Origin of the sequence: Nocardia sp. 852002-20019_SCH5090214 (assembly GCF_001665865.1) — a bacterium.
Classification (GTDB): Bacteria; Actinomycetota; Actinomycetes; order Mycobacteriales; family Mycobacteriaceae; genus Nocardia; species Nocardia nova.
Map to the genome: position 1 here is coordinate 1 of NZ_LZMK01000380.1, position 55,056 is coordinate 55,056.

A 55,056-nucleotide genomic window follows, 5' to 3' on the forward strand; every position below is an offset into this window, starting at 1 on the left:
CGATCCGCCCGGTGAAACCGATTCGCGCAGCCCAGCCGACCCTGCCCGTCCGCCGCCGGCCCCCGGGCGATCACCCCGGCGGCGACCGGTGCCAGGCCGAGGTCGGCCAGTGCCGCCGCGGCGCGCAGTCCGGTCAGCCGGTGGGGTGATCGCCCGGGGGCCGGCGGCGGACGGGCAGGGTCGGCTGGGCTGCGCGAATCGGTTTCACCGGGCGGATCGGGTTCGCGGTGCACATCGGCCTCCTTTGGTCCTCAGCGACCGCCTACCCGGGAGGACCGGGGCGAAACGACACCCCGGGTCCCGATCGAATATTCGCCGAGAGGCCGGGTAGTGCCACGGTGATCGGGTAGTGCGACGGTGACGAGCGCACGACGAACGGGCCGGAGGTGACGATGGCACGCGAGGTCGACCCCCGCTGGAGTGACCCGCCGAGTTTCCGGCGGGCGGTGCGGTATGCGGTCGGTGTGCTGGTGCTGGCGGCGATCGTCGCCGGGGTGGCCCTGGGCTGGGCGGCCTCGCGGGATCAGTGCGCGAACGCCGACCACGTGGCCTGCGATACCGCGTCCCGGCTGGCCGTGGGACTGGTGCCCGGAATCGTGTTGTTGCTGGGCGGCATCGGCGCATTCGTCATCACCGTGCGGCAGTGGCGCGGCGGGCGGCCGTGGCCGGTATGGCAGGGCGCGGGCTGGTTTCTGTTCGCGGTGATGGTCGTGTATCTGGCGATGGCGATGGCCGCCGGCTGAACCCGGCCCCTCGTTTGGAGTAGCCGGCAGCGGGTAGGTCGTGCACGCAAGCAGTCGCCTAGGTGATGACTGTCAGCGAGGAAGGAGACCATCGTGGCCAAGACCTCCACGACCACCGATCCGATCGCGACGGTGCTGGAGCCGGAACAGCAACGGATCGCCGGTGACGCGCTGTGCGCCACCGTCGTCGATCTGATCGATCTGAGCCTGATCGGCAAGCAGGCGCACTGGAATGTGATCGGCCCCCGGTTCCGCACCGTGCACCTGGCGTTGGACGAACTGGTCGAGACCGCGCGCGGCTTCACCGACGCGGCGGCCGAACGGGCCACCGCGATCGGCGTCAGCCCGGACGGGCGCGCGCACACGGTCGCGGAGAGTTCCAGCGCCGAGCCGTTCCCGGCGGGGTGGCAGCAGGACGGCGACGTGGTCAGCGCGATCGTCGCCACCCTGGCCGCGGTCGTGCGCAGGCTGCGCGAGCGGATCGACGCCTCGGAGAAGGCGGATCCGGTCACCCAGGATCTGCTCATCGATATCGCCGCCCGGTTGGAGCAACTGCATTGGATGTGGCAGGCCCAGGCCGCGTAACGCGCGCGCTGCGACGATATCTGGTTCCGGCGGCGGCCGTGCTGGCCGTCGCCGGGTGCTCGGCGCCGGGGTCGCGATTGGAAGCACCCGACGCCGTGCGGGTGACACCTATCGGGGCGATCGTGCACGCACCGGTGTGGTCCTACCGATCGGGAGCGCTCGTGGCGCTGGCGCCCGACCGCGTGGTGAAGGTGAACGGCTTGGCCGACGGCCGCGGCGACACGGTCGGTTCGGCACGCCTGCCGGGCTTGGGGCCGAACCTGCAGATCAGCCCGGTGGACGAGGGCACGGCGCTGGTCAGCGCCACCGATCGGCAGGCCGTGGCCTCGATTCGGCTGTCCGATCTGGTCGATACCGGCACGCTGTCCGCCGGACCGCGGCCGTCGTATCTCGCCCTCGATTCCGGGGAGCGGATGCTGCTGGCGCTCTCCGAGGACGGCGCCACGGTCACGCCCGTGGATCTGCACCGCCGCACCGCATGGGCGCCCACGGTCGTGAACGCGGGTCCGCAAGCCCGTCTCGACGGGGCGAACCGCAGCCGTGAAGTGGAGTTCCACATCTACGGACCGCGGGGGAGCGCGCACTACAAGGGCAGTTCCTCACCCGCGGACGAAACCGGCGCCGACGACGAACCCGTACTCGCGGCGGCGGGGGACGGCACGAAGGTCACCCGGTTGTACGTGGCGCGGCCCGGGGGCAGGCTGGTCGCCCTCGACTCCCGTCGCGACGGATCCGGAAGCGAGACGGTCGGATCCGTCGACCTGGGCGCGCCGATCCGCTATCTGGCCACCGACGACACCCGCATCTACGCCGCGACGGACCGGCAGCTGGTGGTGCTGGAAACCCGCAGCTTCGAGGGCTACGCGAACGGCACCATTCCCGTGCTGCGCCGATTCGACCTGCCGACGCGCGGAGCGCAGGGATCGGCGTGGTCGGGGATCGCCGTGGGGCCGCATCGGGTCTATCTGACCGTCCGCGACCGGCCCGAGGTAGTCTCCGTCGCCAAGCCGCAACTGTGAGAGGTGTCGCCGTGTCCGAAAACCGTGCCGGCACAGTGGATGTCGGTGAGGATCTGGATATCTTGAGTGAGCAGCTGCGGGGGTTGCGAGAGTTGGCCGCCGACCCGGATCTGACCGCGGCGGACGGCGTCGTGTACGACTTCGGCATCCGGTGGGGTGCGATGATGTCGGGACGGCTGCCGCGCGTGGTGTACTACCGCGAACGTGACGCCCTGTCCGCGGCCGACCGGGGCCGGTTCGACCGGCTGGCCGGCGAATTCGCCGCGGCCGCCGCGACGATCGAGCGCTTCCGGCTGGCCCCGGCGCGAACGGGCGGCCGGTCCGAGCCCGCCCGCTAGGCCACCGGTTCGAGCCACAACTGAGCGCGGCGCATCCGGATTCCGGTGTGCGGCACCGGACATGCGGGATTCGCGCAGGTCAGCGCGACCATATAGGAGTCGAGTTCCTCGTCGAGAAACAGGAACCCCAGATACAGCGCATCGCCGACACGGAAATCCGTTGCGCCACAGGCGGGGCAGCGTGCACGCCGTCGGTCGAGGTAGGCCAGGACGCGATCGCGTTGCCGTTCGGTCAGTTCGATGTTCTCCGGTCGCCGCGGCGGGGTCGTCGTCTGCTGGTTCGTCATATCTCGACGTCCTTGTCGTAGTAGATGTTGTCCTCCCGCCAGCCGCCCATCCCGCGGCCGATATGGGAGTAGTCGGAGACGAATTCGATCCGGTCGATCCATTTCGCCATCTTGAAACCGACCTGGTTCTCCACCCGAAGCCGAAGCGGCGCACCGTGTTCGATGGGTAGCGGCTCGCCGTTCATGCGATAGGCGAGCAGCGTCTGCGGGCTGTCGGCCAGCTCCAGATCCAGCACCTCGTAGAACTGGCCGACGCCGTCGGCGCTCGGATCGTCGCGACCGGTGTCCTGCATGGTGAGGAAGCACAGATACTTCGCGTCCGGCAACGGGCCGGCCCGGGCGACGAGTTCGCGCAGCGGCAGTCCGGTCCACTCGCCGATACTCGACCAGCCCTGTACGCAGTTGTGCAGCACTCGCTGGGTCTGCGGTTCGCCGATCGCGCGCAGATCGTCCAGGCTCAGGCGCATCGGGTGCTCGACCAGACCGCCGACGTCCAGGCGCCAATCGGCGAAATTGTGCGCGGCCATCACCTTGTACGGCAGTGCCGTGGGCGGTTTGCCGTTCACCCGATGTTCCGGCGAGAGGGCGCGGGTCGAGTAATCCTGTCGGGGTGTCAGCGGCCGGAGCAGGCCCAACCGCAGCCGGCGCACGAAGGCGCCCAGCACGCGCTGCACCGATCGCGGGTCGCGCAGGCTCCACACCGTGGCCGCGATATGCAGCAGCACGATCGCGCCGATGATCACGAACGACAGCGCGATCGCCCAATTGATATTGCGCACCTGTCCGAAGATCATCAAGGCGCTGAGCTGGCCCCAGCTCCAGAAGAACACCATCGACACGTGGATGACGATGAACACCGCGAAGGCCAGCAGACCCAGGAAATGCAGGCTGCGCGCCGACTGCCGGCCGCCGAACATACGCACGAACCACGGAAAGCGTGCCTCCACGGCCGGTGATTGCGCTGCGCCGGTGAGTATCTGGAACGGGGCGAGCACGAAGATCACTCCGGCGTAGGCGAGTTTCTGCACCGCGTCGAACGGCTGCCCCGGCAGCAGCGGCGGCAAATTGAAACTCATGTACGTCACGATGTCGTGCCAGGCCGCGGGAAACAGCGACCACGAGGTCGGGATGTAGCGCCGCCACTGGCCGGTCGCGAACAGCAGGATGTAATAGGCGAGGCCGACGAGTATCCAGCCCGCGACCGTCGCGAAATGCCAATGTCTGCCGAGACCCAATTTCTTGTGGCCGGGCAGCGCGATCAGGGAGGGGTAGCTCTCCTCCTCGTCGAGAGTGTCGTAGAGCTTGTCGGTCGGCATCCGTTTGCGGGTGAATCGCGCCCATTCGGTGCCGGGTTTGCTGTCGTCGCGCCAGAAGAGTTTCGGGTAGCTCGACAGGATCTCCACACCGCTGCGCATCGCGAAGGTCAGAAACAGCACATTGAGCCAATGTTCGATGCGCAGCCAGGCCGGAAAATCCAAGGTGGTCATCGTGTTTCACCCCGTTCCGTTCAGTCGTGCCAGTGCTGTGCCCGCGGATGCGCCACGGTGATACCCAGCACGATCGCGGTGATCACCGCCAGGAAGGTCAGTGCGCAGACTCCGGCCACGCTGCCCGGAGCGCTGTCCCACCAGCCTCGGACCTCGGGCAGGCCGGGGAGCCCGGCGAGCCTGCTGACCACGTAAACGACCAGGAACGCGAGGCAGACGAGCCCGCCCAGGGCCCAGCCCGCGCGTGCGGTGCGGGACCCGCACACCAGCGCCGCGGCGACGACGCAGCAGGCGATCAGGAATCCGAAACCCACCCGCAGGTAGTTCGGCAGCCCCGCCTCGCGCAGCAGCACGTAAAGATGCACCCCGCCCAGACCGAGCAGCAGTGCCGCCCCGGCCGCGGTGGTGGTGCGGGGCAGGTCGACGGCGGCGTAGCGGTCCACGATCAGCGGAAGGCCACCGCGTCGAGGACGCGGCCGTCCTCGGCGGCGATGACCACCTCGTAACCGCGTTCGGTCAATCCTCTGGCGAGCTCGAACCCGATACCGCTGGATGCGCCGGTCACCAGGGCGAGGGGAGGTGTGTCGGTCATATCTCACGCCTACCCGGACAGGGCGAACACATACCTGTGCGTCGCGATCGCGGCCGTCTGTCGCCGCGCCACAGGCCCAGGTTTCGCCCGATTTCCCGCACCGGCGTGGTTGCCCGCGCCGGGGCGGGGTATGGGCTGCAGTGAGAGCCGACGACGATCAGGGGCGCTTCGCCCCGGACAGGACGCCGAACATGTCTGCAATGGATCCGGACCCGGCCAAGACTCCGGACCTGGAACCCGGTGGTGGCGTAGCCCCCGGTTCCACCCCGCCGGATACGGCACAGACCTCGGGCCTCTCGGCGCCCGAGCCGAGCACCCGTCACCATTTCCCCGCCAGCGGGGCGATGTTGATCGTCATCGTCGCGGCGATCGTACTGGTGTTCGTCGCCGTCGCGATCGCGCTGATCGTCTCCCTGGCCTGACGCTCAATCGAATTGAGGGAGGGCGCGACAGCCCGACGCATGCGTCGCCACCCGGTTCGGGTGGGACGACCTCACGAAAAATCTTTTGGCACAACATCATCGGAGAGACCGGCCGGCACCGTCCGTAAGGTCGGTGCCGGCCGTCGCGGCAGTCTCCATGCCTGCTGTGACTACCGCCCCGTCCGGAGAGACGATCCGTCGCACGCCTCGCACCGGTGCACTCCGTTGTGCGGGACCGAATTGCGGGTATCCGTCGCCGTTGACGAATAGGGCGCTACGTGCGGATCGTTCTCGGTACAGGAGAAGTACCCCGGCTGCTCGGCCGTAACCGGCGCAGTGATCGCCGATTCGAGGTGCACGCGATCAGTCGACCTCGCCGGTCCGGTCGTGCTCGGCGCCCTCCGGCGTCGGGGTGTGCGGGGGTGTGAGTTCCGGGTCGTCGTCGGCGGGTGGTTCGGGATCGCGCCACTGTTCGGCGCGGCTGGAACGGTTGCCGCGCAAGGTCCCCTGTAGTTCGTGCCGCAGTTGATCGTCCTCGCGCGCACCGTGTTTGGTGTTTCCTCGGTCCATCGTCCTCTCCTTTCGCGGATCACCGGTGTCGGAGCAGGGCAGCGACGCCGTCGGTCGGAACGGGATCTCGATCGATGGTCACGATGCCGGCGCCGGCCGCGAGCGCGGCCAGCGGCAGCGCCTCGTCGGCGCGACGGAGGTTGCTGTGGCCCGAGGGCAGGTCCGACGCCTGCACCGCGGTCGGATCCGGCCCGGCGTGCACGGCCCGGTCGCCGATGACGGCGGGGTCGATCAGCAGTGTCTCGACGTTGCGCTCGGTGAGCGCCGCAGCGACCCCGGGCAGGCCCTGCACCGCGAGTTCGTGCGCGCGGCGTTGTTCGTATCCGTCCACCAGGTCGCGAAATCGGGCTCGCTCCCGGTCCTGCAGCACCTCGGCGACCCGCCGGTCGAGGTCGGCCCGGTCGTCGTTCGCCTGCCGGGTGAAGCCGTCGAGCTGTACGACCTGCCGGTGATGTGAGGCCAGCGCGCCGACCAGCGCGGTGCGCGCGCTGATCTCGCCGGCCACCACGATCAGCCCGGCGGCGGCCCCGTCGGCCAGGCGCACCACCTCCTCGGCGGTGGCATCGATGGTCCGGCGCACCGTCTCCTCGACCCGGCTCTGCATCGAGCGATGCGACCACCCGCCACCGCGCACCTTGTGCTCCGGATGATGCGCCCCCTCGGTCCGGCGGTCGGTGCGGTGACCGTCGCCGTCGACCGTGTACAGATCGGCGCCGCGATCGTCGACCACCACGACGACGTGGGCGACGGCGGGCGGGCGCAGCTGTAGCAGCGGCAGCAGATACGGCATGTCCGACAGTCGCACGGTGGTGCGAGCGGGCGGCTCCGGCAGCGCCGCGGTGAGCAGGACACCGTCGACGTCGGCGATGACCGCCTGTCCAGCGCGCCCCGGCGGTGGATCCGACAGACCGCGCTCGACGGCGTCGAGGACGGCGCTTTCCGCACCGTCCTCGTCCAGGGTCTCGCGGACCGCGCGGCTGCGCAGCCGCTGCTGGTGCGCGGCATCCTCGGTATCGCTGACGGTCTCGATGTAGACCGATGCGAAAGGCCCTGGGCGCTCGGTCAACTCTCGTAGTCCTGAAATGGTCACGTGCGGCGGCTACCCGCACCCGCCGAGTGAAACCTCGATCCGCGCCGGAATGCGTTTGCGGGTCCGGTCGCCGGGCATCTCCGAGCCATGAACTGTGCCGGGCGGGTGAGCCGATGGATGCCGCCGATGTGACGTTCGGGGTCGAGGAGGAGTTCCTGCTGGTCGATCCCGTCTCCGGAGCCCCGGTCCCGAAGAACCGCGAGGTCGCGCGATCGGCATGCGACGCCGGTATCGATCTGCAGTTGGAGCTGACCAGCTGTCAGGTGGAAACCAGTAGTTCGGTGCATACGCGCGCGGCCGATCTGCTGCGGGAATTGCGGCAGTTGCGCGCCGCCGTGGTGCGCGCCGCGGCCGGCAACACCGCGCGACTGCTCGCGACCGGAGTGCCGCCGACCGTGCCCGACGCCTATCCGGTCACCGATACGCCGCGCTACCGCCGCATCGAGGAGCATTTCGGCATGCTCGCGCACGAACAGGGACTGTGCGGTTGCCATGTGCACGTCTCGGTGGACGATCCGGAGACCGCGGTGCAGATCAGCAATCATCTGCGGCCTTGGCTGCCGGTATTCCTTTCGCTCACAGCCAATTCTGCGGTCTACCGCGGCACCGACACGGGATACGCGAGTTGGCGCAATGTGCTGTGGCGGCGCTGGCCCAGCGCCGGCCCGCCACCGTATTTCCAATCCTGCGCCGACTACGACGCCGCGGTCGACATGATGCTGACCTGCGGCAGCATCCTCGATACCGGCATGGTCTATTGGGATATTCGCCGCTCCACGCATTTCCCGACGCTGGAGATCCGCATCAGCGACGTTCCCGTGACGGCCGAGGAATCGGCGTTGCTGGCGAGCCTGGTACGTGCCGCGGCCGTGGTCGGCCGTGCGGAGGTGCGGCGCGGCCGGCGGGCGCCCGCGGTACCGGCCGCCACCCTGCGCGCCGCCTACTAGAAGTCCGCGCGCGAAGGACTCGACGGCGACGGCGTCGATCCGCTGGACGGCCGGGTGGAACCGGCCCGCATCCGGCTGGCCCGGCTCGTCGACCATGTCACCCCGGCCTTGCGGGAACTCGAGGAGGAGCGGTTCGTGACCGAGACGATCGCCGCGGTGACCGCCCGCGGCAACGGAGCCCGGCGGCAGTCGGCCGCGCTGCGCCGCCGCGGAGCGATCGCCGACGTGGTGGACGAACTGGCCGAGGCGACCGCGGACGGATGTTCGGTGTAGGGGAGGGTGCGTATGCGTATCGCGATCACGGGCGCGAGCGGCAATGTCGGCACGGCACTGTTGCGCGCGTTGCCCGACGCCGAGGTCGTCGCCATCGCCCGGCGGCCACCGCTCGCCGACCGGGAACCGTATGCGCGCGCACGCTGGCTCGCCTGCGATATCGGAGATCCCGCGGCCCGTCCCACGCTGGCGGCGGCCTTCGACGGGGCGGACGCGGTGGTGCACCTGGCCTGGGCGGTGCATCCGCGCCGCAGCGACCCGCCACTGGAACGCACCAACCGGATCGGCACCGACCACGTGCTGGGCGCGGTGGCCGACAGCGGCGTGGCGCATCTGACGGTCGCGTCGTCGGTGGCGGCCTATTCGCCCGCGCCGCGCTGGACCCGCGTCGACGAGCAGCAGCCCCGCGACGGCGTACCCGGCGGTGCCTACAGTCAGGGCAAGGCCGAACTGGAACGGCGGCTGGACGCCTTCGCCGGCGAACGACCGGCGGTCGGTCTCGCCCGGATCCGGCCGTGCGGCATCGCCCAATCCGACGCGGCCGCGGAACTGGGCGACTGGCTGCTCGGGCCCTGGCTGCCGCGTTCTGCGGTCGGGCGCCCGTGGTTGCCGGTGCCGCTGTGGCCGCGGCTTCGCCTGCAGCTCGTGCACGCCGAGGATGTGGCCGCGGCGATCCGGGCCATCCTGGTGCGGCGGGCCACCGGCGCGTTCGACCTGGCCGCCGAACCCGTGCTCACCCCACCCACGCTGACCGAGATATTCGGCGGATTCCGGCTGCCCGTCCCCCGCCCGGTGCTGAGCGCCGCCGCCTTCGCGGGCTGGCGAATCGGACTGCTGCCGTTGCACCCCTCCTGGCTGAAGCTGGCCGACCGGGCCTGTCTGGTCCGGGCGGAGCGGGCGCGGCGTGAACTCGATTGGCGGCCGGCGCATTCCGCGGTCGATGTGGCGACGGAGCTTGCCGCCGGTTTGCGCGAGCACACCTCCGGCGGCAGCCCGCCGTTGAATCCGGAGCCGATGCGGTTTCGCCCGGGCCGCCCGACGCACCAGGATCAGCGGCCGGACCATCGGCCGCGATGAACGCCGGTGACTGCGGAATGCCGGCGACTACGGCTCGGGGTTGTCGGGCGCGAGGGTGCCGGGCCGAGGGGTATCGATCTTGCGGGTGTCGACGTAATGGGAGGCCACCAGATCACAGAGGCGCGCCAGCGACTGTTTGTTGCGGGGCTTGAGGGCCAGGGTCTGCAGCACGTCGGGGATGAGCCGGCCCGGCCCGCGAATCACCTCCTCGCTCATGCTCACCTCGGTGGTGTCGGCATCGATCGGCGTCATCGCCAGCCGGATCCATGCCACTCCCAGCGGCCACAACTCCGCCTCCAGTTCGATGCTGTTCGGCGGGTCCACGGCCACCACCCGGGTGGCCTGCTGAGCCATCAGCGGCCAGGCGCCGACGCTGTGATGAATCCGGGAGCCGATTCGCGGCCAGTCCTGATCCACGTCGCGCATATGGGTGGACCCCACCACCCAGTGGCCGTAGGACCAGCCGTCGGCCAGCACGGCGAACACCTGCTCGGCCGAGCCGGGAACTCCCATCGTGACCTCGCCCATCAGCACACCGCCAACGCGTCGCGAATCATGTCCAGATGGTGCTGAACCACGGGCGCGGCGTTCTGTGCCAGCGCCGTGACCTGCGGGCTGCTGCCCTGCGCGGTCTCGGTGGCGCCCGCCTGCAGCGTCTGGACGTGGAAACCTTCCTGCATGTGCAGCCAGGCCAGGTCGTAGTCGCGGCCGGTCTTCATCGCCGTATCGCGCATCTGCTGCGACTGGTCGGCGGTCGGCATCAGTGGCAGGGCGACGCCGTTCGGTATCGCGACCGCGGCGCCCATCGCCTCCAGCCGGGTGTGGTCGGCGACCAGAACGGGACCGAGATCGCGGACCTGCTGACACGTACCCATGGCCGCCGCACCGGCCCCCGACAGCATCTCGGTCATATTCCCCTGGTGGACGGCGACGAGAAAATCACTGTCCTGTGCCGACAACGCGGCCGGTTGGGCCGCGCCGACCGCGGTCGCGCCCAAGCCGAGGCCGATCGCGGCGGCGGTGGTGACCAGCAGACGATGCGGTGATCTCATGATGTGCTCCTGTTCGCCGGGTATTTGCAGGCCGGATGCCCAGCGCGGCGCGTCGTACACGTGCCGATGACGCTCACAGCACGACGGTTTCGCCGCGCGGAATCTCCACGATCCGGTCGGCCCAGCCGCGCCGGCCCATCCGGTCCCGGAAATCGCCGAGCGGGGAGGCGAAGACGGTGTAGTCGTCGTAGTGCACCGGCATCGCGCGCGGCAGTCGCAGCAGGTCTACGAGTCTGTTTCCCTGCGCCCCGTCCATCGTGACGGTGAGTCCGAAGGGCAGTCTCGGCCCTGCGGGCAGCCGCCGGGAGATCAGCCCGTAACCCAGATAGGCGTGCTGGTTGCGGTGCAGGAAGTTCGGGTCGGTCAGCACCGTGATCTCGCCGAAGGACAGCAGCGTCGTCGGTGATCGACAGGTCCACAGCTGTCTCCGTCCGGTCAGCGGTCGGTGTCGTAGAGGGCGCTGTGCAAGCGGGACAACAACTTTCGCCGCGGCCATCCGGTGGGCCGGGAATCGGCCAAGGCGGCGCGGGCGGCGTTGGCGCCGCAGGTGCCGTGCACGCCGCCGCCCGGATGTGCCGACGCAGAGCCCAGATACAGCCCCGGCACCACGGTTTCGGGGCGGCCGAGCCCGGGAACCGGGCGGAACACCAACTGCTGATGCAATTGGGAAGTGCCGCCGTTGACCGCGCCGCCGACGAGATTGCCGTCGGCGCCGTGCAAATCGCTGGGCCGCTGCACGATTCGTGCGTGAATCCGGCTGCCGAAGCCGGGGGCGTAGGCCTCGAGCACGGCGTCGACCCGTTCGGCCAGCAGGTCGGCCGAGGCGTCGTCGGTGACCCCGCGCGGCAGGTGGGTGTAGGCCCACGCCGATTCGGTGCCGGGCGCCGACCGGCTGGGATCGGCCGTGGTCATCTGACCGAACAGCATGAACGGCGTGTGCGGTACCACGCCGGTGCCGATATCGGTGGTCCACCGCGCCAGCCCCGCCCGGTCGGCGCCCAGATGCACCGTGCCCGCCGCCCGAAGCTGCTTCGATCGCCACGGAATCGGTTCGGAGAGAGCGTAATTCACTTTCACGGTCGGCGCGTCCCAGGTGAATCGTTCGAGATCCGCGCGCAGCCGTTGCGGCAGATCCGCGTCGGCGAGCAGCCGGGTGTAGAGCGTCGGCGCGTCGATGTCGGCGATGACGGCCTTGCGTGCCCGCACCACCTGGCCGGCGGCGGTGATCACCCCGGCGGCGCGTCCGTCGCGGATGAAAACGCGGTCCACCGGCTGGCCGCAGTGCACCCGGGCCCCCGCCGATTCGGCGCGGTGGACCAGGGCCGCACTCAGCGCCCCGGCTCCGCCCACCGGAACCGGAAATCCGCCGTCCTGGGCGAGCATGGTCAGCAGATAGCCGTAGACACCGCTGCCGGGGGCGTCCACCGGGACATCGGCATGCATCGCGTTGCCCAGGATCAGCAGTTTGGCGGCCTCGTCGTGGAACAATTCGTCGACCATCCGCCCGACCGGCAGCATCAGGAACCGCAGATAGCGGAACAGTTCGGCGGAGCCGAGATCGCGCCACAACCCGGCCGCGCCGCGCACGGGCGGGAACGGGCCGAGGAACGACCCGAGCAGATGTTCGCGCACCTGCCGCCACTGCTCGACCAGCCGCAGCCAGGTGCGGCCGTCGCGGGGATCGCGCCGAGCCAGCGCCTCGGCCGTGGCTTCGGCGTCCGGATGCACGACGGCGGCATCCGTATCCTCGGGGCTCGACGGGTGGCCGTACACGATGGGCGCTCGGCTCCACCGCAATCCGTGATCGTCCAGACCGAGGTCGCGCAGCGCCGGCGAGGCGCCGACCATCGGATAGAACGCGCTGAACAGATCCATCCGGTAGCCGGGTACCAGCTCGGCGCTGCGCACGGCGCCCCCGGCGGTGTCCTGGGCTTCCAGCACCGCCACATCCCAGCCGTGATCGGCGAGCAGCGCGGCGCTCACCAGGCCGTTGTGCCCGCCGCCGATGATCACGGCATCGACCGGCTCGGCGTCGAGCGGCGTCGAACCACCGGGGGCGGGCGAGGTCACGGGCACTCGCTACGGCCGGGGCCGGTCGACGTCCCCGCGCCACGCACCGGATTCCTGTGGGCGCGCCTCGATGAAGTCGCGGAAACGCTCGAGGTCACCCTTGACGCGGCGATCGAGTATTCCGAGCTTGTCGGCGACGTTCTCCACGAACCCGTCCGGATCGATATCCATCTGCGCGGTGACGCGCGTGGTGTCCTCGTCGAGCCGATGGAAGGTGATCACGCCCGCATGCCGGGGACCGGCCTCCGAGGTCCACGACACCCGCTCGTCGGGGTGCTGCTCGGTGATCTTCGCGTCGAATTCGCGCGTCGCGCCGGCGACGTGCACCGTCCAGTGGGTGTGCGTGTCGTCGCGCTGCTCGACCCGCTCGACGCCCTGCATGAACTGCGGGAACGATTCGAACTGGGTCCACTGGTTGTAGGCGGTGGTCACCGGTACGTGCACATCGACCGATTCGGTGACTGTTGTCATGCTGCGACCTCCTCGTGGTCTCGGTGGGCAACGCTGACGCCATACCCGCGCCACGCGCTCGTACACGGATCACTCGGGGGTGGCGCCGAGTGCGTGCGGCGCCGCGTCGCGGGTTACCAGGTCAGAACGGGTTTGACGACGCGTCCCGCGTGGTGGTCGGCCAGGGCGGTGCCGATCTCGGTGGACGGGTAGGACCGGACCAGCCGGTCGAGCGGTAGCCGCCCGGCCGTGTAGAGCTCCAGCAACTGCGGGATGAACCGCTGCGGCACGGCGTCGCCCTCCAGGCAACCGTGAATGGTCTTGCCCCCCAAAACGATCTCGCGCATGTCGAGTTGCGGGACGCCGACGCCGAGGCCGACCACCGCCACCGCGCCACCGGTGGCCAGGGCCGCCACCGCCGCGGCGAGCACCTCCGGGCGGCCGGTGGTGTCGAGGGCATGGGTGGCGCCGCCGCCGGTGAGTTCGGCGATCGTGGCGGCGGTCTCGGCGTCGGCCGGGTCGAGCGCGGCGGCCGCGCCGAGTTCGAGGGCCAGCGCACGGCGATCGGCCGAGGGTTCGACGACCAGCACCGTGGTGCCGGGCAGTGTCCGCGCGGCCAGGAGTCCGGCCATACCGACCGCACCCGCGCCGTAGATCAGGATCTGCGAATCCGGTTCGGGGGCGAGCACATTCAGGATCGCGCCCGCGCCGGTCTGGAAACCGCAGCCCAGCGCGGCGGCGACGACCGGATCGGTGTCGGCGGGGACGACGATCGTGTTGTCCGCGGTGCTCAGCGCGTACCCGGCGAAACTCGACTGCCCGAAGAAACCGTCGCGCACGCGCGTGCCGTCGACGGTGATGCGGGGCGAGCGGTCGGCACGGCCGCCGAACTGGTTCAACGCGGTGGATCGCGCACAGTACGGCAGCCGGCCGAGACGGCAGTTGCGGCAGTTCCCGCAGTGCCGGAAGGTCAGCACCACCCGGTCGCCGGGCCGCACACCCGTCACCTCGGCGCCGACGGTCTCCACCACACCCGCGCCCTCGTGGCCGAGCAGCACCGGGCGGTCGGACGCGCCGGCGGCGCGGGAGACCAGATCGGTGTGGCAGATGCCCGACGCCTCGATCCGGACCAGGATCTCGTCGGCGCGCGGCTCGTCGATCGCGACGGATTCGAGGCTGAACGGAGCCCGCGGATCACGCGACAGCGCGGCAGTGGTCAGCGGCACGGCTCAGACCCGCTCGAGCAGGAAGTAGAAGAATTCGCCGCCGGCCAGCACCAATTCGGGGCGGCCGTTCATGATGCCCATCAGCGTGTTGTCGTCGAGGCGCTTGAAGTGGTCGAACACCGCGCGGCCGTCGTAGACCATGGTCGCGGTGACCTCGCCGCGGAATTCGATATTCCACAGCGTGGCCTTGCCGCCGCCCAATTCGACATCGGAGAACAGCGTGCCGTCCTCGGCGCGGCAGATCAGCGGTTCGGCATCCATCGTCGAATGGAAGGTCTTGCCGTACCAGCCGCTCTTGTCGAGTGCGCGGCACAGCGGATGTCCGGTGCGGAAGGCGGCGCCTTTCCATTCGCCGAGGATGTCCTCGGCGCGTACCACCGCGAGGTCGGCCCACAGCCGGTCCAGCTCGTCCGTCGTTACCCCGCTCGATTGCGCCGCCAGCTCGCGCCAGCGTTCGGTCGTCCCGGTCATCGCTTCCTCCACAGTTTCCCGAACCAGTTGGTTCGGAAACCTACACCCGAACCAAGTGGTTCGGCAAGATAGGATCCGCGGTATGCGCGCAGCAGGCCATGCCACCAGGGAGCGAATCCTCGCCGCGGCCAAGGCGGAGTTCGCCCGCTACGGCGTGGCCGGAGCCCGGATCAACCGGATCGCGGAGGCGGCCAATGCCAGCAAGGATCGCCTGTACGCCTATTTCGCCGGCAAGGACGATCTCTACGCGGCGGTGACCGAGCAGTGGGCGACCGAGACCACCGCCGAGACCGCCCTGGACGCGGGCGATCTGCCGTCCTATGTCGGCAGGCTTTTCGATCACTATCTGCGAAACCCCGACAACGCCCGCCTGCAGGCGTGGGCGGAGATCGAACGCACCGACATCCCGGGCGCCGACGAGGCGATCCGCCGCGCGGTCGCACCCAAGATCGCCGAGATCCGCCGCGGTCAGCGCGCCGGGGTCATCACCGGCACCTTCCATCCGCTGACGCTGCTGACCCTGCTGACCGATCTCGCCCGCACCTCCGCGGTCCACGCCCTGCACGACGACGATGCCGAGGACCGGCGCGCGGCCACCGTTCTCGCGGCCCGGCGGCTGATCGCCCCCTGAGCGTGGCGCCGGTTTGCCCGCCGTGGTCGCGGGTAGCGCGAGTGCTGAGGCTCCACGCAAGCGCGGGGCTTCCACCGCCGCCACGTCGACAGGAGATCGCGATGGGTTTTCCGGAGCAGCAGCAACAGGTCCCCGGGGTGCAACAGCAGATGTCTCCGCGACCGGACTGCGGGGAGGACAGCTATCAGGGATCGGGCAAGCTCACCGGAAAGGCAGCGGTGATCACCGGCGCCGACAGCGGAATCGGCCGGGCCGTGGCCATCGCCTTCGCGCGCGAGGGCGCCGATGTGCTGATCTCCTACCTCGACGAGCACGAGGACGCCCAACAGGTCGTCGCGCTGGTGGAGCAGGCGGGCCGCAAGGCGGTCGCGGTACCTGGCGACCTCTCCGATCCCGAACACTGCAAGGCCGTCATCGACCGCGCCGCAACCGAATTCGGCAAGATCGACGTGCTGGTCAGCAACGCCGCGTATCAGATGACGCACGAAAGCCTCGACGAGATCTCCGGCGAGGAATGGGATTACACGTTCAAGCTCAATGTCGGCGCGCTGTTCCATCTGGTGAAGGCGGCCGTTCCGCATATGCCGGCGGGCGGCTCGATCATCGGCAGCTCCTCGGTGAACTCCGATATGCCCTCACCGACGCTGGCGCCCTACGCCGCCACCAAGGCGGCGATCGCCAACTTCTGCGCCAGTCTCGCGCAGATGTTGGGGGAGAAGGGAATTCGCGTCAACAGCGTGGCGCCCGGTCCTATCTGGACGCCGCTGATCCCGTCCACCATGCCGGTGGAGAAGGTGCGCAACTTCGGCGACGACGTCCCGCTCGGTCGGGCCGGGCAACCCGCCGAGCTCGCCGCCTCCTATGTGCTGCTGGCCTCCGACGACGGCAGCTACATCTCCGGCGCGCGGCTCGCCGTGACCGGCGGCCGGCCGATCCTCTGATCGGCCCGTCAATCGGTCCGGCCGTGGCCGGTCCCGGGCGGCGGAGCGGACTCCGGCCGTCCCGGCTGCGGAGAGCCCTCGAACAGGATGGGACGGTCGGCCGGGCCGAGGAACAGGCCGAACAGCAGCATCGCCGCGCCGAGGCCCAGATGCAGCCAGTTGTCCGCGGTGTTGACCGGAATGACGTTCGCGGTCGACTCCTTGTCCACGACCAGTCCGTACACCCACAGCGCGAGATAGACGACACCGCCTGCGATGAGGTAGGTCCGCGCGGTCATCGTCGTGCGGCCCATCGCCAGACCCGCGACGCCGAACACCAGGTGCACGGTGTTGTGCAGCCCCGAGACCTGGAACACCCCGAACAGTTCGGCGCCGGAATGGTGCCCGCTCCAGGTGAGCATGTCGTAGTTCGTGGTCACGCCCGGAATGAACCCGAGCACCCCGACCACCAGGAACGCCGCCCCGACCAGATAGGCCGCGGCCTGCACCGGGGAAACCCGCGCCCGATGCCGAGGTACAGATGCGGTGGCCATCGCTGCTCCCTTCGAGTGCCGACGATTCGCCCGTATCTCCGAAGGTAACCGCACCGGACCGCCGCAAACAGCGCGAAGCAGTTACAACCCGGTGAGCGCGGGTATGGCGCACACAGACCTGGGCTATCGCCAGGACCGGTCCGCTTCGTCCGCCACTCTTCGTCTCCGAGGTGACCATGCATATCCGATCCGGCACAGATACGGCCGGGACGAGTGAACACGACCGCATCGCACACCCGTGGGGAACACGAACTCCGTACGGCCCCGGCCAGGCGTGGCCGGAGCGCGTGGATATGTTCCTGGCCGAAGGTGTGCGCGAGGACATGGTGGAACGCTGGGTGCCGACCGCCTCGGTGCTGCACTCCAACGGCGACGCCATGGATATCGCCGTGCACGAGGGACGCATCGTGGGAGTGCGCGGCCGCGCCGGGGATCGGGTCAACCGCGGGCGGCTGGGACCGAAGGACCTCTTCGGCTGGCAGGCCAACAATTCACCCGACCGGCTGACGGCCCCGCTGGTGCGCCGGCGCGGCAAACTGGTCGAAACCGATTGGGACACAGCCATGTCGATGGTAGCCGAGCGGACCCGCGAGCTGCTGGGCGAGCGCGGGCCGGGCTCGATCGGCTTCTACACCACCGGGCAATTGTTCCTGGAGGAGTACTACGCGCTGACCGTCCTGGCCCGGGGCGGCATCGGCACCAATCATCTCGACGGCAACACCCGGCTGTGCACCGCCACCGCCGGTGAGGCGTTGAAGGAATCCTTCGGATCCGACGGGCAGCCCGGCAGTTACGCCGACGTCGACCACGCCGACGTGATCGCGCTCTACGGCCACAACGTCGCCGAAACCCAGACCGTGCTGTGGGCGCGCATGCTCGATCGCCTGCGCGGCCCGAATCCGCCCGCCCTCGTCTGCGTCGATCCGCGCACCACGCAGGTGGCGCGCGCGGCCACCGTCCATCTGGCGCCGCGCCCGGGCACCAATGTGATGGTGATGAACGCGCTGTTGCACGAGCTGATCCGCAACGATTGGATCGACCGCGACTACATCGACGCGCATACGGTCGGATTCGACGAACTGCGCAAACAGGTCGCCGACTGCACGCCCGAACGCGCGGCACAGGTCTGTGATGTGCCGGAGGCCGATCTGCGGGCCGCGGCGCGGATCATCGGCACGGGCGAGCGGGTGCTGTCGACCGTGTTGCAGGGCTTCTACCAATCCCATCAGGCCACCGCGGCCGCGGTGCAGGTCAACAACATTCACCTGATTCGCGGCATGCTCGGGCGGCCCGGCTGCGGCGTCCTGCAGATGAACGGCCAGCCCACCGCGCAGAACACCCGGGAATGCGGGGCCGACGGCGATCTGCCAGGATTTCGCAACTGGGCCAACGATTCTCACGTCGAAGAACTGGCCCGGCTGTGGAATGTCGACCCGCAACGCATACCGCACTTCAGCGCGCCGACGCATCTCATGCAGATCCTGCGCTTCGTCGAGGACGGGTCGATCCGCTTCCTCTACGTCAACGGCACCAATCCGGCGGTGTCGCTGCCCGAACTCGCGCGCGTTCGCGCCCTGCTGTCGCAGCGGCGGCTGTTTCTCGTCGTGCAGGACATCTTCCTTTCCGAGACAGCGCAACTGGCGGATGTGGTGCTGCCCGCGGCGACCTGGGGTGAGAAGACCGGCACCTTCACCAATGCCGACCGCACCGTGCACCTGTCGGAGAAGGCCGTCGAGCCGCCCGGGGACGCCCGGCCCGACCTGGACATCTTCCTCGACTACGCCCGCCGCCTGGATCTGCGCGACGCCGACGGCGCACCGCTGCTGCCGTGGCGGACGCCGGAGGAGGTGTTCGAGCAGTGGAAGCGGTGCAGCGCGGGGCGCCTGTGCGACTACTCGGCCATGACCTACGCGAAACTTCGCGCGCGCGGTGGCATTCAATGGCCGTGCACCGAGGAGCATCCGGACGGCACCGAGCGGTTGTACGCCGACGCGACATTCCGTGCGGCGCCGCAGGATTGTGAAACCTACGGTCGCGACCTGATCACCGGTGCTCCGCTGGAGCCGACGGAGTATCGCGCGCTGAACCCGGAGGGCCGCGCCGTGATCAAGGCGGCGCAGTACCTGCCGCGGCACGAGACGCCGAGCGAGGAATATCCGTACGCGCTGATCACCGGTCGTACGCTCTACCACTTCCACACTCGCACCAAGACCGGCCGCGCACCGCAACTGCAGGCCGCCGCGCCGCAGGTGTGGGTGGAGATGGCGGCCGAGGACGCCCGGCGGGAGGGATGGGACGACGGCGACCTGCTGCGCATCCGCACCCCACGCGGGCAGGTGACGGCCCGGCTGCGCACCGGCGCCATCCGCTCCGGCGTGGTCTTCCTTCCGTTCCACTACGGCTATTGGGATACCGCGGCCGGGGATCGCCCCGCCGGCAAGGACGGCACCGCCGCCAACGAGCTCACCCCCACCGAGTGGGATCCGGTCTCGAAACAACCGCTGTTCAAGTCCGGCGCCGCCGCTGTGGAACTCGTCCGGCCCGCCCGGCGATCGGAACGTGTCACCACACCGGCGGTCGAACTGGAGCGGAGTGCGCGATGAACGACCTGGACGCCATGCTCGCCGAGATACACCGCAGCGAGACCCATCTGGGAAAGCTGCTGATCCGCACCGCCGACCGGCACCGCACCGATCACGAGGTCCACCACGTGTGCCGGGACCTGCTGGTCTGGACCGACGACCATCGCCGCAAACTGGCCGCCGTCGGGGAAGACCGCGGTCTGCATCTGGACCCTTCGCCGGTGACGGCCGCCGGATCGGTGGAATCGGTCCGGAGGGCGCTCGGCACCCTGGTGGGGCGCCGCCATGCGCCCGCCCTGCTGTTGCTGCGCGATCTGCGCGAGATTAACAGCTACGCCGCGGTGGTCTCGGTGAACTGGGAAATTCTGGCGCAGGCGGCACAGGCGGGGCGAGACAGCGAACTGCTGGAACTGGCCTCCGACTGCCATCCGGAGACGTTGCGGCAAATGCGCTGGGCCAACGCCAAGATCAAGGAGACCGCGCCGCAGGCCGTCGCGACGCCGTGAATACCGCTGCCCACGGCGGGTATGCGCCCGCTATGACTGCCTCGATAGAGCAGTTGCTCCACACGCTCACCAAGGTGGTGAACGCGCTGCTGGCCCACGAGATCGACTTCGCGGTCGGCGGCGGTTGTGCGGTCTACGCCCGCGGTGGTCCCGCGAGCGACCACGATGTCGACATCTACGTCAAACCCGTCGACGCCGGCCGCGCCCGCGACATCCTGACCGCATCCGGGCTGCACGCCGTCGACCCGCCCGAGGACTGGCTGACCAAGGTGTACGACGGAAATACGCTGGTGGACTTGATCTTCCGGCCCAACTACCGCAACGTCGACGACGATCTGCTGGGCCGCGCGACCTGGATGCGGATCGGCCCGGCGGCGGCTCCGGTGCTCAGTGGCACCGATCTGATGGTGGACAAATTGATGGTCCTCGACCCGCACCGGCTCGATTTCACGCGGTTGCTGGCGATCGCCCGGGATCTGCGGGAACAGGTCGACTGGCGGCGCGCGCGGGAAGAAACCGCGGTGTCGCCGTACGCGCGGGCGTTTCTGGCGCTGATCGAGGATCTCGGAATCGGAGGTGAGGTCATGGCTCAGGACTCGGGCGACGAGGTGTTGCCGCAATATCTGGTCGCGAATCTGCGGCGGGCTTTCGCGGAGGACCCGCGCACCGCCGAACTCGGCGTGCAGGTGACCATCCGCGGCGCCGTGGTGGTGCTGTGCGGGGAGGTCGGCAGCGAACAGCAGCGCAGCGATCTGGAGGACATTGTGCGCGAGCACGCGCCGAAACTGCGCATTCACAACGATATTCGGGTTACCTCCACGCAGGCGCCCACCGTCGATCACGAACGGCTGAGCTGATGACGGGCGCCGAACGGACGACGGACGGGGTGGTACGCATCGCGGCGGTGGCCGATATCCACCTCGGCGCGGAATCGCAGGGGACCCTGCGCCCCGCATTGGAACGACTGCCCGAGGAGGCCGACGTCCTGCTGGTCGGCGGCGACCTCACCCGGCACGGCACTCTCGACGAGGCGCGGGTGGTCGCGACCGAACTGGGGGACCCCGGTGTGCCCGTGATCGCGGTGCTCGGCAACCACGATCACCATTCCGATCGGCAGGACGACATCACGGCCCTGCTGTGCGATCACGGGATCCGGGTCCTGGAAGGGACCTCCACCACGGTGACCGTGGGGCCTCACTCGCTGGGCGTCGCGGGCACGAAGGGATTCGGCGGCGGCTTCGCCGGAAAGTGCGCGAGCGTCTTCGGCGAGCGGATCATGCGCGAATTCGCCTCCTACACCGTCGATCTCGCCGACGCGCTGCACGTCGCACTGTGCCGGCTGGACACCGATGTGAAGGTCGCGCTCACCCACTATTCACCCTGCGGGGACACCCTGCACGGCGAGCCGCCCGAAATCTATCCGTTCCTGGGCTCGTATCTGCTCGGTGAGGCGATCGACACCTGCGGCGGCGCCGATCTGGCGATCCACGGGCACGCCCACGCCGGATACGAGCGCGGCACCACACCGGGTGGGGTGCGGGTGCGCAATGTGGCCCAGCCGGTGATCCGCGCGGCGTACACGGTCTACGATCTGGAGGTACCGGAGCGGGCGGCGACGTCCGGTGTTCCGGCCGAGTCGGCCGAGGCCGCGCGGACTCCGGCCTGACGAGCAATTGCGGTGTTATCCGGTTGGGAAGTGCCGCCGAACTTCTGGCAATTCCCTCCGGGCTGCGGAATCATTTGTGGAGAATACTCATCGGCGGGTGCGGGCAACTGCCGCCCGAGCGGCAGGAATTCCCTTCCCGCCGATGCGGGGAAGGATTGTTCCGGGCGATCGCGAGGCGAATTCGCGCGGCCGCCCGGCTCGGGAAGGTGGAGGCGGTCCCGCTCGGGCACCGGCCACGACGCACCCCGGAGCCCGGTGGGAAGGCTGCTGCCGCGGAGGGTTTCGCAGTACCGCTGAGCTCGCCGGACCACACCTGATGAAGATCGACGAGCGGGCCGCCGCACGCACAAACTCACGTACATTCGACCGTGCAAATGTGCTTGCATCCGTAAATGTGTCCGTAAATCACGTAACAATGCGCGCGGTTGCGCATTGTTGTTGTTCTGGCTAATGTGTCCGCATCCCGGTGGCGTACATGTGACGTTTTCCTTCGCAGGCGATGTGTCGCTGCCTGTGTCCACATGTGATCGGGTGCGAGCGTGTACTGCGGGGAGGAATGCGGTAGATATCGGACAAGGGGGAACAAAGATTGGTATTCGATGACAATAAATTCTGCATCGGTGAATATTCGAGGATATCGGGGCAGGGATATCGCGACCGGTGCCGGTAGACCCGCGCTGCTGTTCAGCGCGGTCACGACCGCCATGCGGATGCGTCCGTACGCGACGGTGTCGAGCATGCACGACAGCCGGACCTTCGGCGACCTGCTCGCCGAGGTCTCGGACAAGGCCGCGCGATTCGATACGGTGTTGCGCCGTCCGCGGGCGAGAGTCCTTGTGGCCCTCGGGAATTCGCCCGGATACATTTCGACGATGCTGTCGCTGCTCGCCCGCGGCGACATTCCGGTGCTCGCCAATCCGGCACTGCCGCTCACCGCGATGCGGGAGCTGATCGAGGAGTGCGGAATCGACGCCGTGGTCGCCTCCGGGCAGGCCGGCGGAATCCGGCTCGACGAGCGATCCTGGGCGCAGCGCACCGATTTCGACGGCGACCGCCCGGCCCTGCACCGCGATACCGAACTGTGCCGCGTCGCCTCCGCGCCGTCGCGGCGGCTGGTCTGTCTCGAATACTCCGCGACCGCGGTCCTCAACGCCGCCACCGCCTGGGTCGGTGCGAGCAAACTGCGGGAATCCGATCGGACGCTGTGTTTCGCAGGCCTGTTCGGGCGCTTCGGATTTCACACCGCCACCGTCGCCAACCTCGTCGCCGGCGCCGATCTGGTATTGCCGGCCGGAACCCACGCGCCGGGCAACATTCATCGTCACCTGGCCGCGGAATCGCCGACGGTACTGGTGGCCGAACCCGCCGTCTATCAGGCCATGGTGCAGGGCACCCGGGAGGATCTGTCGGCCGATGTCGCCGCGGCACTGCACCGGATCCGCCTGCGGCTGTCCCCGCATTCGGTCGCGTCCTCGGTGGCGGCACGGGTGCGGGCGGTATCAGGGCCGATCACCATCTGCTACGGCCTGGACGAAACCGGTCCGGTCGCATACGGCTTCGACGCCGCGGACGGGGCGTCCGGTGTCCATCTGCTGTCCGGGGTCCGCATGGAGGCCCGCTCTACCGACGGCGAACAGTACGCGCACGTGCACACCAAATCCCTGGCGACGACCTACCTCAACGATCCGGTCGAATTCGAACGCTGCCTCACCGGCGACGGCAGCTATCTCAGCCGCAGCCTGGCCGGCCTGCCCGCGTCGGTCGTCGACGCCGGCTGACCGGCGACGGCCGTAGTTCATCCGCGCCGGGTGATGCCGTCGTCGCGCGGGCGATACACAGTCGATGCGCCGGTGCTCGACGTCTCGTGAGCACCGGGACCGATCGGCCGGTGAGGAGCCACGGTGGCGAATCGACGATCTGAGCGGATGCGGGGTCGTGCCGCGGCGGCGTGGCGCTACGTCCGCACGGCGCCGTGGACGTTCTCGTGGTTGGCGCTGCTGCTGGTGACCACGATCGTGCAGCATGCGGTGTCACTCGACGATTTGAAGATCATTCTGGGTGAGCGCTCGACGAACCTGTCGAACCTGAAGAGCGATCCGCTCCACGCCCTGGTGACGAGCCTGCTGTGGGTCGCCGGCTACTTCTGGCTGCCGTATCTGGTGCTGTACTGCGTATTCCACGCACCCGCCGAGCGGTGGCTGGGCGCCCTGCGCTGGGCGATCGTCGGATTGCTCGCCCACGTGGGCGCGACCTACATCAGCGAGGGACTGCTGGGCTGGGCGATCCGGCACGGATACGCCGACCCCGCCCTCGTCGACGTGCGCGATATCGGCGTCAGCTACTTCCTCGCCGGCATCATCGGCGTGCTGACCTACCACATCGCGTATCCGTGGCGGTGGGCGTATCTCGTGGCGGCTACGGCCTGTTTCGCCGCGCCGCCGCTGATCCATTTGACCTTCACCGGAATCGGCCACTTCTCGGCCTTCCTGATCGGGCTGGCGTGCTACCCGCTCACCCGGAGCCGCACCGCTCCGACGTGGAATCCGGCGCAGGCCCGGCGCGACCGCCACCGTCGCGCGCGCGCAGTCTAGTTCATCGGCGCGCGTCCGGAAGGCGAAGTGGCGCTGAGTGTTTGCGGCGTGCTAAGAGAGTGGACGTGTTGTGGTCTGCGCGTGTTCATCTCCACCCTCGTGTGTCGGTACCGGCGCCCCCTCGCGGGAACCGGCGTTTCGCGTGGTGACCGGAGATATCGCGCGCACCCGGATCGCCGTGCCGGCCCGATCGGCCCGATCGGCCTCGGACACCGCCGACACCGCGACGAGAACGACCGCCTACCGCGGCGACCTGGACGGGTTGCGCGGTGTGGCGATCGCGCTGGTGGTGGTGTTCCACATCTGGTTCGGCCGGGTATCGGGCGGCGTGGACGTCTTCCTGGTGCTGTCGGGATTCTTCTTCACCGGACTGCTGGTGCGCCGCGCCGAACGGGGAGCCGTCGGCATCGGGTTCACTGTGCGCCGGACCGGGCGGCGGCTACTGCCGGCAATGGTCGTCGTTCTGGCCGCCGTCGTCGCCGCGACCGTGTACACGCGGCCCTACACACAGTGGTCGGATCTGGCGGGACAGACCCTGGCCTCGCTGTTCTACTACCAGAACTGGCGGCTCGCGACGAGCTGGTCGGATTATCTGGCCGCCGACCCGTCGGTGAGCCCGCTGCAGCATCTGTGGTCGATGGCCGTGCAGGGGCAGTTCTATCTGCTGGCCCTCGTCGTGGTGGCGGCGGTCGCCACCGTGCTGCGCCGCACCGGCCGCACCGCCCTGCTGCGCCCGGTCCTGGCCGCTCTGATCGCACCGGCGGCCGCCGCGTCGCTGCTGTACGCGACCCACGGGGCGGCCACTCATCAGGGCTGGAACTACTACGACAGCGGCGCGCGGCTGTGGGAACTGCTCGCCGGGGCGGCGCTGGCACTGGCCGGACCGGCCCTGCTGCTGCCGCGGATGCTGCGGGCGGTGACGGCGCTCGCCGGCGTGCTGGGCGTGCTCGCGTGCGGCTGGCTGATCGTCGACGGCGCCAACCGCTATCCCGGTCCCGCGGCGCTGGTGCCGGTCCTGGCCGCGGTGGCGGTGATCGTCTCCGGCAACAATGTCGCCGCGGCACAGATGCCGTGGCCCAATCGAATTCTCGCCTCGCGGGTGGCACAGTGGCTCGGCGAGGTCGCCTATCCGCTGTATCTGTGGCACTGGCCGATCCTCATCTTCTATCTGGCCGAATCGGGTCGTCCGCACGCCGGGCTGCGCGACGGCGCGCTGGTGGTCGCGGTGTCGCTGCTGCTGGCCTGGGCGACGCACCGGCTGATCGAACAGCCGTTGCGGTTGGGTGCGCGCGGGATGCCGGTGCCGATCGCCTCGCGGCTGTATCGGCGCGGCGCGGGCACGGTGGTGTGCGTGGTGGCCGTCGTCGTGGTGGGGGCCACGGGTGCGTGGCAGTTCGGCGTGGTGCGGATGCACCCGGCGCAACCGATGCGGCCGCTGGATCCGGTGCTGTATCCGGGTGCCGAGGCGCTGGCGGCAGGGGCGCCGACACCGCAGGCCCCCATGCGGCCCACCGTCCTGCAGGCTCCGGGCGAACTACCGCCACCGACCCTCGACGGATGTATCGCCGACTGGGACACCCGCGAAGTGGTCACGTGCACCTACGGCGATGCGAACGCCACCCGCACACTGGCGGTGGTGGGTAGTTCGCATGCCGAACACTGGGTTCCGGCGCTCCAGGAGCTCGCCGCGCAGTACTCGTTCCGCATCCGGGTGTATCTGAAGATGGGCTGCCCCCTCACCCTGGCCGACGACGCCACCTACAAGGGGGAACCGATTCCCGACTGCCGCGACTGGTCGCGCGCGGTGCTGGACCGCCTGGCCGCCGACCGGCCGGAGTGGGTGTTCACCACCGGCAGCCGGCCCCGCGCCGGAACCGGGGACGAAACACCGCCCGAATACGTGGACGTCTGGTCGGCACTGGCCGCACGCGGCCTCGACACCATCACCATCCGCGATTCACCGTGGTTGCGCCACAACGAGATTCGCTACGCGGCGGCCGACTGTCTGGCCGGCGGTGGCGACCCGGTCAGCTGCGGTATGCGCCGTAGCGATGCGCTCGACCCGGTCGATCCCCAGCTCGAACCGGCCTCGCGGTATCCGAATATCTTCCCGATCGATCTGAGCGATGCCTTCTGTGACGCGTCGATCTGCCCCGTGGTCGCCGGCAATATCCTGATCTACCACGACGAACACCATCTGACCTCGAGCTATTCGCGCTCGCTGTCCGGGGCGCTGGGCCGGCAGTTGCGGCCGTTGCTGCATTGGTGGTAGTGCTGCGCGTCACGTGGGGCGACAGGGCGGCTCGATTGCCAGTACGGTATTCACGAGTGGCTCGAGCAGGAGGTGCCCGCACGTGCTGGGCGTTGGACAGGGTGGGGCGCGCCGGTGGGTCATGGCCGGGGTTCTCGCGGTCGTCGTCGCTGGGATCGGCTTCGGTTCCGTGGAACCGGCGGCACCGGATGGGCATGCCGGCCCGGCGGTGCCCGGTCTGATCACTCAACCGGCCGAAGCCGGTGTGCCGATCCGGATCGCGTACGGCCGCGAGGCCGATACCTTCGGTGACCTGTATCTGCCCGCCGGTGGGCCGTTGTCCGGATCCTCCGGCCGGTGTCCGGTGGTCGTGCTGATCCACGGCGGCGGCTGGGCGCAGTACCGCGACCTGACCCAATTCGCCGCGCAGGCCCGGCAGCTCGCCGAATCCGGTGTCGCCGTGTGGAATATCGAGTATCGGCGGGTCAACGGCGCCGGCGGCTGGCCGGTGACGCTGACCGACGTCGACGACGCCGTCGGCGCTCTGGCCACGGTCGTCCAACAGCGCGCCGGCGGACGGCTCGATCTGGACAACGTCCATCTCGCCGGTCATTCGGCGGGCGGGCAGCTGGCGGCGTGGGTCGCGGGCCGCCGGACCGACGGAGCCGCCGCCTTGCGCGGGCTGCACATTCGCAGTGTGACGTTGATGGCGGCCGTACTGGATCTCGACTACGCGGTAGCCCACGGCAACGACGGTTTCGCGCGCAAACTGCTGGGCGGTCTGCCCGACGAGGTGCCCGACCGCTACCGTTACGCCTCTCCGATCGTCAATCTTCCCAGGGGCGTGCACATCACGGCCGTGCACGGCGACGCCGACCGGGTGGTACCGGTCGAACAGAGCCGCCGTTACGCCGAGGCCGCTCGCCGCGCCGGCGACCCCACCGACCTGCACGTCCTGCCCGGCGTCGGGCACGCCGAATTCACCGATCCCGGGTCGGCGGCATGGGCGGTGGCGCGGGTGGCGATCCTCGCGAGCATCGCGGAATCGGCGTAGCCGGGCACTGTCCCTGCCCCCGGTCGCCGCGACCGATAGTGTGGGTTCGTGACGATCGCGGACAGACAGTACGGCGGCCGTGCGGTGACCGAACGCCGGGCCGAACGCCGTCAGCGCTTCGTCGTCGCGGCGACGAAGGTGTTCGCCGAACGGGGCTACGCGAACTGTTCTCTCGCCGATGTGTGCGCCGCGGCCGGGCTGTCGAAACGACAGTTCTACGAGGAGTTCCAGACCCGTGAGGATGTGCTGACCGCCGCCTACGACCGGGTCCAGGACGAGGCCGCCGCGGCGGTGGTGCGGACGCTGGGCACGCTGTCGCCGGCCGATCCGGCTCGGGCGATGGCGGTGGTGCTGTCGGCCTATCTCGACTCGATCACCTCCGACCCGTACCGGGCCAAGCTGGCGTTCATCGAGGTGGTGGGCGCGAGCGACCGGATGGAGCAGCATCGCCGCGAACGCCGGCACGGCTGGGTCACCCTGCTGGAGATGGTGGTGGTCCCGATCGCGGGCCCGGGCGCGCGCCTGCGGGGTGACGCCGCCCTCTCGGCGAGTGTGCTGATCGGGGCGGTCAACGGCCTGGCCCACGAATGGTTGCTGATGCGGCCCCGACCCGACGTGAGCGAGCTGACCGACCTGCTCATCCCGGTCGCCCTGTCGTTGATCGAGACGTAAACCGCCACGACGGTCGTCGCGACTGTTCGGCGGTGCGTTGTTCCAGCACTCAGCCGTCGTCGCGCATCGACTGATCCGGACCTAGCGCGCGGGATCGAGTGAGTCGAGTTCGGCGCGCAGCCGATCGACCTCCGCGGCGACCTCGTCGCGCAGTTCTTCGCGTTCGGCCAGGCTCAGTCGCAGACTCTCGATGGTCTCGTTCATCGCCGCGAGTCGCCGGTCCGCGCCCTCGAGATGCCATTCGAGCACCGACCGCCGGTCGACGTCGGTACTGGCCGAACCCACCCACTCGACCAGAAAGTCCAGCCACTGCGGTTGCTTCGGCATCGGCTCGTCGTCGTTCCAGCCGCGGCGCAGCGCGGGCTTGGGGGAGAGAACACGCTCACTGTCGCCGCCGTCGGCGGTGGGGGCGTGCAGCTGGATGAGGCTCAGCTTGCCGGCGCTGGTCACCACCGCGGTCACCCGATATCGCCCGGCGAGATGCATTCTGAGTTCGGCGGTGCCGCGGCCGTCGGCGTCCATCGCGCCCAGCCACGGCCCGTGGGCCGCGCTGAGAATCGATTCGAGGATGCCGAGCTGACCGACGCCGCGTCGCAGCCGGGTCGCTCGCTTGCGCAGCTCCTCGGTCGTGGCGGTCATCTGATCCCAGTGCATACCCACGAACATAGTGGCCCCGCCGCGCCGGTTCCCCACCTCCGGTGAAGTGGGGAACCGTCCCGATTACTCCGCAGGGGTCGCGGCCTGCGCACTTCCGCTGGAAAGCGCCTTCACCAGATCGGTGATGCCGGACGAGGAGCCGGTGCCCGTGGGGTCGGGCTCGCCGGGCGCGACCACCGGCGTCGCCGAGGTGGCGTCCGCCGCCGCGACGCCCGCGCCGCCGCACAGCACGGCCGCTGACGCGGCACCGATCAGGGTGAGAGTTCCGAGTTTCTTCATTCGGATGAGGTCCTGTTCCGTGGATGTCGTTGTGAATGCGGCTGCCGCATCGTCCAATTCACTACATCCGGGTGGATCCGGACAGCCCCGAGTGTCCGGGGCAGCAGCGCCGGGGGCCGACACGCGCGTCTCGGGCGTCCCGGTCGTGCCCGAAGGCGGGCGCCCTCGCCGTCATCCGCCGAGATTTCTGGAGTTTCGCCGCCGGTTCGGCGGCGATCGTTTGTGCACTGTCCGGGCTTCGGGCAGACCTGTCGGCGACGACCCCGCGAGCCCGTATCGTGAAGTCCGGCAGCGCAATACCGAGTTGGTCTCCGGTAGCGGCACTGCCGCTCCAGAGGTTGCCGAAGAGGATTCCGTTCCTGCGCGCATTCCTGCGCCGGAATTCGAGGTGTCCGACGCCCCGACCCGTCGGCCACGCCGGCGACCTCTGCGGGCCGGGGCGATGGACCGACCGATCGCCCCGGCCCCTTGCTTTCGGTGAACGGATCGGCGGCGCCGGACGGAAGGCGCACGGTCGCGCACTTCGACGAGCGCAGTGCGACCGAAAATGATGGCTGCGGCGCTTCGGGCCGTTGTCTCGGGCCTCGATAAATGGAGTGAAAACTCGGAGGGATCGCTCGGCGGCCCCGACCGGGGCCTGCTGATCAATGGTAGGAACCGCCGAGCGAATGTGACACCGGCCGCGCATTTCGGCGTCACGATTTTCAGAATAGTCCGGGCGAGACGACCAATTCGATTCTTTTGTTCGCGGTTGGAAAACCGACAACCCGCGGTCTGCGCCGGGACGTGCGCGATCACATTTCGGTCGTTGTGCCGAGGTGTATCCGTGCGCCGGCGTCGGCTGCCGACCGGATATCGGGCAGGTTCACCGCCGCCCACGCGCGCGCGAAGAGGTGCCGGCCTCGGCAGATCGCATCGAGGTCGAGGTCGGCGCTGCGCCCGTCGGAGCTCATTCGTCCGACCGACCCCAGCAGCTCGATTCGCTGCGCACCGGGCGCCGGCCGGACGCAGTGATGACTGAATTCGGCGTGCAACGTGCGCACCATACCGGGGTCTCCCAGCCAGGACACCACGGCTCCCGCGGTGAGAGCCAGTCGCATCAGCCCGGGCGCGGTTCCGATACACAGAGGTTCGTCAGCGCGTGCGACCCGTCCGTCGACCGTGCCGGTGACCGCGACGTACTGCTGCAATTCCCGGCGCCGCACCGTTACCGTGTGCGGGGGCAGTCGCGTACCCGGCGCGGGTGTCCGCAACCCGGAACGAGGCCGGGGCCACCGGGCGAAACCGACCGGCCCGGCGACGTCGGCGCGGTCCTCGACCACGCGCGGATGCCGCCGGATCACGTCGATCGCCGGGCCCTCGAGCCGATCGAACGAGCGGTCGCTGAACAGGTTCGCGGAGCCGGTCTGCAGCACGCGGTCGTCTCTGTCGCGAAGGACCATGGTGACGCCGAGCGAGCGGTAGTCCGGATATCGCTCGAGCGAGTCGATGTAGAGGTCGGTTGTCAGCACGTCGCCCGCCAGCAGAAGCCGGCCGATCCGAATCGTCTGTTCGGCATGCAGAATGCGACGTGGTCGGATACCGGGCGGGAGGATGCCGAGCAGCTCACGTGCGGCGGCGAGCCAGGGCATCGCCGCGAACGTCGGCGGCGCCACGAGCTCCGAGAAGCCGGACCGCGCCGCCGCGGCCGTGCTGAAATGCGCGGCGTGCCGATTGCGCACCGCTGCCGAATACGCCCGTATGCGTTGCGCGGTCACGACATAGCGGTCGGCGGCGCGATAGCGCAACCCGATCGGGCTCCGGTTTTCGTCGGTCTGATCCGGTGCGATGGCATGCATCGGCGTCTCCTTCGCGAGCTTCGAGTCGGCAACGGATCAATTGATCGTCGAGGCGTCGTGCGGGCGGGGTCCGGAATCGGCAGAAATCTGTAGATCGGACAGCAGTGGTCACCGAACGGTTGTGGTGTCGACTTGCTCCGGAAGAAAAGAATCGGTATCGAATCGGCGGATACGGCACGGATAAGGCCAGCCTTGCATCGGAAACGATGATACGCATACAGATGCACGGTATCTTCAGGGGGTCGGAATCGGTCCGCGGCGCAATTCGGACAGCGTGTGTCTACGATGAATCGAATCTTGATTCATTGTTTCATCAGCGGTAGCCTGGTTCCGACCCGGTGATCGGATGCCGGGTCGATCCAGGGGAAGCTCATGTGGATGAATTTCGTATCGAAAAGTCCCACTGCCGCACGCCCGTTACCGCCGGGCCGATCTCGAGCCGAATCCCCCAGCGAGCGAACGGAGTTCGAACGATGCGTGCCTCCACTATCGAGGGAAACCGTTACTCGGGCCGGACGCGGGCAGGCGATCACGACGACCGGCCGTCACCGGGCGATCCCGCGACCGATCCGGCGGCCAAGCGAGCCGGTTTCGAAATCATGGCCGGAATGCTCATCGGCCGGGTGATCGAAGGACGGATTCCGCCGGCCCAATGCAGGCAACTGCTGGCGCTCGCGGCGGAGTCGGCGCGCGACGGGCTGTCGGTGGACAGCGCGACGGATGCGGTGCGGGCTGCGGTCGACAAGGTCGCGCTGGACGGCGCGGGCGGCCGGCTCGGCGATGGGTGCGAGCGGGGCGGGGTAGTCGGCCGATTGGAAATGCTGCGCAAGGATCTCGTCGCCGCCACGTCCGCGGCGCTGGTCCGGGCGCACCCGGACGGCGCCCGTCCGGCATCCATGCGGTCGCTGGCGTCGGTGATCGCCGAGAGCCGCAGTGCGGTGCCGGAACAGCGGTGCGCCTCGTATGCGGTTCTCGCCGTGGCATTTCCACCGCACCCCGACGAGTCGGTGCCGGACACCGCGGAGCAGGCGGCGCGGGAGAAGGTCGTGCGCGTGCATCGAGAACTCGATCGGCGGTGCGACCCCGCGACGACCACGACGCTCACCGAGCACGGCGGCACCATCGTCGTGCCCGCCGAGCTCGGTACACCCCGGCCGTACGACGATCTCGTCGCCGCGGTGGCCCGCGCGGCGGGTGTATCCGTCACCGCGACACTGGTCTTCGCCTCGGTGGCGGATCTACCGGGCGCCACCGATCGCGCACACGAATTGCTGGATGTCGTCCAGCGTCTGGGGCGGGGGCCGGGGCTGTATCGGTTCACCGATCTCGCCCTGGAGTATCAGCTCACCCGGCCGGGGCGAGGGCTCGAGCGTCTCAAGACCATCCTCGCGCCTCTGGAGAATCAGCCTCGGCTGCTGCAGACCCTGGTGGTGCACATCGCGGCCAATCTGAGCCGGCAGCACACGGCGTCGGTCATGAAGGTGCACCGCAACACCATCGACTATCGGCTTCGGCGGATCCAGGAATTGACCGGTTACGACCCGTCGCGACCGCCGGGGATCTGGTATCTGCAGGCCGGTCTGATAATTCGCTCGCTCGGGCACTCCGACGGTTCCGTCGGCTGACCGATCGAGCCCGGTGTCGTCCGGCAGCGTGGCCGGTGCGGAGGGGAGTCCCTGATATGGTCAGCGAGGTTGTCGAATTCGTGCAGGATGTACCGGTTCCGCTCGGGTTGCTGTGGGATGCGCTCGTCGATCCGGAAACCTATTCCCGGCTGTTCACCGGAATCGGCGGCTGCGAACGGCAGGAGACCGTCGCCGACTCGATGTCGCTGCTGTTCCGGATCGGAAGTCCGGAGTGCGGTGTGGTGACCGTTCCGGTGCGGCTCGTTCCGGGACGCCGATACGACAGTCTCGAACTGCACAGTCCGACGCTGGGGAGCATGGCGCTGATCCGTCTGCGCGCGCAGAGCGACGGCACCAGGGTGGCGGTGACCGTCTTCGCGCCCAAGCGTCTGCATCCGGTGATCGCTTCGAAAAACAATGCGGCAGTGGTGCGTTGGCTGCGAGACGGGATCGAGAAGGTGGCACAGCGCTGTCTGGCGGTGCCGACCGCGGTGTGCGACGGAACGTCGCGGTCGCCGGTTCGCCGGAAAGCCGACGTGGTGCGGCAGCTGGTAGCGGCGGGTGTCGTCCGCCCACATCGGCTCGACCACGGGCTGGGGCAGCTGCACGGACTCGCGCGCTGGGGAATCAGCCTCGCCGGCGGATACGCGGCCGCGGCGGCATGTGCGCCGCAGCGCACGGCGATCATCGACGAGCGCGTTCGTCGCAGTTTCGCCGAATTGCATCGGCGCACCGACGATATCGCCCGCGCGCTGCTGGCGCTCGGACTGGACGGATCCGAAAGTGCCGGATTGCTGGCACGCAACCACATCGGCATGGTCGAAACCATGGTCGCCGCCGGTAAGGCCGGGCTGGAACTGGTTCTGCTGCACCCCGGCATGGCCGCTCGTCAGCTGGAAAACGTGTCCCAGCGCCAGCGCCTGTCGGCCGTGTTCGTCGACGACGAGCTGGAGTCGCTGGTTCACTATCTGCATCCCGGGATCACGCGTTTCCGCACGGATCGGTCCGAGCAGGCGGCCGACCGCACCACCCTCGACGAGCTGGCAACCCTCGCGCCGGAGACGGCCTTGCGGCGGTCCAGGCCCGGCCGTCTCGTCGTTCTCACCTCCGGCTCCAGCGGTGCGCCGAAAGGCGCCCGCCGCCCCCGCACCCGCAACCTCGACCCCGTGGCGGCGATCCTGTCGAGGATCCCGCTGCGGATGGAGGAGAACATGCTGATCGCCGCCCCGCTGTGCCATACCTGGGGGTTGGCGATGCTGCAGCTCGGCACCGCGTTGCGAGCGACGGTGGTGCTACCGCGGCGCTTGGATCCCGAAGAGTGCCTGCGCTCGATCGCCGAACATCGCGTCACCACCGTCGTCACGGTCCCGCCGCTGCTGCATCGCATTCTCGAGTTGCCGGCGCATGTGCGGGCCCGCTACGACACCTCGTCGGTGAAAATCGTCGCCTCCGGAAGCGCCCCCTTGTCCGGAGCTACGGTAGTGCGCTTCATGGACGTCTTCGGCGATGTTCTCTACAACGTCTACGGCTCGACGGAGGTGTCGTGGGCGACCATTGCCACACCGCACGATCTGCGGCAGGCGCCGGCGACGGTCGGCCGGCCACCGATGGGCACCACCGTGGCGGTGCTGGGCCCCGATCTGCGACCACTGCCGGTGGGCGCGACAGGGCGGATCTTCGTCGCCAATCCGATGCTCTTCGACGGATACGTCAACGCCCCGCCGCCGGCCGAAACCGAGGACGGCATGCTGGATACCGGGGATATCGGATATATCGATGTCGCGGGCCGATTGTTCATCTGCGGCCGCGGTGACGAGATGATCATCTCGGGTGGCGAGAAGGTCTTTCCGCGGCCCCTGGAGGAGGCGCTCGAGTATCTGCCGCAGGTGCGCGAGGCCGCCGTCGTCGGGGTGCCCGATCGCGAATTCGGCCAGCGCACAGCGGCATTCGTCGTCACCCGGGAAGGCAGTGGCCTCGACGCTCGGATGGTGCGCGACTACCTTCGCACGCGGCACGGGCGCACCGCGGTGCCGCGCGATGTCTCGTTCGTTCCCGCGCTGCCGCGGGGCGAGACGGGCAAGATCGTGAAGCGGCTGCTACCCGCCCCCGAATCACCGAAGCGCTAGGCATTACCGAATCGCCAGGCTTCCCCCGATTTCGGCCGAATCGGCCCCGATCACTGTGCGCAAGAACCGCTCCTGCTCGGTGCGACCGCGGATCTCCGCCCGGATCATGCCGCCGGGCACGACTCGGGCGGTCAGGCAGCGCACGAGATTGACGGGGATGCGCAGCAGCGGATACCACGGTGGAACGAAACGCGGCAGGCCCAGATCGCGCATCGCCCGAGGGCCGAGAAAGGCGCTCGACACGGACAGATGTTGCGAGCGAGCGAGGTGTCCGCGCACGCGCCGAAAGTTCGGGTACTGCCATCGCAGCGGGTCGTCGGCCATCGGCACGGCCAGTTGCGGCGTGGTCTCGTCGGGGTTCGTGATCGCCGTGAGGCAGTGATAGAGAATTCGCACTCCGTCGCGAAAGTTCTCCGGTAGCAGTTCATCTCGTACCCCGATCAACCAGCCGACATAGCGGGTGAGATGTGCCGCGGCGGCCATTTCGCGTGGCGTCGGGACGATGCCCATGGCCATGGCGCCCACGAACGGCGCGATCAATGCGCCGACCAGAGTGGCGGCCATATCGGTTTGGTTGATCGGCAGCCCCCACTCCGCCTCGCGCCAATCCGGCATGGCGGCGACGTGCCGGCGGACGAAGGAGTGGATGAGGCGGACGCGGATCGTCGAGCGATAGCCGAGCCCGCGGTCGGCCATGCCGTCCTCGGCGGTCACGTCCAGTGCCCACTGCAGAGTTTCGGCGAATCGCCGGGCCGGGCCCTTCTCCAGCGCGCCGGTCCGGATCAGTGTCTTGTTGAATCCGGACGCGAGATAACCACCCAGGAACGACACGTCGCGCGCGATGTACAGACCATCGGCGCCTCCCATGCGGAACACCCGCTCGCCGTGCCGGACCTTTTCGCGATCCACCCAGCCGGGCGGTGTTTCGACCAGGTCGAAGAATTCGCGCAGCGGTTCGGGCGCGCCGGGGGTGTGCGCGATGCCGGCCCGCAATGCCTGTTCGAACAGTGGGCGGGTCCGGTCGGTGCCGGCGGTAACCATCCACTCGACCAGGCGATCCATCGGCTCGTCGCCGATTCGAAGCGAGTCGCCCAGATGTCGCCACTGCTCGGGCGAGGGCTTGCGCAGGCCCAGCGCGAGGGCGACGGGCCGCAGTCCGGGGACCTTGCGGGGTGAGGCGGGGTGTCGGAGTGGAATTCCGTTGTCCATCGGTGTCCCTCGCAATGCGGCCGGAATGTATCGAAGATACGAGAGTCGTTGCATTGAGTCAACAGTCGGTTCGCTCGTGATCCTTGCGTGAATGAATCAAAGAATCAATACTTGTTGCAATAGTTCATCTGCGTTAGGTTGGTGCCGGTGACGAATCGGAACCCTTTCCGGGGCAACGGGTTCGGCGACAGGAGCGCGAAGTGCAGAGTAGGCAGCCGTCGATCGCGATCGTGGGTAGCGGTTTCAGCGGAATAGGACTGGCCATCCGCCTGAAGCAGGCAGGTTTCACGAACCTGACGATCTTCGAGAGGGCCGGCGACGTGGGCGGGGTATGGCGCGACAACACCTATCCCGGAGCGGCGTGTGATGCGCCGTCACACCTGTACTCGTACTCGTTCGAGCCCAATCCCGACTGGACGCGGCGGTTCGCCGACCAAGCGGAAATTCATCGGTACCTTCGGCACTGCGCGACCCGGTACGACGTGCTGCGGCATGTGCGCACGAACGCGGAGGTGCTCGCCGCGGAGTTCGACGGCTGCACCTCGAGCTGGCGACTGAAGATCGAGGGTGGGCACACCGCTCGCGCGGATATCCTGGTGTCTGCGTGCGGTCAGCTGAGCCGTCCGGCCCGGCCCGACCTACCCGGCCTGGATTCCTTCGCGGGCACGGTCTTTCACTCGGCGCAGTGGGATCACGGGCACGTGCTGCACGGCCGTGACGTCGCCGTCGTCGGCAACGGCGCCAGCGCCATCCAGTTCGTCCCCGAGATCGCCGATCGAGCCCGAACGCTCACGGTCTTCCAGCGGCAGGCGCACTGGATCACTCCCAAACCGGATTACCGGTACCCGTGGCTGCGCCGGTGGGCGAACCGGCGGATTCCTTTGCTGCAGAAGCTTTCTCGACTCGCGGTGTTCCTGTGGTTCGAGGTCGTTCTCAATCCGATGCTGATCTCGGCCCGCGGCCGGCGGATTCTGTCGTGGCCGATCCGGGCCTGGTGCACCTGGAACTTGCGTCGCATTCGCGACCCCGAGCTGCGACGGGCGCTCGAACCGGCATACGAGGTCGGATGCAATCGAATACTGACCTCCGACGACTACTACGACGCGCTCGATCGCGCCGACACCGGCCTCACGACCAGTCCGATCGTCCGAGTGGAACCGACAGCGCTGGTCACCGCGGACGGTGTGGTGCACCCCGCGGACACGATCATCCTGGCCACGGGCTTCCGGTCGCACGATTTCGTGGCGCCGATGCGGATCGCCGGGCGTGACGGCCGGGACCTCGTCACATCCTGGCAGGGCCGTCCCCGCGCCTACCTCGGCATCACGGTGCCGGGCTTCCCGAATTTCTTCCTGATGTACGGGCCGAACACCAACGTCGGCTCGGGATCGATAGTGCACATGCTGGAAAGTCAGATGGCCTACATCGTTGCGGCGGCTCGGGAGGTGAGCCGAACCGGCTATCTGGAAGTTCGCGAGGACGCCCTCCGGAATTTCGACGACGCGGTCCAGCGCCGATTGGCCACCACCGTGTGGAACGCCGGCGGCTGTCACAGCTGGTATATCGCCGCCACCGCCGGCGGCCCCGCCAATACCAACAACTGGCCGGGGTCGATGCTCGGGTACCGCGTGCGCACCCGGCGGATCCGGACGGCCGATTACCTTGCGGCACCGCCGATCACGCCGGACGCATCGAGGGATCGCAACGGCGGCTAGGAGATTCCTGATTTGACCATGGGCACGATGGTGGTCCGGACGAAGGAGCGAGCCAGTTCGTCGTCGTTGAAGTTCATGCCGCCGTTGGGCGTCAGCAGCAGCGAATGGGCGAATCGAGCGAGGAGTTCGGCGACCGGAGCGATTGCGAACTGTCCGATCGCGCCCGCCTTCTGACTCCGCCGCAGGACGTGTTCGATATACCCGATCCCCATGCTCACCAGTTCCTGGCCGCGGACGGTATAGAACTCGACGGCTTCTTCCGGGGCGACGTCGAGCAGTTGAGTTGCCAACGGGTGCGTTCTCGTCTGGCGAATGATGAACAATACGGCTTCTTCGATTTGAATATCGACGTCGGGGGTGGATCGCACAATCCTGCCGACCTCGGCCAGGACGCGCTCGATCTCACGCTGCAAGACCGCGTCGACCAGATTTTCCTTGATTCGGAAGCGCCGATAGATCGTGACGCGATTGATTCCGGCCCGCCGGGCGATGTCGTCGAGGCTGGCGCGTCGGATACCCACCTGGAGAATCCGCTCGAGAGCCGCATCGAGTATTGTCTCCTCCAAATTGTCGCGCGTCGGCATGCACCGACAATACATAGTTTGTTGCGTTGCGGCCACTTGACAGGACCGGGGGAGCGCCTCGCCGCTGATCGCCGCACGATGTTCGGGTGCACCAATGGTGCGTTCTCCGACATGTGACCTGCCTAGCGGATGGTCGGCATCGTTTCGCTGGGCACGTGACCGACTTACCGTGGTAACAGAATCGATTGCCACCGGCGATCTGAATCGAACCCGTGTGGATGCAAAGGAGCATGCAGATGGCGGGCACCGCAGATTCTGCCGACAACGGATGTGGGTTACGCGACGAGCCGACGAGGCGAATAGTCGTCTACTTCGAAGGACACAATCCGGGCGAGCAGATAGTTTTGGAATTCGCGGCAACGTATATCGAAGCTCGCGAATTCACGGCGGCGGCATTGGCCGACGGATTGGCCATTGCGGTGGACGGAAAAGTGCGGCCGAGCCTGCGCCGACTGCCGTGTCGCCGGCTGTGGCGCTGACCCGCCGGTCGTCACCGGATTCCGGAATTACGGATGAGCATTCCGATAGGCGTGTACCACCAGAGCCGATTGCAGATGCCACAGATCTGCGAGGCGGCTGGGATCGAGACCGGTGAGCTCTTTGACTCGGCGCAGGCGATAGTCGACGGTGTTGCTGTGGATATTCAACGCCCGCGCCGTCTGCTGCCGGTGAAAATTGTTTCCGATGTGCTGGCGCAACGTTCTCATCAGCTCGGGGTGATCCGTGATCGGATCGACGATGCGCGACAGGTATTCGGTGGCGGCCCCGGGGCGCGTCAGTTGATATTCGAGAGTCAGGTCTTCGAAGCGATAGAGCCGGGGCCGGTAATGCAACCGGCACGCGATATCGAGTAGTTCGTGGGCGAGGTGGGTGGTCCGGGGGATCGAATCGATCAGGCTCGGGACCGCCACCGCGGTGACCGGTGCCCGTGCGGTCCGCCGCAAATGTTCCATCAAACCGCTCGGGACATCATCTTCCGCCTCGTCCGCCGGAACGAGTACGGTGCCGCCACCGACACCGACGAGCGGGAGCGTGCCGGGGCCGCAGGTCCGGATCACCGTCCGTTGCAGGCGCGCGACACCGTCGAGATCGGCGTGATCGGGCGGGCGGCTGATCGTAATCGCCAGTGCGACAACGGTGTATTCCTCGGCGATCGTGATCCCGGCCGCGCGCGCCGTCGCGGCTGGATTCCGGCCGCCGATCAGTAGTGCGCTCAATGCTTCCGCGGCACGGTCGGGCTCGCCTGCCGCGGCGCGCAGCCGCTCCGGATGAGACGCGGTCGCGATCACCGGCGCCGCGGAGTCGGTACTCTCCGTCTCGGGGCTGCGCGATCGGCCGTTCGCCGGCCGGCGCCCTCCCGGATCGGTTTCTGTGATCTCACGGTGGAGCGGGTGGCCTCGCAACGTTCATCCCCTGACAATGTGTTCGTCCACACGATCGGACTGCACGACATTTTAATGGTCATGCAACAGATAATCAACACTTGATTCATTGTAATTCTCGCCTATGTGGAGTAAGGCATCACAATGTCCGCGGCTGTTTCGCAGTATTGTGAAACCAACACTGTTGTAGCATTGATACAACTTTTGTATCTTCGGTGCGTACGAGTCCGACCGACAAAAATGGCTCGAAGGAGATGCGCATGAATCCGGCCGTTCCGCATCGGCACCCCGACTCACCACGCAAGGTTCCGGGCCTGCGGCCGTTGGCCGTGCTGCTCGGCATCCGGCCGCCGTCGCACGAGCGATGGCACCTGCTGGGCGAGGCGTTGTGGATCGGGGATCCGCTGATGGACGAACTCGTCGAATGGATGTTCGCCTCGGAATCGCCGAGGCTCGTGTGCTGTTCGAGAGAGCGTTGAGCGACGGAATCGCCGGTGTTCCCGAGGCGCCCGCCGAGCTGCGGGCATTCTTCGCCGAGGTCGAACGACTGCCCCCGTGGCTGGACTACGACAAGATCGCCTGTGCGGAACAGGCCTTTCGCCGCGGCGGGAGCGACGGGCTCTACATCGCGCGGGACGTGTCGTTTCTGGGCGGCTACCTCGCGTCCGGATTCAACCAGACGTTGCTGCGCACCGGAGCGCTGGAGAAGGGCCCCGGTAAGCGGTTCGCCGAAACGCTGCAGTGGGCCCTCGACGTCACCGCGGAAGGCGGCATGCTGCCGCAGGGCATCGGGTACCGATCGACCGTTCGGGTTCGGCTCATCCACGCGATGGTGCGGCGCCACCTCGCGTCGATGCCGGATTGGCGCGCGGCGGAGTGGGGGCTGCCGATCAACCAGACCGATATGGCCGCGACCCTCATCGGCGCACTGATCGCCCCCGTCGTGGGGGCCGTCGCGCTGGGGGTGGTGGTGACCCCGCGCGAACTGGAGGCTGCCGCGCACCTGGCCCGCTACGTGGGCCGGCTGATCGGAGTGGAGGAGCGGTTCCTGCCGACCGACTTCCGGGATGCCGTCCGCATCCTCTATCACAGCCTGTCGGCCATCACCAGTCCCGACGAAACCAGCCGCCGGCTCGCCCTTCCGATGGCGGATGATCCGTTGCACTGGCATTTCGATCGATTTCCCGGAATCCGCGGCAGATTCGCCCGGGCGCAACATCTGTCGATAGCGAGCACCTTCCTCGGGCCTTCGGCGATGCGAAGACTCGGGCTGCCGGCTCGCTGCCGGCCCTGGTATCCGCTGATGCGCTTCCCGGTCAATATCGTTCGTGGCATCACGGCGCGACTCACGCCCGGTGGACTCGACCGCGCCGCACGGCGCGGGCGCCGTAAGCAGGTGGCCTTCCTGCGCACCCTCGTCCCGAACGAGCCGGTCGTCGTCGGCGGCTCGATTCGGCAGGTCGGCGAAGCGGTGTAGGAGGGCGTATGGAACTCCGGCAACCGCTCCTCCGGACGCGCCGGCGGCGCAATCCCCGAGGGGTCATGCCGCTGGTGGACCATTTGCGGGAACTGCGTTACCGGCTGCTGGTTTCCCTTGTGGCGGTAGCACTTACGACGGTCACGGGTTTCGTGTGGTACGGCCACGGGGTGGCCGGCGTCGAGAGCCTGGGCGAAATCCTGCGCGGGCCCTACTGTTCGCTTCCCGCCCACGCACGCGCGCAGCTGCGCGCGGACGGTTCCTGCCGGCTGCTCGCGACCGCGCCGTTCGAACAGTTCACGCTACGACTCGAGGTGGGCCTGGCGGTCGGAGTGGTGGCGGCCTGCCCGGTATGGCTGTACCAGCTGTGGGCCTACATCGCGCCCGGGCTGCACCCGAACGAGCGTCGATACGCGATCGGCTTCGCCGGCGCCGGATCGGTGTTGTTCGTCTCCGGCGCGGTGCTCGCCTATTGGGTTGTGGCCCACGCGCTGTCGTTTTTGCTGACCGTCGGTGACAACGTTCAGATCAGCGCGCTGAGCGGCACCCGGTATTTCGGCTTCGTCGTCCGGCTCCTGGTGATCTTCGGCGTCAGCTTCGAGATGCCGTTGCTGATAGTCGGTCTCAACGCCCTCGGTGTGCTCGGCTACGACCGGTTGCGGCGGTGGCGGCGCGGAATCATCTTCGGGCAGTTCGTTTTCGCGGCGATCGTCACGCCGCAGGATCCCTTCTCCATGCTCGCGCTCGCGGCGACGTTGACCGTGTTGTCCGAGGGCGCGATCCAGGTGTCACGGATCGGCGACCGCCGCAAGGCCCGGCGCGCCGCGCGGCGCGCGGCCGAGTTGCCGGATACGGCGGCGTCCTCGGTGCCGCTACCCGAGCCCATAGCGCCGGCCGGTGAGGTGTCGCCGCGCGAATGATTCAGGTGGCGTCGGCATCGATCGGCGGAAGATCGGGCGGCGGTTCCGGCTCGGCCGTGCTCAGCCACGCGCCGGGCCGGACCACGCCGCAGTTCGCCGGATCGACGAACTCGACCGGAGCGACGATGCGGTGGCCCGCGGAAGCGACCGGCTCCGCCGGGGCGTTCTCGAATTCGCCGGTGAAGATCGAATCATCGCCGTCCAGAAGGTATTTGGTCGTGATGTCGCGCGGTGACATCTCCCGCAACTCGTTGAGCTGTGACAGGGGTTCGCGAAACCGATTCACCTCGGGCCCGAGTTCGGACCGGAGTTGTTCGGCGGTATCGCTGATGTAGTTCCGGGCCTGGCGGACGGAGTTCATCGTCCATTGGATCGCCCCCGGAAGCCGCTCCGGGCCGAGGATCACGAGCGCTGCGATGAGCAGAATTACCAATTCGGGCCAGCCGATTCCACCGAACATGCGCCGAGAGTAGCGAGAACGCGCGGCAGTCGATTCGCATCGCGCCGAAAGCTGTGCTGATGCACAGCATATTATGATTGTTTATTGCGCAACCCGAGATATTTCGCCCGACGGCTTCGCGCGGGACGATTCCGGGGATACTCTTTCGGCGCATCGAAGATCAGCCGCGCAGAGAGTTGATCGAACTCATGAATACATTCGGAAGATTGATGGCGACTGCCGCGTTCGCCGGCGGAGTGGCACTGATGGCGGGCCCGGCGGGTGCCGCGACGGGTCCGGTGCCGACGGCGACGCCGGTGGACAGCACCGGGTCGTCGATGGACGGCACCGGATCCGCGTCGTTGCTGCCGTCCGGTGGGGCGGGGTCGTCCTCCCCGGCCGCCGTCGACGGGACCGGTTCGTCGATGCCCGCAACCGGGTCCGCGATGATCGACTCGTCGCTCGGCATGCTGTGCTCGCTGACCGGCTCCGCGATGGGGTCGGCCGGCTCCTCGGCCATGTCTCTGCCGGGTTGCTCCTGAGTACGGCGAGCGCGGCTCGCTGACCAGGTTCGGCGCTGCCGTGTCCACGACTCCGGGCCGCTCGGATGCGGCCCGGAGTCGTGGTTTCACCGCTCCGGCGCGGCGTCGCGCCGGGCAGGCCGTTGACCATTCGAAGAGAGGGAGGTTGTCGTTCATGGGTTCTCTGAGCGCGACACATTGGCTCGTCATCGCGGGATTGTTCGTGGTGCTGTTCGGGGCGAAAAGACTTCCGGACGCGGCCCGAAGTGTGGGTCGATCGTTACGGATTTTCAAGAGTGAAGTACAGGAAATGCAGGCGGGTGGCGCAGGGACGCAAACCCCCTCATCCGATGGCGCGGCGGCGTCGAACGCTGTATTCGAGCCCGGCGGAAAGCTTGTGCACGGTCACGAATCCTCTTGCGGCACTGATGAATTCGGATAGTCTGGCGTCGGTCAAACAAAGTCCGCCGCGCAGAGAGTTGTTCGAATGATGAGTGCATTGAAGAAAGTGTGTGCGGCTACCGCGATAGCCGGCGGGTTGGTGATGGCCGCCGGACCGGCCGGTGCCGCCTTCGAACCCGCCCGTGGTGGGTCGCCGATCGCCGCCACCGGCTCCGGGGACACCGGTTCGTCGTTGCCGAGCACCGGGTCCGGCGGGGTGGACCAGGTGATCCAATTCGCCTGTGCCTTCGCCACGGGAATCACCGGATCGGCAGCCGGGTCCGCGGGCTCCTCGGTCCCCGACATCCCCGGCTGCAGCTGATCGGGCGAGCGCTCAGCGCTCGCTCTTTTCCGGCTGCACAGCAGCGTGCGAACGCCGGACCGCGCCGTGGTCCGGCGTTCGTGACAGTCGAACGAAATCAGCCGCGCAGAAGGTTGTTTCATCACATGCATGCTTTCGAGAAGATCTGTGCGGCCGCCGCTGTCGTCGGCGGCCTGGCGCTCGGAGCGGGAGCGGCCGGCGCCACGCCGGGTATCGCGCTCGCTCCCGCGGAGCCGTCCTCTGTGGACGACGTGCAGACAGGTTCTACGGCCGGACTGCCGTCGTTGCTCAATTCCGGTGTTCCGGATCTGGGTTCGAGCGCGGGATCGGTCGGTGCTTTTCCGGCGCTGGGAAGCTTCAGTGCCGACCTGGGCCTGTGCGGCCTGACCACCGTATCCAGTATTCCGATCTGCCCGCAGTGACACTCGGCGGTCGGCGACGGTGGCAGGTTCCGCCTCCGTCGTGACCGGTCGACGGCAATGCCCACCCCTGCCTCCGGGCCGGGGTGGGCATTGCCGTCTCCGCGGCGGGACCGGGTTGCCGGCTTCGGGCGGCAAACAATTGGGGCAGAACATCTTTCGACAGGCGAGAAGCAATTTGTAACGATGCACCAATATGCGATTCATTGTTGACCTGCGTCACTGCCGTGCATAGAGTGAGCTCCACTCGACCGCTGGCCTGCTGTCGATGAGGACGGATTTCCATGGCCGACTCCGAAGTAAATCGCCGCAAAATCTTGAAGGGCGCGGCCGCCGGCTCGCTGGCGGTAGCCGCCGCCGCGGCGGCGGGCGTTGCGCACGCGCAACCCTCGACGACGGCGAGCCCGACTCCGTCGGGTACGCCCACACCTTCCGCAACCCCGACAGCGCCGGGAACCGCGACACCGTCGCAGACGACCACTCCCGCGCCGTCGGCGACCCCCTCGACATCGGCTGCCCCGCTCACCACGGCGTCGGCTCCGGGACAGAATCGCGTCGCCATTCTGGGCGGAGGTCCCGCCGGACTGACGGCGGCACACGAACTGGCCGAACGTGGCTTCCACGTCACCGTCTACGAGCGGCGAGGGTGGGGCGGCAAGGCGCGGAGTATGGATACGCCGCTGCCGGTGGCCGGCGGCCGCAAGCCGCTCCCGGGGGAGCACGGTTTCCGCTTCTTTCCCGGCTACTACCGCTGCATTCCGGACACGATGAGCCGAATTCCCTTCGAAGGCAACAAGAACGGTGTCCGCGACAACCTCGTGCCGGCTCCGACGGTCACCGGCGAGCAGAAGGGCGGCAATATCACGATTCCCTTCGGCTTCAGCACGGGCGACGTCGCGACCGCGGCGAATCTGGAATGGCTCGTCAACACTCTGGCGGGCGGGATGTACTGGATTCCCAAGTTGCCGTACGGCGATCTGATCACCTTCGCCAAGCGGCTGCTGGTGTACTTCACCAGTTGCGACGATCGCCGGAACCAGCAGTGGGAGAAGACGCCGTTCAAGGAGTTCGCGAAGATCAAGCCGGGCTCCAACCCGAATTACCAGCTGCTCATCTCCACGCTGGCCCGAACGCTGGTCGCGGCCAACGAGAACATCGCGAGTGCGAAGACGATCTGCGGGCAGGGCGAGAACTTCCTACTCAACATGCTGGGCCGCAACAACGGTGGCCTGCATACCGACAACGTCCTGAACTCGCCGACCAACGAAGTCTGGATCGATCCCTGGATCGACTATCTGAAGCAGATCAACGTCGATCTACAGCTCGGTTTCGACGTGCAATCGCTGACGGTGAAGGACGGCAAGATCGCCTCGGCCACCCTGAAGGATCCCTCCGGTGCGACGTCGGACGTCGAGGCCGACTGGTTCGTGCTCGCGCTGCCGCCCGAGCGGGTCACCGCTCTGTTCAGCACCGAGATCCTGCAACTGGACCCCGATCTGGACAAGATCAAGAAGCTGTTCGTCGACTGGATGACCGGGATCCAGTTCTACCTCAACACCGATGAGGTCGAAGCGCCCGGCCATATCGGATGGATCGAGTCGCCGTGGCGGATGTCGGGCATCTTCCAGAGCCAGTTCTGGAAGAAGCGCCACGACATCGCGAAGGATTTCGGCGACGGGAAGGTCAAAGGCATTCTGTCGGTGGACATCTCCGACTGGCATACCCCCGGCCTGCAGAACAAGAAGCCCGCCGATCAGCTGAGCCCGGAGGAACTGGCCAAGGAAGCCTGGTACCAGATCACCAAGACCTCCGACCACATCAAGTCGAACCATCTGGTGGGCTGGTTCCTGGATCCGGGAATGGCATGGGACGGTTCGAAATACACGAACTCGGACCCGCTGCTGATCAATACGGCGGGCTCGTGGGAGAACCGCCCGGGCTCGATCACCAAGATTCCGAACATGTTCCTGGCCGGGGACTACTGTCGCAGTGAAATCGACCTCGCCACCATGGAGGGCGCGTGCGAGGCCGGTCGTAATGCGACCAACGGAATTCTCGACGCGTCCGGATCGACGTCGAAGAAGGCGATGATCTGGCCGAAGGTGACGATCAGGGAGTTCGACGGTCTCCGAAGCCAGGACGCGGGCAACTTCCGCAACGGCCGGCCGAACATCTTCGACAACTGACCGCCCGAACGCCTTCGTTCCAGCCCGCGTATCGCCGGCCCTGAATCGGTGCGCCTCGCACCGATCGGCTGATGCGCCGACTCCCGCTGGAGCGGAGTGCAGGTGTCGGGACCGGCGTCGGCCCGATACCGGCCCGAGCGGCCCGGAACTCGTCCTCCGGGCCGCTCGGATGCTCCCGCACTTTCGACTATCGAGGACAAACGAATGAAGCGTGCTGCGCTCGGTCATGTGACAGCTCTGCGGATCACGATGGCATTGCTGGCCCTCCTGTTCTCCACGGTGCCGGCCTGCGGGAGCGCCGCGGCGGCGCCCGACCGCCGGCCGGAGGTGACCGATGTCGTCATCGAGGGCCGCACGTGGCATCTCACGGTGTACTCGGCCGCGATGGACAAGGAGATCGCCGTCGATGTCCAACGACCGGCCGACGAGTCGCGGCCCGCGCCGAACCTCTACCTGCTCAACGGTTTGGACGCCGGCCAGGGAAAGATGAACTGGAAGGGCCAGACCACGGCGCTGCAATGGCTGGCGGACAAGCAGGTCAACGTGGTTCAGCCGATCGGCGGCCGGGGCAGTTACTACACGGATTGGCTGCGGCCGGATCCGGTCCTCGGCGTCAACAAATGGAAGACCTTCTTCACCACGGAACTGCCTCCGCTGCTCGATGAGACGCTGCACTCCACCGGCCGCAACGCGCTGACCGGACTGTCGATGTCCGGCACGTCGGTTCTGCAGCTGGCCGAGGCGGCGCCCGGCCTGTGGAAAACCGTCGCCGCCTATAGCGGATGTGCGCAGATCGCCGACCCGATGGGACGGCTGGCGGTGAAACTCGCCGTCGAGCTGTGGGCCCGGGGCAATACCGTGAACATGTACGGTCCGCCGGACAGCCCGCTGTGGGCCGAGAACGATCCGGTCCTGCATGCCGAGAAACTGCGCGGCACCCTGCTGTACCTCTCCAGTGGCAGCGGCATCCCGGAGGCCGGTGATGTCCGGAACTACTCGGACAACGCACCCGGTCCGGTCGGGGGAGCGAATCTGGCGCTCGGCATGATGATCGAAGGTGCGACCGATCTGTGCACACACAATCTGCAGGCCCGGCTCGATGCGCTGGGCATTCCGGCGACCTACCGCTTCACCGCGACGGGGACCCACTATTGGCCGTATTGGGAAGCGGCGCTGCACGATTCCTGGCCACTGCTCGCCCGGGGCATGGGGGTGCCGGGCTACTGAGCGGCCGGCGGCCGGGTTGCCGGCCGGGGCCGTACCGCAGTGCGGTGCCGAGGCTTCAGCGACCGGTGCCGTGCAATGCCGTGGCGGTGCGGGAATTCGGTGTCGACGCCGGATCCGGGTAGGTGCCGAGCAGCCGGTCGGCGGTGCCGGAGCTGGTGACGGTGAACCAGTAGTGCTCGTTCTTGAAGTGATGCAGCCGGTGGTTGCGCCGGACCGCGGTGTAGAGGCGAGTGCGGGGCTGATAGTCGGTGTGGATCAGGTAGTGGGTCCACTCGTAGCCCAGGCCCAGTACGCCGACCACGGTGAGGAAGGTCAATCCCAGCCCGATGCGTGGAAAGGCCAGTGCCGCAACGACAACCAGCGCAGGGAAGAGCCAGAGGAAGGTCTGCCACGGGATGAAGATCAGATCGACCCGGCGTGGGTCGGCATGGTGTTCGCGATGTTTGCGCGCGAGCAGGGAATCCAGGGTGAGACGGCCGATCCGGCGGGGGCGCCAATGCAGAATGCAGACGTGGATCACCCACTCCGTCACCGGGAAGAACGCCAGCATCACGCCGGCGACCAGAGCATCGGTGAGCTGCCAGTCGCCCACCGCGATCCGGGCGGCGAGAGCGCCCGCCAGCAGTGTGGTGATGATCCACGGCGAGGGACGGCGCACGAAGACGCCGAAGGCGTCGGGCAGCGTCGTGGTCCGGCGGTGGGAGCGGGTCTCAGCGGTCATCGTCCGCACCTTCCATCGTGCGTACTACAGTGTCGAATTGTGTTGCGGCCACTCGCAACAGTGTGTCCGCGGCGGCGCGGGCCGCGTCCGGGTCGCCGCCGACGACGGCGGCGGTGAGCCGGCGGTAGTGGTCGATGCTGCCGACCTCGGCGGCCATCACACCCGCCAGCGCGACGATCGCGGGCTCGTAGACCTCGCGCAGTGTGTTGAACAACAGCCGGAACACGATCGAACCGGTGCCGTCGACGATGTGATCCCAGAACTTCAGCGCCTCGAGTTGCTGCGCGACCGGTTCCTGCTGTGCGGCAAGCGATTCCAGGCAGTCACCAAGTTCGGCGTGCAGCTGTGTGCCGCCGTGCTCGGCGGCCAGGGCGGCCACCTCCCGGCCCAGGACCAGTCGCGCCTGCAGGATGCTCGCGACCACGGTGTGGTCGAACTCGCCGTTGCGCACGATCAGCCGCGGCAGTAGATCCAATCCGGCCGCGCGGCGGAAGTCGCGCACCGTGGTCGCCCCGCCTTGACGCACGTCGATGAGGCCGGTGTGCGCGAGTTTGCGCAGCGCCTCTCGCACGGTCGGCCGCGACACTCCGAGCGCCTCGGCGAGCTGCCGTTCGGCCGGCAGGGTGGCGCCGGCCGGAAGTTCCCCGTCGAGGACCTCGGTCACGAGCTGGTCGAATACCGCGTCCGGGACCGTCTGCCGGTCGATCCGCTGAAAAGCCATGAACGGACGGTAATCCCCGCAGCGGTCAGAGGTCAAGTGGTCAGACCAGTTGAATTCCGAGGAAATCGTCGCGCTCCCGCTACGATCGAGCTGTTCCGTTACGTGCAGTGCTTCCGAGTTTCACCCGGTGGCGGCCGCCGGGCCGGACCGGCTTTCGTACGCCGCGCAGTCGACCGAGGAGGATGTCCGTGACCACCGAGGAATCCGTGACCGAGAAGTCCGCGCCCGCCGGGCAGCCGGAGACCGCGACGGGACCGATCGTCGTCGCCGTGGACGGTTCACCGACCTCGCTGCAGGCCGTGGCATGGGCGGCCCGCGATGCGGCGCTGAGCGGATCACCGTTGCAGATCGTGCATTCGATCGCGATTCCGGCGAGCTTCGGCCCCGGCTTGGCCGCCGGTACCGCACAGCCGGATTGGCTGCGCACCGACGGTGAGCAGATCCTGACCCGCGCCACGGAGGTGGCTCGCGACATCGGCGGACCGGATCTCGATATCGACGCCGAACTGGGCTTGGAGTTGATCATCGGCGACATGCTGGTGCGATCGGAGACCGCCGGCAAGCTGGTCGCGGGCAGTCGCGGCCGGGGAGCGCTGCAACGCGGGCTGCTCGGATCGGTCAGCTCGGCGTTGGTCCATCACGCGCGATGCCCGGTGGTGATCGTCAAATCGCATGCGGCCACCGACCCGGTCACGGCCCGGCGTCCGGTGCTGGTCGGTGTCGACGGCACCGAGAACAGCGAACCCGCCATCGAGGCCGCCTTCGCGGAGGCGCACCGGCGTGGTGTGGAGGTGGTGGCACTGCATTCGTGGAGCGACACCACCGGTCTCGACATCTCGATGTTCGGCTGGGATACCATCGTGCGCGCCGAACACACCATGCTCGCCGAGCGGCTCGCGCCGTGGCGCGAACGGTATCCCGATCTGCCGGTCACTCTGCAGGTGGTGCGCGACAACCCCGCGAAATCGCTTCTGGAGCAATCGGATTCGGCGCAACTGGTGGTGGTGGGCAGCCGCGGCCGCGGCGGATTCGCCGGGATGCTGCTCGGTTCGACCAGTGCGGCGCTGATCGGTTCGGTCGAATGCCCGATCATGGTGGTGCGCCGCTGACGGCGCACCACGAGTCCCGACCACGAGGAGATGTCATGTGCGTCCCGACCACCTGCACGACCTGCGGTAAGACCACCTGGTCCGGCTGCGGCGCTCACATCGACGAGGTGCGCGCGACGGTGCCGGCCGACCGGTGGTGTGGTGGCCACACCGAACCGGCGCCGGCGAAGCGCTGGTGGCAGCGCGGCTGATTCAGTCCTCGGCGACGATCACGTGGACGTCGATGTTGCCACGCGTCGCATTGGAATACGGGCACACCTGGTGGGCCTTGTCGGCCAGCGCCTGAGCCTCCTCGCGGGGCAGGTGCGGCAGTGACACCTCCAAGGTCACCTCGAGGCCGAAGCCGCCGGCGTCGTTCGGGCCGATGCCGACCTTCGCGCCGACCGCGGAATCGCTGACATCGGCCTTTTCCTGCTTACCGACCAGACGCAGCGCGGAGTGGAAGCATGCGGCGTACCCGGCGGCGAACAGCTGCTCCGGGTTGGTGCCCGCCCCGCTGCCGCCCATTTCCGGCGGCATGGCGAGGGCGACGTCGATCTTGCCGTCGGTGGTGCGGGCGTGGCCGTTGCGGCCGTCTCCGGTGGCCAGGGCCTCGGCGGTGTAGAGGATTGCCATATCGGTCATCGCTTTCTCTCGGTGGATGCGCCTGCGGCATCCGGTTCGGTGTTCAGCGCGGCAGTCAGCCGGGCCAGGGTTTCGCGCAATGTCACCAGCTCGTTCAATGACAGTCCGCCGCCGAAGGTGGCGGCCATGCGCGCCGGAATGTCGCACGCGCGTTCCCGCAGCGCGCTTCCGCGCTCGGTGAGCCGGATCTCGACCCGGCGTTCGTCGTCCGCGGCGCGCCGGCGCTCGACGAATCCGGCGGCCTCGAGGCGCTTCAACAGCGGTGAGAGCGTGCCGGAATCCAAAGCGAGGGCGGAGCAGAGATCGCCGACGCCGCGCCCGTCGCGCTCCCACAGCGCCAGCATGACCAGATACTGCGGATACGTCAGGCCCAGTGCGTCCAGCTGCGGCCGATAGCGGGCCGTCATCGCGCGGGAGGCGGCGTACAGCTGGAAGCACAGCTGCTGGTCGAGCGCCATCGGATCGGTCATGGCTACAAATGTAGGACGCAATAAAATTGCGCACAACCTAAATTGCATGTGTGCTGGATCACCGGTCGGGGGACGGTCGGCAGATCGGTCGACGCGCGTGGTCCGCCGCCGAGGCCCTAGGGCGGAACGGTGATACTCGATCTGAAGCCCGTCTCAGACCGGAGGCGTGCTCATACCGAAATCGCCCGTGCGACCATTTCCGCGATCTCGTCGTCGCTCAGGGTGCTGCGCTCGACGAGTATGTGCGACAACACGGTGCGCACGATGATCTCGGCGGCCTGTTCCGGTGTCACCCGCAGCTCGTCGGCGCGCCGCAGGGACAGTAGTGGGGTCAGAAGCGTGGCGACGGTTTCGACGAGGTTGCGCTCGGCATCCACGTGCGTGACGGCGGCATTCAGCAGCCACTGCGGTTCGTGCGTGCGGATGTACCCGAACGCGGCGTGGCCCCGAAGGTAGCTCAGCGCGAAAAGTGTTGCCGTGCGGGTCAACTCGGGTGTCCGTGCCGTCATGTCGACGACCTGGTACGCGGCGGCGATCATGGCGCCGATCTCGCGCCGGACGAGGGCGGCCACCAGTCCGTCCTTGTCGCCGAACTCCCGGTAGGTGGTCGCGCGCGAGACGCCCGCGCGCCGCGCCACGTCGGTCAGCGTGAGGTCGGTCAGGCCGGATTCCGTCACGAGTTGCAGTGCGGCATCCATCAGTTCGGTCGCGGACCTGGTCACCGCCTCATTGTGCCCTCTCGCGCGCGTCGGTACGGACCGGCTGTTGTTTCCCCGACGTCCTGAGACTAATTTGTAGTTCAGTCTCACTGATTCCGACGAAGGTGGCTCGATGGCGAGAATTGGCGAACACGCGGTGGTCGTGGGGGCCGGCATGGGCGGTCTGCTCGCGGCCCGGGTACTGAGCGACCATTACGACCGCGTCACTGTCGTCGAGCGCGATGCGCTGCCCGACGGTCCGCAGGCGCGCAGGGGCGTGCCGCAGGGCCGGCATGTGCACGGGTTGCTGCCGCGTGGAAAGGATCTTCTCGAGGCGTTCTTCCCGGGATTCGAGGCGCAGATGCGCGCCGCCGGGGCGATCGACTGTGATGTGCTGGGGGAGGTCAACTTTCAGATGGCCGGGCGCACTCTCGCGCAGGTCTCCACCGGGTACCGCGGCCTTCAGGCCAGTCGTCCGCATGTGGAACACCATGTGCGGCAACGTATTCGGTCGCTGCCCAATGTGGTCCTGCGCGATCGTACCGAGGTATCCGGCGTCACCACGAACCCGTCGGCGTCGCGCGTCACCGGCGTGACGGTGCACGACCCGGGCGGCGTGGACGAGCTGGCCGCTGACCTCGTGGTCGCCGCCACCGGACGCGGCGGCGTCGTCCCGGGCTGGCTGGCCGCCCTCGGCTATCCGCGACCGCGAGAAGAGGGCACCACCATCGACATCGTCTACCGCAGCGCCTTCGTCGAACTCGAGCCGGGCGCGCTGGGGACCGACAAGTCGTTGACCGTCGGCGTGCGAGAACTTCCGCCGCGCGCCCTGGCGCTGTTCGCGGTGGAAGGCCGGAATCGCTACGTACTCACCCTGATCGGGCACGCCGGCGAACAACCACCCGCGGATCCGGCGGCCTTCCTGGACTTCGCGGCGGCCCTCGCTCCGCCGGGCGTGCGTGCGGCGTTACGACGGGCCGAACTGCTCACCGATGTCGCCACCTTCCGCTACAAGGCCAACCTGCGCCGGCGCTACGAACGCCTCGACCGGTTCCCGTCCGGACTGCTCGCGGTCGGTGACGGCCTGTGCAGTTTCAGTCCCGTCTACGGACAGGGCATGACGATCGCGGCGATCCAGATGCGGGTGCTGCAACGCTGTCTCGCCGCGGGCGGCGACCGCGATCTCGCCCGCCGCTTCTACACCGCGGTGACACCCGACATCGATATCGCCTGGCAGCTCACCGTGATCGCCGACAGCGCGATGCCACATGTCGGCCCACACCCCGATCCGGCGATCCGTGCCGCGGTCGCGGCCCTCGACCCGGTTCTGGCCGCCGCGGAGCGCGATCCGGTCGTCGCGGCGACGCTCTATCGCGTGATGGGGCTGACGCAGCGGCCGGCGGCACTGTTTCGTCCCGATCTCGTCGCACGTATCGCGGTCGGCGCGGCGCGTGCGGCCGGCGCGGCGGCGGTGGCGGAGGCCGCACGCCGGGCCGGTCGAATCGGTGGCATCGCCGCTTCGCTGGGGCCGGCCCGATGCCTCCACGTCGTGAAACGGCGGTGACGCAACCTCAGGTGAGATCGAAACCGCCTGCCGGGTCGGCCCAGCGGGTGGCGTCGACCGCGGCGAGCAGGTCGGCCATCGCGCGCACGGCGGCGCGCATCGCGTCGACCGCGGTGATTTCCTCGGGGTCGGTGGTCCAGGTCATGATCGGCTCCTGACGGTTCAGCGGAGAGCGGTGGGGATCTCGGTGTGATGGGTGGTGCGGCGCTGGTAGGCGTCACCGGCGCGCAGGACGGTGGCCTCGTCGAAATGGTTGCCGGACACCGACATCGACAGCGGCAGACCGTCGGCGGTCGTGCCGATCGGCAACGCGAGGGTGGGATTGCCGAGCGGGTTCCAGTACGGCGTGTGCAGACTCGACAGCACACCCATCGGTTGCCGCTGATCCAGATCGGCGATCGCGGGGGCGCCGAGGTGCCCGGTCGGTGTCACCACCAGATCCACCTTGCTCAGCAGTTCGGTCATCCGCTGCCGGCCGATGCGGCGAACCCTTTGGGCCTGAACATAATCCGGGCCGCTGACCGCATCGCCGCCCGCGAGGATGACGCGGGTGGCCCGGCCGTAGTCCGCCCAGCGTTCGCGCAGTGCGGTCCGGTGGTAGGCGTGTGCCTCCGCGAGCATGACCACGACGTCGACCGCGGTCAGCTCCCGGTACATCGGCACCTCCACGGGCACGATGCGGGCGCCCGCCTCGGCGAGCACGGCCACCGCGTCGGAAAGTCGCTGTGGCTGAGCGGGATCGACACCGCCGTCGGCGAACCGGTCCAGGGTGTCCACGCCGATGGTCAGTCCGGTCAGATCGCCGGTGAGCGCGCCGGGATAGTCGTCGACCGGCGTGTGCGCACTGTAGGGATCGGCCGGGTCGTAGCCCGCCAGCACCGACAGCAGCAGGGCGCAGTCGGCGGCCGACCGAGCCATCGGGCCCGGATGGTCGAGGGTGTAGCCCAGCGGAACCACACCGGACTTCGGGACGCGGCCGAAAGTCGGTTTCAATCCGGTGATTCCGTTGAAGGCGGCCGGGATCCGGATACTGCCCGCGGTGTCGGTCCCGACGGCGCCGAGGAACATCCCGGCGGCCACGCCGCTGCCCGATCCCGAACTCGACCCGCCCGCCCAGCGGGACGAATCCCACGGATTACGCGGCACCGGAAAGGGTTTGGCCGGATCCGGGATGCCGATGGCGAATTCCATCGTGGTCACCTTGCCGGTGACGACGGCGCCCGCCTCCTCGAGCCGGCGGACCACCGCGCAATCGCCCTGGGCGGCGCCCCAGCCGGGATCGAGAACCAGGCTCTGCGCGGTGGTCGGTGCGGCGGAATGGGCGAGAATATCCTTGATTCCCATCGGGATTCCGGCCAGCGGCCCGACCGGAACGCCGGCGGCCAGCTTCTCGTCGATGCGCGCGGCCTGTGCGACGGCACGCTCGTCGAACCGCGACAGGTAGACACCGAGCGCCGCGTCGTGCGCGTCGGCGGCGGCGAGGGCCTGTTCGACCAGCCGGGTGGCGGTGGTCTCGCCGGAGCGCAGCGCGGCGGCGGCCTCGGTCAGGCCGGAGAGTACGGGTGGATCGGCGAGTGTCATGGTCGTCCTCACATCAGCGGGGCAGGGTGGCGGTCATGTCGAGGCGGGGGATGGCGCCGAGTTCGAGCTGGATCT

Annotated in this window: 62 protein-coding genes and 2 pseudogenes (1 of these 64 only partly in view); 33 read left to right on the top strand and 31 right to left on the bottom strand. The window is 68.3% G+C overall.

The window, feature by feature from the left end; translation table 11 throughout:
* Positions 1-233 (bottom strand): annotated as a pseudogene (locus A5780_RS31140) (hypothetical protein); the annotation flags it as partial.
* Positions 234-392: 159 nt separating this feature from the next.
* On the opposite strand from A5780_RS31140, the gene A5780_RS31145 reads away from it, so the two are divergent.
* The 4 genes from A5780_RS31145 (at position 393) to A5780_RS31160 (ending at position 2,685) form a co-directional block, all read left to right on the top strand.
* Positions 393-743: a hypothetical protein gene (locus A5780_RS31145; protein WP_064905528.1), complete on the top strand. Its 351-nt coding sequence runs from the start codon at positions 393-395 to the stop codon at positions 741-743.
* Positions 744-836: 93 nt separating this feature from the next.
* Positions 837-1,328 carry a Dps family protein gene (locus A5780_RS31150; protein ID WP_063015554.1) on the top strand — a complete coding sequence of 164 codons (492 nt, stop codon included), beginning with the start codon at positions 837-839 and terminating at the stop codon, positions 1,326-1,328.
* The gene (locus A5780_RS31155; RefSeq protein ID WP_064905525.1) at positions 1,307-2,347 is read left to right on the top strand and encodes a hypothetical protein; all 1,041 of its coding nucleotides are present in this window, start codon (positions 1,307-1,309) and stop codon (positions 2,345-2,347) included. The genes A5780_RS31150 and A5780_RS31155 overlap by 22 nt, the downstream gene beginning before the upstream one ends.
* 11 nt (positions 2,348-2,358) lie before the next feature.
* Positions 2,359-2,685 (top strand): hypothetical protein, encoded by a 327-nt coding sequence (locus A5780_RS31160; RefSeq protein WP_146100881.1) that lies wholly within the window; start codon positions 2,359-2,361, stop codon positions 2,683-2,685.
* On the opposite strand, the gene A5780_RS31165 is transcribed toward A5780_RS31160, so the two are convergent.
* The 4 genes from A5780_RS31165 to A5780_RS39555 are packed head-to-tail and all read right to left on the bottom strand — an operon-like array spanning position 2,682 to position 5,051.
* On the bottom strand, positions 2,682-2,972 hold the full coding sequence (locus A5780_RS31165; RefSeq protein WP_197516737.1) for a hypothetical protein: 291 nt from the start codon (positions 2,970-2,972) through the stop codon (positions 2,682-2,684). The genes A5780_RS31160 and A5780_RS31165 overlap by 4 nt on opposite strands.
* The gene (locus A5780_RS31170; protein ID WP_064910740.1) at positions 2,969-4,459 is read right to left on the bottom strand and encodes a molybdopterin-dependent oxidoreductase; all 1,491 of its coding nucleotides are present in this window, start codon (positions 4,457-4,459) and stop codon (positions 2,969-2,971) included. Before A5780_RS31170 ends, A5780_RS31165 begins: the two co-directional genes overlap by 4 nt.
* Positions 4,460-4,479: 20 nt before the next feature.
* Positions 4,480-4,902, bottom strand: a complete 423-nt coding sequence (locus A5780_RS31175; RefSeq protein ID WP_063015558.1) for a hypothetical protein — start codon at positions 4,900-4,902, stop codon at positions 4,480-4,482.
* 2 nt (positions 4,903-4,904) lie between these two features.
* Complete coding sequence (locus A5780_RS39555) at positions 4,905-5,051, bottom strand: SDR family NAD(P)-dependent oxidoreductase (protein ID WP_082857141.1); 147 nt, start codon at positions 5,049-5,051, stop codon at positions 4,905-4,907.
* A 191-nt stretch (positions 5,052-5,242) separates the two neighbouring features.
* Between A5780_RS39555 and A5780_RS31180 the strand changes: the two genes are divergently transcribed.
* Complete coding sequence (locus A5780_RS31180) at positions 5,243-5,473, top strand: DUF6480 family protein (RefSeq protein ID WP_030513833.1); 231 nt, start codon at positions 5,243-5,245, stop codon at positions 5,471-5,473.
* A 363-nt stretch (positions 5,474-5,836) separates the two neighbouring features.
* Here the strand turns inward: A5780_RS31180 and A5780_RS31185 are convergent, their stop codons facing one another.
* Entirely contained in the window at positions 5,837-6,043 is a 207-nt protein-coding gene (locus A5780_RS31185) for a hypothetical protein (protein ID WP_064905521.1), read from the bottom strand.
* Positions 6,044-6,062: 19 nt separating this feature from the next.
* Positions 6,063-7,133: a Vms1/Ankzf1 family peptidyl-tRNA hydrolase gene (locus A5780_RS31190; protein ID WP_064910742.1), complete on the bottom strand. Its 1,071-nt coding sequence runs from the start codon at positions 7,131-7,133 to the stop codon at positions 6,063-6,065.
* A gap of 113 nt (positions 7,134-7,246) precedes the next feature.
* Here A5780_RS31190 and A5780_RS31195 point away from each other — a divergent pair.
* Together A5780_RS31195 and A5780_RS31200 are read left to right on the top strand one after the other, a co-directional pair.
* Positions 7,247-8,353 (top strand): annotated as a pseudogene (locus A5780_RS31195) (glutamate--cysteine ligase).
* A 12-nt stretch (positions 8,354-8,365) separates the two neighbouring features.
* Positions 8,366-9,430 carry an NAD-dependent epimerase/dehydratase family protein gene (locus A5780_RS31200; protein ID WP_064910744.1) on the top strand — a complete coding sequence of 355 codons (1,065 nt, stop codon included), beginning with the start codon at positions 8,366-8,368 and terminating at the stop codon, positions 9,428-9,430.
* A 27-nt stretch (positions 9,431-9,457) separates the two neighbouring features.
* Here A5780_RS31200 and A5780_RS31205 read toward each other — a convergent pair whose 3' ends face one another.
* From A5780_RS31205 to A5780_RS31235, 7 genes are all read right to left on the bottom strand, one after another.
* Positions 9,458-9,958 (bottom strand): SRPBCC family protein, encoded by a 501-nt coding sequence (locus A5780_RS31205; protein ID WP_082857147.1) that lies wholly within the window; start codon positions 9,956-9,958, stop codon positions 9,458-9,460.
* A complete protein-coding gene (locus A5780_RS31210) occupies positions 9,958-10,482 on the bottom strand; it encodes a DUF4142 domain-containing protein (protein WP_146098665.1) in 525 nt (174 codons plus the stop codon). Before A5780_RS31210 ends, A5780_RS31205 begins: the two co-directional genes overlap by 1 nt.
* Before the next feature lie 73 nt (positions 10,483-10,555).
* On the bottom strand, positions 10,556-10,852 hold the full coding sequence (locus A5780_RS31215) for a hypothetical protein (RefSeq protein WP_064910746.1): 297 nt from the start codon (positions 10,850-10,852) through the stop codon (positions 10,556-10,558).
* Positions 10,853-10,917: 65 nt separating this feature from the next.
* On the bottom strand, positions 10,918-12,552 hold the full coding sequence (locus A5780_RS31220; protein ID WP_064910748.1) for an NAD(P)/FAD-dependent oxidoreductase: 1,635 nt from the start codon (positions 12,550-12,552) through the stop codon (positions 10,918-10,920).
* Between the two features lie 9 nt (positions 12,553-12,561).
* Positions 12,562-13,023, bottom strand: a complete 462-nt coding sequence (locus tag A5780_RS31225; protein WP_063015565.1) for an SRPBCC family protein — start codon at positions 13,021-13,023, stop codon at positions 12,562-12,564.
* 113 nt (positions 13,024-13,136) lie between these two features.
* A complete protein-coding gene (locus tag A5780_RS31230; protein ID WP_064910750.1) occupies positions 13,137-14,228 on the bottom strand; it encodes an NAD(P)-dependent alcohol dehydrogenase in 1,092 nt (363 codons plus the stop codon).
* Positions 14,229-14,231: 3 nt separating this feature from the next.
* A complete protein-coding gene (locus A5780_RS31235) occupies positions 14,232-14,699 on the bottom strand; it encodes a DUF4334 domain-containing protein (RefSeq protein WP_030513843.1) in 468 nt (155 codons plus the stop codon).
* A gap of 82 nt (positions 14,700-14,781) precedes the next feature.
* Between A5780_RS31235 and A5780_RS31240 the strand changes: the two genes are divergently transcribed.
* Positions 14,782-15,330 (top strand): TetR family transcriptional regulator, encoded by a 549-nt coding sequence (locus A5780_RS31240; RefSeq protein WP_030513844.1) that lies wholly within the window; start codon positions 14,782-14,784, stop codon positions 15,328-15,330.
* 101 nt (positions 15,331-15,431) lie between these two features.
* A complete protein-coding gene (locus A5780_RS31245) occupies positions 15,432-16,271 on the top strand; it encodes a glucose 1-dehydrogenase (RefSeq protein ID WP_063015567.1) in 840 nt (279 codons plus the stop codon).
* An 8-nt stretch (positions 16,272-16,279) separates the two neighbouring features.
* Here A5780_RS31245 and A5780_RS31250 read toward each other — a convergent pair whose 3' ends face one another.
* Positions 16,280-16,804 (bottom strand): DUF4383 domain-containing protein, encoded by a 525-nt coding sequence (locus A5780_RS31250; protein ID WP_063015568.1) that lies wholly within the window; start codon positions 16,802-16,804, stop codon positions 16,280-16,282.
* Positions 16,805-16,980: 176 nt separating this feature from the next.
* On the opposite strand from A5780_RS31250, the gene A5780_RS31255 reads away from it, so the two are divergent.
* The 9 genes from A5780_RS31255 to A5780_RS31295 all read left to right on the top strand — a co-directional run bounded on the left by A5780_RS31255 (position 16,981) and on the right by A5780_RS31295 (position 28,126).
* Positions 16,981-19,407, top strand: a complete 2,427-nt coding sequence (locus tag A5780_RS31255; RefSeq protein ID WP_082976831.1) for a molybdopterin oxidoreductase family protein — start codon at positions 16,981-16,983, stop codon at positions 19,405-19,407.
* Positions 19,404-19,892 carry a hypothetical protein gene (locus A5780_RS31260; protein ID WP_064910752.1) on the top strand — a complete coding sequence of 163 codons (489 nt, stop codon included), beginning with the start codon at positions 19,404-19,406 and terminating at the stop codon, positions 19,890-19,892. Before A5780_RS31255 ends, A5780_RS31260 begins: the two co-directional genes overlap by 4 nt.
* A 32-nt stretch (positions 19,893-19,924) precedes the next feature.
* On the top strand, positions 19,925-20,749 hold the full coding sequence (locus A5780_RS31265) for a BON domain-containing protein (protein ID WP_063015570.1): 825 nt from the start codon (positions 19,925-19,927) through the stop codon (positions 20,747-20,749).
* 29 nt (positions 20,750-20,778) lie between these two features.
* Complete coding sequence (locus A5780_RS31270) at positions 20,779-21,558, top strand: metallophosphoesterase (RefSeq protein ID WP_197516771.1); 780 nt, start codon at positions 20,779-20,781, stop codon at positions 21,556-21,558.
* A gap of 620 nt (positions 21,559-22,178) precedes the next feature.
* Positions 22,179-23,336 carry a class I adenylate-forming enzyme family protein gene (locus A5780_RS31275; RefSeq protein ID WP_063015572.1) on the top strand — a complete coding sequence of 386 codons (1,158 nt, stop codon included), beginning with the start codon at positions 22,179-22,181 and terminating at the stop codon, positions 23,334-23,336.
* 147 nt (positions 23,337-23,483) lie between these two features.
* On the top strand, positions 23,484-24,149 hold the full coding sequence (locus A5780_RS31280) for a rhomboid-like protein (RefSeq protein ID WP_063015573.1): 666 nt from the start codon (positions 23,484-23,486) through the stop codon (positions 24,147-24,149).
* Positions 24,150-24,294: 145 nt separating this feature from the next.
* A complete protein-coding gene (locus A5780_RS31285; RefSeq protein WP_231953373.1) occupies positions 24,295-26,421 on the top strand; it encodes an acyltransferase family protein in 2,127 nt (708 codons plus the stop codon).
* An 82-nt stretch (positions 26,422-26,503) separates the two neighbouring features.
* A complete protein-coding gene (locus A5780_RS31290) occupies positions 26,504-27,454 on the top strand; it encodes a S9 family peptidase (protein WP_064910754.1) in 951 nt (316 codons plus the stop codon).
* Positions 27,455-27,502: 48 nt separating this feature from the next.
* Positions 27,503-28,126 carry a TetR/AcrR family transcriptional regulator gene (locus A5780_RS31295; RefSeq protein WP_063015575.1) on the top strand — a complete coding sequence of 208 codons (624 nt, stop codon included), beginning with the start codon at positions 27,503-27,505 and terminating at the stop codon, positions 28,124-28,126.
* A gap of 81 nt (positions 28,127-28,207) precedes the next feature.
* On the opposite strand, the gene A5780_RS31300 is transcribed toward A5780_RS31295, so the two are convergent.
* The 3 genes from A5780_RS31300 to A5780_RS31310 form a co-directional block, all read right to left on the bottom strand.
* Positions 28,208-28,780, bottom strand: coding sequence for a hypothetical protein (locus A5780_RS31300; RefSeq protein WP_146098664.1), 573 nt, complete (start codon positions 28,778-28,780; stop codon positions 28,208-28,210).
* Between the two features lie 66 nt (positions 28,781-28,846).
* A complete protein-coding gene (locus A5780_RS31305; RefSeq protein ID WP_063015577.1) occupies positions 28,847-29,062 on the bottom strand; it encodes a hypothetical protein in 216 nt (71 codons plus the stop codon).
* Positions 29,063-29,856: 794 nt separating this feature from the next.
* The gene (locus A5780_RS31310; RefSeq protein ID WP_064910756.1) at positions 29,857-30,900 is read right to left on the bottom strand and encodes a MaoC family dehydratase N-terminal domain-containing protein; all 1,044 of its coding nucleotides are present in this window, start codon (positions 30,898-30,900) and stop codon (positions 29,857-29,859) included.
* Positions 30,901-31,373: 473 nt separating this feature from the next.
* Here A5780_RS31310 and A5780_RS31315 point away from each other — a divergent pair, with 473 nt between their 5' ends.
* Together A5780_RS31315 and A5780_RS31320 are read left to right on the top strand one after the other, a co-directional pair.
* Positions 31,374-32,525: a CdaR family transcriptional regulator gene (locus tag A5780_RS31315; RefSeq protein ID WP_064910758.1), complete on the top strand. Its 1,152-nt coding sequence runs from the start codon at positions 31,374-31,376 to the stop codon at positions 32,523-32,525.
* A gap of 56 nt (positions 32,526-32,581) precedes the next feature.
* Complete coding sequence (locus A5780_RS31320; protein ID WP_064910759.1) at positions 32,582-34,651, top strand: AMP-binding protein; 2,070 nt, start codon at positions 32,582-32,584, stop codon at positions 34,649-34,651.
* A 3-nt stretch (positions 34,652-34,654) separates the two neighbouring features.
* On the opposite strand, the gene A5780_RS31325 is transcribed toward A5780_RS31320, so the two are convergent.
* Entirely contained in the window at positions 34,655-35,860 is a 1,206-nt protein-coding gene (locus tag A5780_RS31325) for an oxygenase MpaB family protein (RefSeq protein WP_064910761.1), read from the bottom strand.
* A gap of 200 nt (positions 35,861-36,060) precedes the next feature.
* Between A5780_RS31325 and A5780_RS31330 the strand changes: the two genes are divergently transcribed.
* Positions 36,061-37,575, top strand: coding sequence for an NAD(P)/FAD-dependent oxidoreductase (locus A5780_RS31330; protein WP_064910764.1), 1,515 nt, complete (start codon positions 36,061-36,063; stop codon positions 37,573-37,575).
* Here the strand turns inward: A5780_RS31330 and A5780_RS31335 are convergent.
* Positions 37,572-38,195: a TetR/AcrR family transcriptional regulator gene (locus tag A5780_RS31335; protein WP_231983159.1), complete on the bottom strand. Its 624-nt coding sequence runs from the start codon at positions 38,193-38,195 to the stop codon at positions 37,572-37,574. The two genes, A5780_RS31330 and A5780_RS31335, sit on opposite strands and share 4 nt — an antisense overlap.
* A gap of 200 nt (positions 38,196-38,395) precedes the next feature.
* On the opposite strand from A5780_RS31335, the gene A5780_RS31340 reads away from it, so the two are divergent.
* Positions 38,396-38,638, top strand: a complete 243-nt coding sequence (locus A5780_RS31340; protein ID WP_030513864.1) for a hypothetical protein — start codon at positions 38,396-38,398, stop codon at positions 38,636-38,638.
* 27 nt (positions 38,639-38,665) lie between these two features.
* Here the strand turns inward: A5780_RS31340 and A5780_RS31345 are convergent, their stop codons facing one another.
* A complete protein-coding gene (locus tag A5780_RS31345) occupies positions 38,666-39,448 on the bottom strand; it encodes a CdaR family transcriptional regulator (RefSeq protein ID WP_156769719.1) in 783 nt (260 codons plus the stop codon).
* Positions 39,449-39,801: 353 nt separating this feature from the next.
* On the opposite strand from A5780_RS31345, the gene A5780_RS43295 reads away from it, so the two are divergent.
* From A5780_RS43295 to tatC, 3 genes are read left to right on the top strand one after another with little or no spacing between them, the layout of a single operon-like run.
* Positions 39,802-40,020 (top strand): hypothetical protein, encoded by a 219-nt coding sequence (locus A5780_RS43295; protein WP_369829564.1) that lies wholly within the window; start codon positions 39,802-39,804, stop codon positions 40,018-40,020.
* Positions 39,999-41,018 carry an oxygenase MpaB family protein gene (locus tag A5780_RS31350; RefSeq protein ID WP_369829565.1) on the top strand — a complete coding sequence of 340 codons (1,020 nt, stop codon included), beginning with the start codon at positions 39,999-40,001 and terminating at the stop codon, positions 41,016-41,018. Before A5780_RS43295 ends, A5780_RS31350 begins: the two co-directional genes overlap by 22 nt.
* A gap of 8 nt (positions 41,019-41,026) precedes the next feature.
* Positions 41,027-41,938, top strand: a complete 912-nt coding sequence (tatC, locus tag A5780_RS31355; protein WP_064910770.1) for a twin-arginine translocase subunit TatC — start codon at positions 41,027-41,029, stop codon at positions 41,936-41,938.
* A 1-nt stretch (position 41,939) separates the two neighbouring features.
* Here the strand turns inward: tatC and tatB are convergent, their stop codons facing one another.
* Positions 41,940-42,398, bottom strand: coding sequence for a Sec-independent protein translocase protein TatB (gene tatB, locus A5780_RS31360; RefSeq protein ID WP_064910772.1), 459 nt, complete (start codon positions 42,396-42,398; stop codon positions 41,940-41,942).
* 160 nt (positions 42,399-42,558) lie between these two features.
* A complete protein-coding gene (locus A5780_RS31365; RefSeq protein WP_064910774.1) occupies positions 42,559-42,897 on the bottom strand; it encodes a hypothetical protein in 339 nt (112 codons plus the stop codon).
* A 176-nt stretch (positions 42,898-43,073) separates the two neighbouring features.
* Between A5780_RS31365 and tatA the strand changes: the two genes are divergently transcribed.
* The 5 genes from tatA to A5780_RS31385 all read left to right on the top strand — a co-directional run bounded on the left by tatA (position 43,074) and on the right by A5780_RS31385 (position 47,493).
* Positions 43,074-43,340 (top strand): Sec-independent protein translocase subunit TatA, encoded by a 267-nt coding sequence (gene tatA / locus A5780_RS42285; protein WP_082976828.1) that lies wholly within the window; start codon positions 43,074-43,076, stop codon positions 43,338-43,340.
* 45 nt (positions 43,341-43,385) lie between these two features.
* Positions 43,386-43,661, top strand: a complete 276-nt coding sequence (locus A5780_RS40420; protein WP_156769720.1) for a hypothetical protein — start codon at positions 43,386-43,388, stop codon at positions 43,659-43,661.
* 125 nt (positions 43,662-43,786) lie between these two features.
* Positions 43,787-44,083 carry a hypothetical protein gene (locus tag A5780_RS31375; protein ID WP_064910777.1) on the top strand — a complete coding sequence of 99 codons (297 nt, stop codon included), beginning with the start codon at positions 43,787-43,789 and terminating at the stop codon, positions 44,081-44,083.
* Between the two features lie 281 nt (positions 44,084-44,364).
* Positions 44,365-46,266, top strand: a complete 1,902-nt coding sequence (locus A5780_RS31380; protein WP_082976829.1) for an FAD-dependent oxidoreductase — start codon at positions 44,365-44,367, stop codon at positions 46,264-46,266.
* Between the two features lie 204 nt (positions 46,267-46,470).
* On the top strand, positions 46,471-47,493 hold the full coding sequence (locus A5780_RS31385) for an alpha/beta hydrolase family protein (RefSeq protein WP_064910778.1): 1,023 nt from the start codon (positions 46,471-46,473) through the stop codon (positions 47,491-47,493).
* A 55-nt stretch (positions 47,494-47,548) separates the two neighbouring features.
* On the opposite strand, the gene A5780_RS31390 is transcribed toward A5780_RS31385, so the two are convergent.
* Positions 47,549-48,214 carry a sterol desaturase family protein gene (locus A5780_RS31390; protein WP_030513873.1) on the bottom strand — a complete coding sequence of 222 codons (666 nt, stop codon included), beginning with the start codon at positions 48,212-48,214 and terminating at the stop codon, positions 47,549-47,551.
* Positions 48,204-48,935: a FadR/GntR family transcriptional regulator gene (locus tag A5780_RS31395; protein ID WP_063015578.1), complete on the bottom strand. Its 732-nt coding sequence runs from the start codon at positions 48,933-48,935 to the stop codon at positions 48,204-48,206. The genes A5780_RS31390 and A5780_RS31395 overlap by 11 nt, the downstream gene beginning before the upstream one ends.
* 188 nt (positions 48,936-49,123) lie before the next feature.
* On the opposite strand from A5780_RS31395, the gene A5780_RS31400 reads away from it, so the two are divergent.
* Both A5780_RS31400 and A5780_RS41445 read left to right on the top strand, forming a co-directional pair.
* Positions 49,124-50,044 (top strand): universal stress protein, encoded by a 921-nt coding sequence (locus tag A5780_RS31400; RefSeq protein ID WP_231983160.1) that lies wholly within the window; start codon positions 49,124-49,126, stop codon positions 50,042-50,044.
* 35 nt (positions 50,045-50,079) lie between these two features.
* Positions 50,080-50,235 (top strand): hypothetical protein, encoded by a 156-nt coding sequence (locus A5780_RS41445; protein ID WP_169812423.1) that lies wholly within the window; start codon positions 50,080-50,082, stop codon positions 50,233-50,235.
* A gap of 1 nt (position 50,236) precedes the next feature.
* On the opposite strand, the gene A5780_RS31405 is transcribed toward A5780_RS41445, so the two are convergent.
* The 3 genes from A5780_RS31405 to A5780_RS31415 all read right to left on the bottom strand — a co-directional run bounded on the left by A5780_RS31405 (position 50,237) and on the right by A5780_RS31415 (position 51,860).
* A complete protein-coding gene (locus A5780_RS31405; protein WP_063015591.1) occupies positions 50,237-50,659 on the bottom strand; it encodes an organic hydroperoxide resistance protein in 423 nt (140 codons plus the stop codon).
* Positions 50,660-50,664: 5 nt separating this feature from the next.
* Positions 50,665-51,138 (bottom strand): MarR family winged helix-turn-helix transcriptional regulator, encoded by a 474-nt coding sequence (locus tag A5780_RS31410; RefSeq protein ID WP_064910780.1) that lies wholly within the window; start codon positions 51,136-51,138, stop codon positions 50,665-50,667.
* A gap of 170 nt (positions 51,139-51,308) precedes the next feature.
* Positions 51,309-51,860 (bottom strand): TetR/AcrR family transcriptional regulator, encoded by a 552-nt coding sequence (locus A5780_RS31415; protein ID WP_227463209.1) that lies wholly within the window; start codon positions 51,858-51,860, stop codon positions 51,309-51,311.
* Positions 51,861-51,969: 109 nt separating this feature from the next.
* Between A5780_RS31415 and A5780_RS31420 the strand changes: the two genes are divergently transcribed.
* Positions 51,970-53,400, top strand: coding sequence for an NAD(P)/FAD-dependent oxidoreductase (locus A5780_RS31420; RefSeq protein WP_156769721.1), 1,431 nt, complete (start codon positions 51,970-51,972; stop codon positions 53,398-53,400).
* A gap of 7 nt (positions 53,401-53,407) precedes the next feature.
* Here the strand turns inward: A5780_RS31420 and A5780_RS40425 are convergent, their stop codons facing one another.
* The 3 genes in view from A5780_RS40425 to A5780_RS31430 are tightly spaced (at most 17 nt apart) and all read right to left on the bottom strand, a layout consistent with a single transcriptional unit that may run on beyond the window.
* Positions 53,408-53,545, bottom strand: coding sequence for a hypothetical protein (locus A5780_RS40425; RefSeq protein WP_156511386.1), 138 nt, complete (start codon positions 53,543-53,545; stop codon positions 53,408-53,410).
* 17 nt (positions 53,546-53,562) lie between these two features.
* Entirely contained in the window at positions 53,563-54,981 is a 1,419-nt protein-coding gene (locus A5780_RS31425; RefSeq protein ID WP_064910784.1) for an amidase, read from the bottom strand.
* Positions 54,982-54,994: 13 nt separating this feature from the next.
* Positions 54,995-55,056: the final stretch of a GntR family transcriptional regulator gene (locus A5780_RS31430; protein ID WP_063015582.1), read on the bottom strand. It continues 763 nt past the right edge of the window; the window shows 62 of its 825 coding nt (coding positions 764-825); the start codon falls outside the window, past its right edge; it ends in the stop codon at positions 54,995-54,997.

Excerpts from the sequence above, each read along its gene's own strand:
- A5780_RS31145 (WP_064905528.1), top strand. The coding sequence starts at position 393 with ATGGCACGCGAGGTCGACCCCCGCTGGAGTGACCCGCCGAGTTTCCGG.
- A5780_RS31165 (WP_197516737.1), bottom strand. The coding sequence starts at position 2,972 with ATGACGAACCAGCAGACGACGACCCCGCCGCGGCGACCGGAGAACATC.
- A5780_RS31170 (WP_064910740.1), bottom strand. The coding sequence starts at position 4,459 with ATGACCACCTTGGATTTTCCGGCCTGGCTGCGCATCGAACATTGGCTC.
- A5780_RS39555 (WP_082857141.1), bottom strand. The coding sequence starts at position 5,051 with ATGACCGACACACCTCCCCTCGCCCTGGTGACCGGCGCATCCAGCGGT.
- A5780_RS31180 (WP_030513833.1), top strand. The coding sequence starts at position 5,243 with ATGTCTGCAATGGATCCGGACCCGGCCAAGACTCCGGACCTGGAACCC.
- A5780_RS31185 (WP_064905521.1), bottom strand. The coding sequence starts at position 6,043 with ATGGACCGAGGAAACACCAAACACGGTGCGCGCGAGGACGATCAACTG.
- A5780_RS31200 (WP_064910744.1), top strand. The coding sequence starts at position 8,366 with ATGCGTATCGCGATCACGGGCGCGAGCGGCAATGTCGGCACGGCACTG.
- A5780_RS31205 (WP_082857147.1), bottom strand. The coding sequence starts at position 9,958 with ATGGGCGAGGTCACGATGGGAGTTCCCGGCTCGGCCGAGCAGGTGTTC.
- A5780_RS31210 (WP_146098665.1), bottom strand. The coding sequence starts at position 10,482 with ATGAGATCACCGCATCGTCTGCTGGTCACCACCGCCGCCGCGATCGGC.
- A5780_RS31225 (WP_063015565.1), bottom strand. The coding sequence starts at position 13,023 with ATGACAACAGTCACCGAATCGGTCGATGTGCACGTACCGGTGACCACC.
- A5780_RS31235 (WP_030513843.1), bottom strand. The coding sequence starts at position 14,699 with ATGACCGGGACGACCGAACGCTGGCGCGAGCTGGCGGCGCAATCGAGC.
- A5780_RS31240 (WP_030513844.1), top strand. The coding sequence starts at position 14,782 with ATGCGCGCAGCAGGCCATGCCACCAGGGAGCGAATCCTCGCCGCGGCC.
- A5780_RS31245 (WP_063015567.1), top strand. The coding sequence starts at position 15,432 with ATGGGTTTTCCGGAGCAGCAGCAACAGGTCCCCGGGGTGCAACAGCAG.
- A5780_RS31250 (WP_063015568.1), bottom strand. The coding sequence starts at position 16,804 with ATGGCCACCGCATCTGTACCTCGGCATCGGGCGCGGGTTTCCCCGGTG.
- A5780_RS31255 (WP_082976831.1), top strand. The coding sequence starts at position 16,981 with ATGCATATCCGATCCGGCACAGATACGGCCGGGACGAGTGAACACGAC.
- A5780_RS31260 (WP_064910752.1), top strand. The coding sequence starts at position 19,404 with ATGAACGACCTGGACGCCATGCTCGCCGAGATACACCGCAGCGAGACC.
- A5780_RS31265 (WP_063015570.1), top strand. The coding sequence starts at position 19,925 with ATGACTGCCTCGATAGAGCAGTTGCTCCACACGCTCACCAAGGTGGTG.
- A5780_RS31280 (WP_063015573.1), top strand. The coding sequence starts at position 23,484 with ATGCGGGGTCGTGCCGCGGCGGCGTGGCGCTACGTCCGCACGGCGCCG.
- A5780_RS31300 (WP_146098664.1), bottom strand. The coding sequence starts at position 28,780 with ATGCACTGGGATCAGATGACCGCCACGACCGAGGAGCTGCGCAAGCGA.
- A5780_RS31305 (WP_063015577.1), bottom strand. The coding sequence starts at position 29,062 with ATGAAGAAACTCGGAACTCTCACCCTGATCGGTGCCGCGTCAGCGGCC.
- A5780_RS31310 (WP_064910756.1), bottom strand. The coding sequence starts at position 30,900 with ATGCATGCCATCGCACCGGATCAGACCGACGAAAACCGGAGCCCGATC.
- A5780_RS31315 (WP_064910758.1), top strand. The coding sequence starts at position 31,374 with ATGCGTGCCTCCACTATCGAGGGAAACCGTTACTCGGGCCGGACGCGG.
- A5780_RS31320 (WP_064910759.1), top strand. The coding sequence starts at position 32,582 with ATGGTCAGCGAGGTTGTCGAATTCGTGCAGGATGTACCGGTTCCGCTC.
- A5780_RS31325 (WP_064910761.1), bottom strand. The coding sequence starts at position 35,860 with ATGGACAACGGAATTCCACTCCGACACCCCGCCTCACCCCGCAAGGTC.
- A5780_RS31340 (WP_030513864.1), top strand. The coding sequence starts at position 38,396 with ATGGCGGGCACCGCAGATTCTGCCGACAACGGATGTGGGTTACGCGAC.
- A5780_RS43295 (WP_369829564.1), top strand. The coding sequence starts at position 39,802 with ATGAATCCGGCCGTTCCGCATCGGCACCCCGACTCACCACGCAAGGTT.
- tatC (WP_064910770.1), top strand. The coding sequence starts at position 41,027 with ATGGAACTCCGGCAACCGCTCCTCCGGACGCGCCGGCGGCGCAATCCC.
- tatB (WP_064910772.1), bottom strand. The coding sequence starts at position 42,398 with ATGTTCGGTGGAATCGGCTGGCCCGAATTGGTAATTCTGCTCATCGCA.
- A5780_RS31365 (WP_064910774.1), bottom strand. The coding sequence starts at position 42,897 with ATGGCCGAGGAGCCGGCCGACCCCATCGCGGAGCCGGTCAGCGAGCAC.
- tatA (WP_082976828.1), top strand. The coding sequence starts at position 43,074 with ATGGGTTCTCTGAGCGCGACACATTGGCTCGTCATCGCGGGATTGTTC.
- A5780_RS40420 (WP_156769720.1), top strand. The coding sequence starts at position 43,386 with ATGATGAGTGCATTGAAGAAAGTGTGTGCGGCTACCGCGATAGCCGGC.
- A5780_RS31375 (WP_064910777.1), top strand. The coding sequence starts at position 43,787 with ATGCATGCTTTCGAGAAGATCTGTGCGGCCGCCGCTGTCGTCGGCGGC.
- A5780_RS31380 (WP_082976829.1), top strand. The coding sequence starts at position 44,365 with ATGGCCGACTCCGAAGTAAATCGCCGCAAAATCTTGAAGGGCGCGGCC.
- A5780_RS31385 (WP_064910778.1), top strand. The coding sequence starts at position 46,471 with ATGAAGCGTGCTGCGCTCGGTCATGTGACAGCTCTGCGGATCACGATG.
- A5780_RS31390 (WP_030513873.1), bottom strand. The coding sequence starts at position 48,214 with ATGACCGCTGAGACCCGCTCCCACCGCCGGACCACGACGCTGCCCGAC.
- A5780_RS31395 (WP_063015578.1), bottom strand. The coding sequence starts at position 48,935 with ATGGCTTTTCAGCGGATCGACCGGCAGACGGTCCCGGACGCGGTATTC.
- A5780_RS41445 (WP_169812423.1), top strand. The coding sequence starts at position 50,080 with ATGTGCGTCCCGACCACCTGCACGACCTGCGGTAAGACCACCTGGTCC.
- A5780_RS31405 (WP_063015591.1), bottom strand. The coding sequence starts at position 50,659 with ATGGCAATCCTCTACACCGCCGAGGCCCTGGCCACCGGAGACGGCCGC.
- A5780_RS31410 (WP_064910780.1), bottom strand. The coding sequence starts at position 51,138 with ATGACCGATCCGATGGCGCTCGACCAGCAGCTGTGCTTCCAGCTGTAC.
- A5780_RS31420 (WP_156769721.1), top strand. The coding sequence starts at position 51,970 with ATGGCGAGAATTGGCGAACACGCGGTGGTCGTGGGGGCCGGCATGGGC.
- A5780_RS40425 (WP_156511386.1), bottom strand. The coding sequence starts at position 53,545 with ATGACCTGGACCACCGACCCCGAGGAAATCACCGCGGTCGACGCGATG.
- A5780_RS31425 (WP_064910784.1), bottom strand. The coding sequence starts at position 54,981 with ATGACACTCGCCGATCCACCCGTACTCTCCGGCCTGACCGAGGCCGCC.